Origin of the sequence: Stenotrophomonas sp. AS012628, assembly GCF_010608305.1 — a bacterium.
Classification (GTDB): domain Bacteria; phylum Pseudomonadota; class Gammaproteobacteria; order Xanthomonadales; family Xanthomonadaceae; genus Stenotrophomonas; species Stenotrophomonas geniculata.
This window is the reverse complement of record NZ_VMBJ01000038.1, coordinates 1-49821: the sequence shown is the minus strand read 5'-3', so window position 1 is coordinate 49821 and position 49821 is coordinate 1. Positions and strand designations below refer to the sequence as shown.

Below are 49821 nucleotides of genomic sequence, written 5' to 3'. Positions count from 1 at the left end.
AGATGGCGGGACCGTCCACGGCATGGATGCCGTGGACGAGCCTACAAGGACGTACTTGCGGCGTGTCCCGCCATCTGCCCCCTCCCCGCCAAACCAGCAGAAATCCAGAGCCGCTTTTGAAGTTGCTGTTGCCGTTGCTTGAGAAAAGCGGTGCAGCCGCAGGCTGCAAAACCCCCTCAATCCTGATCGTGCGCGCGCGCTGCCTCCGCCTGGGTCTCCTCCTGCGCCGCCATCTCGCGTGCGATCCACGCATCGATCATGTGCCGCTGGCGCTGCGCCTGCCGCCGCTCACGCGTGTACTCCTGGTCCAGCACCCGGTACAGCGACACCATCACAAGAAGCATCAGCAGCGCGAACGGCAGCGCTGCGATGGTGATCATGCCCTGCAGCGCCTCCAGCCCGCCTGCCAACAGCAAGGAACCCGCCACCAGCGCAATGCCGACACCCCACGCCACTTTGTGCTTGCGCAATGGCTCGCCAGCGTCGTCCGTGGACATGCTGGCCAGTACCAGTACCGCAGAATCAGCCGAGGTCACGAAGAAGATCATCAGCAGCACCAACGCGATGCTCGACAGAAGAAGAGGCAACGGAAGGCTGTCGAACATGGTGAACAGCACTGTCTCGTAGCCGTTGCCCAGCGCCTGCAGCAGGTCGGCCTGGCCGAAGATCTGCATCCAGATGGCGGTGCCGCCGAACACCGAGAACCAGAAGAAACCCAGCAGCGTCGGCGCCAACACCACGCCGATCACGAACTCCCGAACACTGCGGCCTCGCGAGATGCGCGCGATGAACGAGCCCACGAACGGTGCCCAGGAAATCCACCAGGCCCAGTAGAAGATCGTCCAGTCGGCCACCCAGGTGCTGGACGAGAACGGCGACATGCGCAGGCTCATCGTCACCAGCTGATTGAGATAGGAGCCCAGCGTGGTGGTGAAGGTATTGAAGATCGCGCCAGTCGGGCCGAGCACCAGCACCAGTGCCAACAGCAGCGCCGCCAGTGCAAGGTTGAAGTTGGACAGCCATTTCATGCCGCGGCCGACGCCGCTGAGCGTGGACGCCATGTACAGTACGAAAGCCACTGCGATGATGGTCAGCTGCAGCGGCACGCCCGCCTGCACGCCGAACACGCGTTCCACGCCGGCCGCGATCTGTACCGTGCCGAAGCCCAGTGCTGTAGCCACGCCAACCGCGGTGGCGACGACCGCGGAGATGTTGACCATATGCCCGATCCAGCCACGATGGTGACGGCCGATGATCGGTTGCAACATATCGCTGATCTGGCCACGGCCGTTGCGGTTGAACTGGAACCAGGCCATTGCCAGGCCGATCAGCGCATAGATGGCCCACGGGTGCAGGCCCCAATGGAAGAATACGTAGCGCATGGCAGCACGCGCAGCGTCCATGCTTTCAGGTGCCAGCCCTTCCGGTGGTTTGCTGAAATGCGAAATGGGCTCGGCGGCGCCCCAGAACACCAGGCCGATGCCCATGCCGGCGGCGAACAGCATCGACATCCAGCTGGCCCGCGAAAATTCCGGTTCGGCGTCTTCGCCACCGATGCGCAGGTTGCCGAAGCGGCCGAAGGCCAGGTACATCAGGAATACCAGGGCCAGGAACACGACCAGCAGGTAGAGCCAGCCGATGCCGCGGATGAGTTCGCCGAGGATGCTCTGCACCACGGTATTGAAGGGACCGGGTGCTACACCGGCGAGCAGCACCAGCAGCAGAACCAGTGCAATGGAAACGCGAAACACCATGAAGGGGCTTCTCCGATCAAGGGATTGAGGGGAGCGAGCAGAGCTTGCTGCGAGGGGCCGGCGACATGAAGCACAGACCGGGCAGGGGCCGCGAAGGCGGCGAGGAAACACCGGCCGCAGCGGCACGATGCGCGTGCACGTTACTGAATGCGATGTCACGGTTCTGTTAATACAGAAACAGCGGATCCACGCCGTGCGTGGATGGAACAGCCAGGAGCTGCGGTGCGTTCTATGGTCTAATGCGCACCAAGAAGCGGGGGTACCGCGGCCATGTGGCCACGGTTGAGACAGTCCCTTGGAACCTGATCCGGCTCATACCGGCGTAGGGAAGCTTTGCAGTGCAGCCATGCCCGGACTCCGCCCAAGGACCGTCCGGGAGCGGCAGCAGTGCGCCGCCGCTTCGTCCCTGACCTTCCTGGACGATGCCCGATGAACGCACAGCTCTCCGCCCTGCAGCAACAGGCCCAGCAACTCTCCGAATCCGTGACCCGGCCCATTCCCGGCTCGCGCAAGATCCACGTGCCCGGCTCACGTCCGGATCTGCAGGTACCGATGCGCGAGATCGCGTTGACCCGCACGCCGACGTTGTTCGGCGGCGAAGAGAACGCACCGGTCACGGTCTACGACACGTCCGGTCCGTACACCGATCCGGAGGTGCGCATCGATCTGTCGGCCGGTTTGCCGGAACTGCGCCGCGGCTGGGTGGAAGAGCGCGGTGATACCGAGCAGCTCGAAGGACTGAGTTCTTCGTTCGGCCGCGATCGCGAGCAGGACCCGAAGCTCGATGCGGTGCGATTTCCCGCGCGCAGCCTGCCACGCCGTGCGCGTGCAGGTGCCAACGTCACCCAGATGCACTACGCGCGCCGTGGCATCATCACGCCGGAGATGGAGTTCGTCGCCATCCGCGAGAACCAGCGCCTGGACGCGATCCGCGATGCCGGCCTGCTGCAGCAGCACCCGGGCGAGGCATTTGGTGCCTCGATCCAGAAGATCATCACACCGGAGTTCGTGCGCGATGAGATCGCACGCGGCCGCGCGGTGCTGCCCAACAACATCAACCACCCGGAAAGCGAGCCGATGATCATCGGCCGCAACTTCCTGACCAAGATCAACGCCAACATCGGCAACAGCGCGGTGTCCTCGGGCATTGCCGAGGAAGTGGAGAAACTGGTGTGGGCGATCCGCTGGGGCGGTGACACGGTGATGGACCTGTCCACCGGCAAGCACATCCATGAGACCCGCGAGTGGATCATCCGCAACTCGCCGGTGGCGATCGGTACCGTGCCGATCTACCAGGCGCTGGAGAAGGTCGACGGCCGTGCCGAAGCACTTACCTGGGAGATCTTCCGTGACACGCTGATCGAGCAGGCCGAGCAGGGCGTGGACTACTTCACCATCCACGCTGGCGTGCTGCTGCGCTACGTGCCACTCACCGCCAAGCGCGTGACCGGCATTGTCAGCCGTGGTGGCTCGATCATGGCCAAGTGGTGCCTGGCGCACCACAAGGAGAATTTCCTCTACACGCATTTCGAAGACATCTGCGAGATCATGAAGGCCTATGACGTGACCTTCTCGCTGGGTGACGGCCTGCGCCCGGGCTGCATCGCCGATGCCAACGACGCCGCGCAGTTCGGTGAGCTGGAAACGCTGGGTGAGCTGACGAAGATCGCCTGGAAGCATGATGTGCAGACCATGATCGAAGGCCCCGGCCATGTGCCGATGCAGCTGATCAAGGAGAACATGGACAAGCAGCTGCGCGAGTGCGGCGAGGCGCCGTTCTATACGCTGGGCCCGCTGACCACCGACATCGCGCCGGGCTACGACCACATCACCAGCGCGATCGGTGCGGCGATGATCGGCTGGTTTGGTACCGCCATGCTCTGCTACGTGACGCCGAAGGAACACCTCGGCCTGCCCAATCGCCAGGACGTGCGTGACGGCATCATGGCCTATCGCATCGCCGCGCATGCGGCCGACCTGGCCAAGGGCCATCCGGGCGCGCAGGTGCGCGACAACGCGCTGAGCAAGGCGCGCTTCGAGTTCCGCTGGGAAGACCAGTTCCATCTTGGCCTGGATCCGGAGAAGGCCAAGGAATTCCATGACGAGACGCTGCCGAAGGATGCGCACAAGCTGGCGCACTTCTGCTCGATGTGCGGTCCGCACTTCTGTTCGATGAAGATCACCCAGGACGTGCGCGACTACGCCGAGGCCGGCATGAAGGAGAAGTCGGCGGAGTTCCGCGCGGCCGGTGCCGAGGTCTACCGCCAGGGGTGATGCGGAAGCGGGGGGTGCCGGCCAGCGGCCGGCACTACCGCTCATCACACCGCTCCCGGCTATCCTCGGCCCACCACCCCGGGGAAAGGACGCCATGCCCGTTGCCATCACCACCCGTTGGCTGGCCATTGCCCGCCGTCATCCTTCGGCCTGGCTGTTGGGCGCCCAGCTGATCGCGGTGCTGCTGTACCCCGCGCTGGATGACACCGCTGCGGGCCGCGCGGCGCTGGGCATGTTCGGCATGGCGGTACTGGGCCTGGCGTTGTGGGTGGTGCAACGCAGCCCGCTGGGCACCTGGCTGGCACTGCTGCTGGCCATTCCCTCGGTGGTGTTCTCGCTGGCCGGTGCACTGCTGGACCGCACTGCGCTGCTGACCACCGCGCAACTGCTGGAGAGCCTGCTGTACTTCTATACGGCCGGTGCGCTCATTGCCTACATGCTCCAGGACCATAAAGTCACCCGCGATGAACTGTTCGCCGCAGGCGCCACATTCACGCTGCTGGCCTGGGCCTTCGCATTTGCTTTTGCCGTGTGCCAACAATGGTATCCGGGCAGTTTCCAAGGCTCCGGCGGCGGTGCACAGCGCACCTGGATGGAACTGCTTTATCTGAGCTTCAGTTTGCTCTCGGGTGTCGGTTTGAGCGACGTCGTTCCACTGCATCCGCAGGCGCGTGCATTGGTCATGCTGGAGCAGTTTTCAGGCGTGATGTACGTGGCTTTGGTGGTTTCGCGACTGGTCGGATTGACCATGCTGCGGCGCATGTGAAAATGAACGCCAGATAAAAATTTCGCGCCCCGCAGGGCGCGAATGGTGCAGCAAATTATGTGAATGCGTCGGCGAGAGAGAGCCTGGATGTCGACCACGCGATAGGCGAGGTAACCCGCATAGGCTAGTATTCGCCCGCTTCATTGTTTTTGCGGTATGCGCCGATGCTTTGTGCGGAGTCTGGCTTTTTGCTGTTCCCAGGACGGGAGGGTATCGAAGGCAAACGCTGCCCCGGACCTGTCTCTACTGTGTAGCGGAAAATGAACAGCAGTGAAAACCAGCCCCCCGGATTCGATCGGATCCGGATCGGAGAGTGCACTGTCACTCTGTCCTCGCGAGAAGTCGAGGTCGTCGGTGCGCGTCGCCCGCGTCGGCTGACGCCGAAGGCGCTGGGCGTGCTGCGTGTACTGCTGCGCCAGCCCGGGCGTGTTGTCACCCGCGATGAACTGTTCGCGGAAGTCTGGCCGGACACGCTGCCGACCAACGATGTGCTTACCCAGGCCGTCACCCAGCTGCGCAAGGCGTTCAGCAACGACGACGACAACGGCCAGGCCTATATCGAGACCATCGCCAAGACCGGCTATCGCCTGCTGGTGCCGGTGCAGGTACTGGACGATGTCGAGGCGGCACCGTCCTCAGAAGCCGATGACGGAATCGCGGACCTGCAACCGGTGATGGGCATCGCCGAGGAGATGCCGGCACACGTGCAGGCATCGCGCCGCCGCTGGCGCCATGTCCGCCGGCGCGTGCTGCTGGTGCTGGGCGTGCTGATGCTGGCCACGGTGGTGGTGCTGGCCGCGCTGCTGCTGCGGCGGGCACCGGCCAGCAGTTCAGCGGTGGATGCGGCTGTGGAGAACGGCACGCGCGTGATCGGCAGCCCGCAGCGTCCCTATCGGTTGATCACCGCAACCAGCGGTTTTGAAACCTATCCCACGCTTTCACCCGATGGCTCGTTGGTGGCCTATGAAGGCGCCAACGAAGACGGGCAAGGGGGTGGGGCGATCAAGGTACAGACCTCCGGCAACGCGCCAGCGCGGCAGCTGCTGGCTCCGCCGGCCGGCTCGGTTGACCGCTTCCCGAGCTGGTCGCCGGATGGACGCGAGATCGCCTTCGCGCGGTTCAGCAACAACGGCGGCTGCCAGGTGCTGATCGCCAGCGCGACCGGTGGTGCCCTGCGCCAGGCCACGCGGTGCGATGGCACCGAGCTGCTCAGTTTCGACTGGACGCCGGACGGCCGTGGCCTGGTGTTCGGCAGCATGGTGGGGCGCTATGCCCATCGGGGCATCCGCAAGCTCGATCTGGCCAGTGGCCAATGGGAGGCGCTGGACTACGGTGTTGCCGAGGATGACTTCGACTATGCGCCGCGCTACTCGCCTGATGGCAAGTGGCTGGTGTTCGTGCGCAATCCGCAGCTGGGCGACCTGTGGCGCATGCCGGCAGCGGGGGGCACGCCCGAGCAGCTGACCAGCGAGGCCGCTGAACTGCGTGGCTGGGCCTGGTTGCGTGATGGTCGGACGATCGTGTTTGGACGCCGTGTCGACAGTGAAGTGCGCCTGTACTACCTGGACGTCGAGAGCCGCACGCTGCGCGATGCCGGGCTCGACGACGCACAGTGGCCGGCCACTGCGCGCCGCGCGGGCATGCTGGCCTTCGTCCATCGGCGCGCGCAGTTCGGCATCTTCAAGGTGCCGATGGAGGGCGGCTCGCCGCCGCAGCGCTTGTTTGCGTCCAGTGGCCGGGATGGGCAGCCGATGGCGGCGCCGGATGGACGCCAACTGGTGTTCACGTCCGATCGTTCAGGCAGCTTCGCGCTGTGGTGGGCGGACATGGAGCGCCCCGATTCGCTGCGGCCGATCGAAGGCTTGCGGCCCGAGGCACGTCAGGCACCGGACTGGTCGGCCGACAGCCGCCGGTTGCTGGTGGTGGGGCGCGACGAGCACGGACGCACGGTGGTCTATGAGATCGCCCCACGTGACGAACGCGTCCAGCCGTTGCCTGTCCCGTCGGAGCAGCCGCTGCAGGCACTGTACGGGGCACGCCCGGACCAGCTGCTGGTGGTCGAGCGCGATGACCAGCAACAGACCCGGCTGAGCCTGTTTGATCGAAGCGTGCAGCCCTGGCGCCGCCTGGCCAGCATCGACGGTGTTTCGCAGGCGCGGTTCGATCGCAGCAGCGGGCGTGTGCTGTTCACCCGCCTGGCCGCAGGAGGCCTGTGGTCGGTGGATGCGGCGTTGGCACCGGCAAGCGTGCAGCAGATCAGTGATGACCGGCCCAGCCGGTGGCGGTACCGGGCCTGGACCGTGGCCGGCAACAACGCGATCGGCTACCTCGGTACGTCCACCCGTTGTGGCACGACACTGGTGCTGATCCAGGCCGGGCGCGAGGAACCGGAACGCTGCCTGGATGCGGAACGCCTCAGTGCCGGCAACGGGCTGAGTGCCGGCGCCGATGGGCACACGCTGTTCGTGGCAATGGCGGTCAGCGACGGTGCCGACATCGGCGTGATGCGCTTGCCCGAGCGCTCGCCGACGCTGCTTCCGGCGTTCTCCAAGTTGTTGTTGTTCAACGGAAATGGGCCTTCGTAATTTCTTCGTGGCGACCTCGCCGCGAATTCGTGGCGATCTCGTCTGACTTTCCTGACGTGGTGCCGCCTGATTTGGCAAAACGGAGGCCTGTACTAGGCAAACCGTGGTGTCCCCATGCGTCAACTCTCGCTGGCCGATCGCGGCCAAACCGTCTCTCTGGACCGGTCGCTCGACGATGCTGCGCCGACCTGCCTGGGCGTGGCCCGGCTCGGCAGCCTGCAGACCGCAGGCAGCAGCTTCACTGTGTGGATGCAGGTGCGCGGCAGCTCCTGGGTGGAAGCCAAGGAAGGACGCTTCCGCTTGCGCCAGGGCGAGTGGATCGCCTTCGAGAAGGAGTCGCGGCCGCTGGTGCAGGCAGGCCGCAACGGCTTGTGCGTTGGCCTGAACCTGACTGTCGAAGCACTGCGCGTGCTGGCCGAGATGGCCGACTGCGGCCTGTACGCCGGGCGTGGCCGCATGAGCCGTGGCGATGCCCGCGTTGCGCTGCGCCTGTGGCGCGATGCGCTGGCCAGTGGCCAGCCGGCACAGGCACTGCGCCCGCTGCTGCTGCATCTGGCGGGCCTGCAGCGTGGGCTGGCCGACAACGTGCAGCGTTGCCCGGGTCGCTCGCGCAGCCGCAAGCGCCAGGTATTCGGCCGCATGCAGCGTGCCCGCCTGTACCTGGAAGGCAACAGCCACCGCGTGGTGCGCATCGGTGAACTGGCCGAGCTGACCAACTTCTCCAGCTGGTATCTCTCCAAGACCTTCCAGAGCCTGTACGAGGAAAGCCCGCAGTCGCTTTCAGCACGTTTGCGCCTGGAAAGGGCGGCCGACCTGCTGCGTGACACCGACATGATGGTTGGCGAGGTCGCTGCGGCCAGTGGCTTCGACAACTGCTGCAGCTTCGCGCGTGCGTTCCGCGCCCGCTACGGCCAGTCGGCATCGCGCTTCAGGGAAAACGGCGGCTTGCTGCCGCCACAATCTGCAAAGTCTCCGGTTGGCTCGCGCAAATACAGCGCTGCAACGCAATCGTAACGTGCTGGGGTGTTTTAACACGCTGCTAACACGTACCTTGGAGAGATAGATGAACGTTCGTAATCCCGCAGTGCGGTTCGGCTTGCTGCCGGCCGGCATCGCGCTGGCGCTGGCGCCGGCCTTTGCTTCGGCTCAGGAAGCAAAGGGCACCACCGACCTGGACCGCATTTCGGTCACCGGCTCGCGCATCCGCGGCGCTGCAGTCGAAACCCAGCAGCCGGTCGTTACCCTCAGCCGTGAGAACCTGGAAAAGCAGGGCTACACCTCGGTTGCTGACGTCCTGCAGAACCTGACCTCGGCCGGTTCCCCGGCCATCTCACGCTCGGAATCGCTGGCTTCCGGCGAAAACGTCGGCGGCTACTACGTCGACATCCGCAACCTGGGTGCCCAGCGCACCCTGGTGCTGATGAATGGCAAGCGCCTGGGCGCTACCACGTCGGGTTATCAGGATCTGAGCCAGATCCCGATGTCGGCCATCGAGCGCATCGAAATCCTGAAGGATGGCGCCTCCGCCATCTACGGTTCGGACGCGATCGCCGCCGTGGTCAACGTGATCACCCGCAAGCGCTTTGACGGTGCTGAAGCCAGTGTCTATGTCGGTCAGTACGGCAAGGGCGACGGCGACACCACCACCTATTCGTTCACCCTCGGCAGCGAAGGTGAGCGTGGTGGCGTGACGCTGGCCGCCGAGTACTCCAAGCAGGATCCGGTGTGGGCCAAGGACCGCTGGTTCAGCCGTGACGGCAACGCCGGCCCGAACTACCCGGGTTCGGGCGCCAGCCCGATCAACCAGAAGGGTGGCTTCTGCGACCCGTGCGTGACCCCCGACCTGAAGAAGGGTGAGCCCGGTTACATCGGTCCGAACGACCAGCGCTGGTACACCCTGCGTGATGGTGGCGACCCGACCAAGCGTGGCGACTACCGTCTGGAAACCAGTGCTGACGCCGTCAATGCCAACGAGCAGATGATGGTGCAGACCGGCATCGAGCGTAAGTCGCTGTACGTCAACGGCAACTACGACTTCACCGACTCGATCGCGTTCAATGCGGACGTGATCTACAACGAGCGCACCACCAACCAGCAGATCGCCGGTTACCCGTACCAGTCGGCCTCGTTCGATACCCCGCTGTCGAAGGACAGCGCGTTCAACCCGACCGATCAGGACCTGACCTTCCGTCGCCGTCTGTGGGAAATGCCGCGTACCACCGAAAGCAAGCTGAAGACCCTGCGCTTCGCGCCGAGCGTCAGTGGCTTCTTCGAGTTCGCTGGCAGGACCTTCGACTGGGACGTCGGCGCGCTGTGGAACCGCAACGAATCGACCAAGACCGGTCACGGCGACATGAGCCTGATCGCCTCGCGCCAGGCGCTGGGCGCTTCGTTCGTTGGTGCGGACGGCGTGGCCCGTTGCGGCACCAGCATGGCTGACCCGTTGGCCACCAGCAACTGCCGTCCGTGGAACCCGCTGCTGCCGTACGGCGTTGCAGGCAATGGCTCGCTGTCCGACCCGGCTGCCCAGGCCTTCCTGTTCCCGTACTTCACCGATACCGGTCTGACCAAGACCACCAGCTTCACCGCCAACCTGTCCGGTTCGATCGTGACCCTGCCGGCCGGTGATCTGGGCTTCGCCGTGGGTGTGGAGCACCGCAAGGAAGAAGGCCGCTTCTCGCCGGACGCCTTCGCACAGTCGGGTGAGTCCACCGGTCTGGGCAAGCAGACCACCCAAGGTGACTACTCGCTGGATGAAGTCTATCTGGAGCTGAACGTGCCGGTCCTCGCCGACATGCCGTTCGCCAAAGAGCTGACCCTGAATGCTGCGACCCGTTACTCGGATTACAGCAACTTCGGCAACACCCTGAACTCCAAGTTCGGCTTCACCTGGCGTCCGCTGGACGAGCTGCTGGTCCGTGGCACCTGGGCTGAAGGCTTCCGTGCCCCGACCATCGACGATCTGTACGGTGGCCTGAGCAGCAGCTTCGAGTCCTACACCGATCCTTGCGGCGTCACCGCTCCGGGCTCGGTCAATGGCAACGGTGCCTGCTCCTCGCGTGGCGTGCCGGTGGGTTACACGCAGCTGGGCCAGGGCCTTGTTCCCTGCACCTCGACCCCGTGCGCTACCCCGGACCAGTTCATTTCCGGTTCCAACTCCGCGCTGAAGCCGGAAACCTCCAAGAGCACCACCGTGGGTGTGGTGTGGAGCCCGCGTTGGGTACAGGGCCTGGACATCTCGCTGGACTGGTACAAGTACGAAATCAGCGACATGATCATCGCCGACAGCGTCGATCGTATCCTGCGCGACTGCTACGTGCTGGGTGATTCGGCCCGTTGCGCCGGTCACACGCGTGCTGGCGATGGCCACATCTCCGCGATGACCTACGGTCTGGCCAACCTGGGCCAGATGGAGACCCAGGGCTACGATCTGGGTATCAAGTACCGCCTGCCGGAACTGGCGATCGGTCAGTTCAACATCGACTGGCAGACCAGCTACCTGTCCAAGTACGACGAGCAGGGCCAGAATGCTGATGGCAACAACATCACCATCGGCCGTGTCGGCGAAGCCGGCCTGTTCCGTCTGCGCTCGAACGTGGGTGTTACCTGGTCGAAGGGTGACTTCGGCGTGTCCTACATGGCGCGTTACTACTCGGGCATGAACGAAGCCTGCGTGGCCAACCGTCCCTGCGACGTCGCCGACCGTTATCAGAACGGCGAGAAGTCCCCGCTGCGCAAGACGGGCTCGAACACCTTCCACGACCTGCAGGTCAGCTGGAAGGCGCCGTGGGATGCCACGATCGCCCTGGGTGCCAACAACGTGTTCGACCACAAGGGTCCGATCATGTTCACCCAGCCGAACTCGAGCTTCGCCTACTACGGTGGCTTCGACGTCGGTCGCTTCCTGTACATGAAGTACACCCAGCGCTTCTGATAGTTCGAAGTGCGATAGCAGTACCGGGAGGGCGGACCGCAAGGTCCGCCCTCTTTCTTTGTAGGGGAATTCCGAAATATCTTGGAAGGTGAGGGAAGTCACGTTCCCGTCGTGTCGTAATCAACACAGTTGCTGGGTCCACTTGCGGACACTTGCACATGGGGAGAGCGATGAAGAGCACGCTGTTGCACAAACTGTCTGCTGCTGCACTGATCTATGCAACATTGGTGGGTGCGGTGTTCGCCCAGACCGGTGGCGTCTGTGGGGGCGGGCTGTACTGCGAGGAGCTGCGTCAGGAGTGCCTGGCTGCAGGCAAGTCGAAGGTCCTGTGCGATCTGCAGTATCGCCACTGCGTGCAGGATGCCTGCGGCGCGCGCTGATGCAAAAAAAGGCGCGCCCTTGGGCGCGCCTTCGAGGTTCTTCCTGCGTTGACGGCTCAGACCGCGCTGGGCACCAGTCCCATCAACGCATTGGCATGCTCCCGCCACTGCGGCAGCCTGTTGAGAACACCTGCGCGCTGCAGGTAGTCCTCGTCCACCGGATCACCATTGACCAGTGCCAGTGCCACGTGCACCGCGCCGGTCACCCAGAAGCTGCGCGTATTGGCACGCTGCGGCTGCAGATGGAACGCCACCGCCTCGATGATCGGCATCGGCAGGCCCCACAGGCCGAGCAGATAGGCACCGGCTTCGGCGTGGCCCGGGCGGGTGTCACCGGCCAGCGACGGTTCGCTGCGCTCGTTGCGCACGCCGGGCAGCAGCAGGCCGATGTCGGCCAGCAGCGCGGCGGTCGCGCCCAGTTCGGCGCTGGATTCGGGCAGCAGGCGTGCCGCCAGCCGCGAGGCGAGCAGGGCGCGCTGCTGTAGTGAATTGCGCTCGGCCGTGGACAGTGTCGGTGCCGAGAACACCTCGCTGGCCAGTACCAGATCGCGCAGCGTCGACAGGCCGAGGCGGGTCACGGCGGTGCGCAGGTCGGCGATGGTGCGGCCCTGGCTGAAGAATGCCGAGTTCGACAGCTGCAGCACCTTGGCCGCGATCGCCGGATCAGCGGCCACCAGCTTGGCGACGTCGGCGCTGTCGGCGTCGTCGTCATGTTCCAGTGCCTGGGTCAGGCTCAGGTACAGGTGCGGCGGCGAGGGCAGCTTCTCGATACGGCCGATGGCATCGCGCAGGCGCGGGCTGTCCAGCACTTCGCGCAGCTCTTCCAGGCTGGTCAGCGCTTCCAGCAACACTTCCGGTGCCAGCGGCAATGGCAGGAAGCGGTGGGCCACGCCGATCAGGCGTGCCGGCGGCGGTCGGTTGCCGTGCTGGGCGTCCACCAGCGCAATGCGGATGGTTTCCGGGCGCAAGGTCCGGATCTGGCCGAGCAGCGTGGTGGCATTGAGATCCGGCAGCTGCGGGCAGACGATCACCGCATCCACGCCCTGCGTGGCCACCGCGGTCATCGCGGTCTGGCCATCGGTGGCGGTCAGCGGCTGCCAGTCTTCCCCAAGATCGGCAATGAATTCGGTCAGCTCAGCCGGCAGGCTGGCTGCATCCCCAACAAGCAGAATACGCACGACACATTCCCCTGGCTGTCTCGACGATGGATGTCGACGACGTGTGAAGTGACGCAATTTACCTAATACGGCGGCAAGAGTGATGTGCCGTCGTCATGAAACGTGACCCGCATCGCTCCGGCGGGGTGCCGCCGGAGCGATCTGGTTCAGGCTCAGGCCTTGCTGTCGAGATGGCGCTGGTGCGCCTCGATCAGGATCTGCTTGGCCTCAGCGGCGCCGCCCCAACCGTCGAGCTTGACCCACTTGCCCTTCTCCAGGTCCTTGTAGTGCTCGAAGAAGTGGCCGATGCGCTCCAGCCAGTGGCTCGAGACCTGGGCGATGTCTTCGACGTGGGCGTAGCCACTGAAGATCTTCGACACCGGCACGGCCAGGATCTTCTCGTCGCTACCCGCCTCATCGCTCATCTTCAGCACGCCGACCGGACGGCAGCGCACGACCGAGCCCGGCACCAGCGGCAGCGGCAGCACCACCAGCACGTCGGCCGGATCGCCGTCGCCGCACAGGGTGCTCGGCACGTAGCCGTAGTTGCAGGGGTAGCGCATCGGGGTCGACAGGATGCGGTCGACGAAGATCGCGCCGGTTTCCTTGTCCACTTCGTACTTCACCGGCTCCGAGTCCTTCGGGATCTCGATGATGACGTTGATTTCTTCCGGCGGGTTCTTGCCGGGCGAGACGAGTTCCAGACCCATGGTGTGCTCCAGGTGGGGGATATAGACGGATAGCCCCCCATTTTATGCCTTTGCCGGGCGCTGTGCAGGGGAGGGGGCCGACGGCAGGGCGTGGAAGGCGCCGACCCGGCGGGCCGGGGTTGACCGATGGGGCCGGGCGGCGTGCGCGCGCAGGCTGGATGCACCTACCCGAGGGTTCCCGCATGAAACCATCCGCCCTGTCACTCGGCCTGTTCTGCGCGCTGCTGATCGCGCCCGCCGCCCAGGCCTTTCCCTACGTGGACCTGATCGACTACCCGCACCAGGAAGCCAACTGGGACCGCTTCTTTGCCCTGGAAGGGCGGTTGCAGCATGGCTTCGAGAGGATCTGCGGCGACACCTTCTGCGAGGGCGAGTACAGCGACATCCGGGCGCTGCGCCTGCGGTGTTCAGTGGATGCGGTGCGCGGCACGGTGCGTGAGTGCCTCTGGGCATTTGCCGCCAGTGACCTGGCCGTGTCGCGGAACGACGGTGCGATCGTGGCCCGGCAACCGACCTGGCTGTGCCGGCTGCCGCTGGTGCCTGGCACCCCCGTTGAGGACTTCCATGCGGCGCTGGCGGCCCGTAATCCGCTGCATGATCCGTTGCCCGGCACGTCGGAGAGCGTCTATGACGGGCTGACCGGCTGCATCCACTGATGCGAACGTGACTGATTCTCATTAACGGAGTAGCATGCGCGGCGCCTTCCGTCTGTCGTCCCGGTTCCGCGCATGTCCTCCAATGCCGCCTCCCTTACCGAACTGCTGATCCGTGAGCGGCCGGCACTGCTGCGCCGGGTGCAGCGCATCCTCGGCGGAGACAATGGTGCCGAGGACGTGATCCAGGCCGTATGGTTCAAGGCCCGTGGGGTCGACGACAGCCAGGCCATCGACAACCCGCGGGCCTATCTGTACCGGCTGGCCGCCAACCTGGCCACCGACCACGGCCGCGAATCGACCCGGCGCAACCGGCTGCTGGCCGACCACTACCTGTGGGGGCCGGACGAGGTCATCTCGACCGAGGAACAGGCCATGGCACAGGACGAACTGCAGCGGGTGCTCGATGCGGCGGGGCACCTGCCGGAGCCGACCCGCACCATCTTCCGGCTCAACCGCCTGCAGGGCCTGACCCAGGCCGAGATCGCCCGCCGCCTCGGGGTGTCGGTGACGACCGTCGAGAACCATGTGCGCACCGCCCTGCAGCGCCTGGCCTGGGCACGCAGCGGCCGATGATGGCCCCGGCTTGGGGCTGGCCCTCGCTGAAACGTCTTGATCACTGGACCGTGGATGCGGTCTAGTTCCTCCGCCCGCGCTTGAATGCGCCTGTCCGCCAGCCGATGAGCCCGCCGAACACGCTGCCCGCCGCCAATGACGATGCCCTGGCCGAACAGGCCCGGGGCTGGATCGCGTGGCTGGCCTCGGGTGACATCGGCGAAGGGCGCATGCACGAGTTCGAGCGCTGGCTGGCACAACCGGGGCACCGACGCGCCTTCGAACACGAGCGCGCGCTGTGGCGCAGTGTCGGGCCACGCCCGCAGGTCCGGCCCGCCGAACGCCCGCGGCCGCATCGAATGCGCTGGGCAATGGCCGCTGCAGCCGCGCTGGCGATGCTGGTGGCATGGCCGGAGGCCTGGTTGCGGCTGCAGGCCGACCATCGCAGCACGCACGTCGTGCAGAACGTGCAATTGCCCGATGGCAGCCGCGCAGTGCTGGATGCGGACAGTGCGATTGCCGTGCGCTTCAATGCACATGCACGCGAGATCGAGCTGCTGCGCGGGCGTGCCTGGTTCGAGGTCAGCCCGGATGCGCAGCGACGTTTCAGCGTGCGTGCGGGCAACGGCGTGATCGAGGACATCTCGACCGCGTTCACCGTCGCGCGCGGCGATGACCAGGTTGAAACCCAGGTCGGGCAGGGCAGGGTGCGCGTGGCCAGCCCGGCCGACGGTGGCTGGACCTATCTGCAGGTGGGCCAGCGTGCGGTCTATGGCGAGCACAGCGGCGTGACGCGTCTGCGGGATGTGGCTGCCGACAGCGTCGGCGCGTGGCGGCAGGGCGAGCTGCTGCTGGAGCAGGCCAGCGTCGCCGACGCCGTGCAATGGGTGGGGCGTTACCGCGCCGGCCCGACCTTCGTGCGCGGCGATCTGTCGCGACTACCCGCAGTGAGTGCCGCATTGCGCATCGATCGCCCGGAGCAGGCGCTGGATGCACTGGCCGCAACAGCAGGTCTGCAGGTCACCCGTCTGCCGCTCGGCGTCGCCATCGTTCACCAGTAGATCCACGCCCTGCGTGGATGAAGGTCCCAGTGTGCCGACCAACGGTCGGCACCCACCACGATCACCGGCCGGTCGGCACCTGTCGCGACCGCAAATCGCTCTTGGGGTTGCCGCGCGCCCAACCGTCTTACCCCGCGAACGTACCCGCCGCCGCCACGTACGTCGCCGTGTCCGCCCGTGTTGCGGATGACGCCGCGCCTGCGGCACCGATTACCTGACAGGTTCCCCATGTTCGACTCCCACCGCCCGGGCCGCGCGCTGCGCCCGTCCCGCCTGTGCATCGCCCTGCTGGCCGCCGGCCTGGCCAGCGCCGCACCGTCCGTGCTGGCACAGGGCGCCACCGGCAACCACGCTGCCGTGCAGCGCTTCGACATTCCAGCGCAGCCGCTGGATGAAGCGCTGCGCAGCTATATGCGCCAGTCCGGCGTGCAGGTCGTGTATCCGGCCACCCTGGCCCAGGGCGTAACCTCGCGTGCGGTCAAGGGCAGCCTGCCGGCCAACGAGGCGCTGCAGCAGCTGTTGCAGGGCAGTGGCCTGGCGGTGCGCCGCGTCAGCGCAGATGCAGTCACTCTGGAAGCGGCGACGCCGGTGCAGGCCGACAGCGGTGTGATCGTCACCGACACGCTCAGCGTGGCCGGCGACCGCGTCGACAGTGGCGCGACCAGCGACGAGGCGCGCCTGCTCGACAGCTATCGCAGTGTGGGCTCCACCACCACGCTCAGCCGCACGCACCTGGAACGTTTCCGCGGCACTTCCAACGGCGACATCGTCAAGGGCGTGGCCGGTGTCACCGCCGGTGACCCGCGCGTGGGCAATGGGTTCGACGTCAACATCCGTGGTATCCAGGGCCAGGGCCGCGTGCCGGTGATCATCGATGGCGGCCAGTCCAGCATGGACACCTACCGCGGCTATGCCGGCCAGTCACAGCGCACCTACCTCGACCCGGACCTGATCTCCAGCCTGACCATCACCAAGGGCCCGAGCCTGCAGGCCAACGCCTCCGGTGGCATCGGTGGCGTGGTCGAGATGGAGACGCTGAAGATCGGTGACGTGCTGCGCGAAGGCCGTGACTTCGGCGTACGCGTGCGTGGCGGCCTGGCCAACGCCAGCGCCAACAACCTGCCGTCCTATAGCGCCGCGCCGCGTTCCGACCGCAGCGCCACCGGCAGCCAGTTCTTCAACGTGGCCGCAGCCGGTCACTGGGACCGCTTCGATCTGGTCGCCGCCTATGCTTACCGCGACAACGGCAACTATTTCTCCGGCAAGCACGGTTACGACGACTTCCCGCAGACCCGTCGCACGCTGGCACCGCTGAATCCGCCGCGTACCGAAGTGTTCAACACCTCGTCGCGTTCGAAGTCGGCGCTGCTCAAGGGCACCTGGCGCATCGACGATGCGCAGACGCTGGAAGCGGGCTACCGCCGCTACGAAGGTACCGCCGGCGAGATCATGGCCTCGCAGATCATCCGCGTCGACCGCGATCGCATTCCGCAGTGGGACCCGGGCCATGTCGACATGGACAGCTACACCCTGCGCTACCGCTTCAATCCGGACAGCGATCTGGTCGACCTGCGTGTCAACGCCACATACACCGATACCGACAGCGTGATGTACAACAGCCTGACCGGCATCACCCCGTGGTACTTCGACCGCCGCACCGAGTGGTATGACGCGCCCAGCTTCAGCGGCGACCCCGGCTACAAGGATGCCTACCGCAATCCGCTGCGACAGAAGCGCTTCGGCCTGGATGCCAGCAACACCTCGAAGTTCGACACTCGTGCTGGTGCGTTCACCTTCGACTACGGCCTGTCCTACAGCGACGAAGACATCGCGCCGGGCAGTTCGGGGCCGGTCATGCACGACGATCTGGTCAACAACCGCTTCCTGCGCAACGCCGAGCGCAAGGAATACAGTGCCGTGGCCTCGCTGAAGTGGCAGCCCGATGAGCATTGGGAACTGCTGGCCGGCGGACGCTGGAACCGCGTGGATGTGCATGACCGCAACCGCCTGGCCACGCCCGACGCCTATGAGGTACAGGGCCAGTACCGTTACACCGAACTGCTCAATGGCAACCCGGCGCTGCCGTCGTGGCGGGCCAAGCGCATCGCGCTGCTGAACTGGTACCCGGACGCCAACGGCAACTTCACCCAGGAATCACTGCTGGCCTCACCGTACAAGAAGGGCACGGTGGGCGACATCGGTGGCTGGAACTTCTACGACGCCGGCAAGCCGCAGGACCTGGAAGTGCCGGTCAGCTGGACGTGGTCGCAGCCGATCCGCCGTCGTGACACCGCGTTCTCGCCGACGGCCAGCGTGGCCTATCGCTTCAGCGAAGACACCATGGTCTATGTGAAGTACGCCGAAGGCACCAAGCTGCCGAGCCTGTTCGAGACCACGCTGGGCCTGTTCACTGCCGCCAAGCCGGTGGGCGAGCTGAAGCCGGAGCGTGCGCGCAGCTGGGAAATCGGTGCCAGCACCATCCGCTACGACCTGTTCACCGCTGGCGACCGCCTGGCGCTGAAGCTGGCGTACTTCGATACCCGCATCGACGACCTGATCACCCGTGACTACCGCACGCTGTCGGCGGGCCTGATCCGCAACGTCGACCAGTTCAAGGTCTCGGGCATGGAGTTCCAGTCCAGCTATGACAGCGGCAAGGTGTTTGCCGATCTTTCCGCGCACTATTACTTCAAGGCCAAGACCTGCGCGCCGGACATCGCCGCAGAGCGCCGCGCCTATGGTGCACAGCGCAAGAACGATGAACTGGCCAACACGCCGGACTGCGTGGACGGCGGATTCGAGGGGTCGTACACCAATACACAGAATCCGCCGCGCTACATGGTCAACCTGACGCTGGGCTCGCGCCTGTTCGACGAGCGCCTGACCTTCGGCACCCGCGTGGTCCACAACGCCGGCCCGATCAGCAAGCTGGACAAGGACTGGAACGTGGGCCTGTCGGCGATCCAGCAGCTGTACCGGCCAACCACGCTGGTGGACCTGTTTGCCAGCTGGAGCTTCAACGACCAGTTGTCGGTGGAAGCGGGCGTGGACAACCTGACCGACCGCTACTACCTGGACCCGCTGGCGCTGGGCGTGATGCCGGCACCGGGCCGCACCGCGCGGCTGGCGTTGACCTGGAAGTATTGATCGGTCGCGGATGGGTGGTGGGGTTGGATCCCTTTCCTGAGGAAAGGGCTCTGACCCCATCGGGCTCCGACCGCCCTCGGTAGGTGCGGACCTAGGGCCGCACCGCTTCCGCCGTGTGATCGCCAGCGCCGGGCCATGCCCGGCGTCTGTTTACAGCCCGGTCGAAGCCTTCACCGCATCTTCGTGCAGTGACTCGTTCAGCTCATCCACCACCGTGCTCCATGCCGCATCGGCCTGCAGCGATTCGGACAGGAACTGGCGCTGGGCATCGTTCCAGTAAGGCGCCTCGACCACTTCAACGTCGGTGGCCAGCTGGTGCTCGCGGATGAAACGGGCGATGGCCTCGGCGCTGGCGTCCAGGCCCAGCTGCAGGAACAGGTTGGTCATGCGCGGTTCGGTGGTGATCATCATCGGTTCCTGCTGGAAGAAGGGATGGTCCATTATCGGCGCACACGGCCTTGGGGAAAGCCCCGCGGCGAACGTCTACAGCACGACGACCCCCTTGGCATCCCCCATGAACGCACACATCGCTCCCGAAGACAGCCGCAGCCTGCGGCTCAAGGCCGCCACCCGCGACAGCCACGGTGCCCTGGACAAGCGCATCATGGCCGGCGACATCTTCGCCGACCGCAGCAATTTCGCTCGTTTCCTGCGCGTGCAGTACCGCTTCCACCGCAGCATCGACGCGCTGTATGCCAACCCTGCGCTCGACGCACTGCTGCCCGATCTCGGTGAGCGCCGCCGCCTGGCCCAGGTCGCGCGCGACCTGCAGGACCTGGAGCAGACCCTGCCAGGATCGGACATCGACGCGCTGCCCGCGGACCTGGCGCTGCCGGCCGCCCTTGGCTGGCTGTACGTAGCCGAAGGTTCCAACCTCGGCGGCACCATTCTCTACAAGATGGCCGCCAAGCTCGGGCTGGACCGTGACTTCGGCGCCCGCCACCTGGCCGCGCACCCGGATGGTGCGGCGCGCCACTGGCGTGAGTTCACCGCCGCGCTGGACGCGGTGCCGCTGAGTGCCGAGCAGGAGCAGCAGGTGATCGACGCAGCCGATGCCGCGTTCCGCAGCGTGCACGGCCACGTCGAAGTGGAATTCGCCTGATGCACGGCGCGCGCCCGCAGGCGCAACGCTGATGCGCTGGCTCTGGTTCGCGCTGGGCTGGGTGATGGTCGGCCTCGGGGTAATCGGCGCGTTGCTGCCGGTGATGCCAACCACCATCTTCCTGATCCTGGCCGTGGGTTGCTTCGCACGCAGCTCGCCGAAGTTCGAGCAGCGCCTGCTGGCACATCCGCGCTACGGCCCGTCACTGCGGCTGTGGCGTGAGCAGGGGGCGGTGTCGCGCAAGGGCAAGGCGTTCGCCAGTGCCGGCATGGCGGTGGGCTTTGCCCTGTTCTGCTGGGGTGCGCACCCGTCGTGGCGTCTTCTGCTGGGCGTGGGCCTGTTCTTCGCGGTCAGCGCCGGCTACGTGCTCAGTCGACCCGCACCACGGCTGGAGCCCAATCCGGTCGTGGAAGTGGACGACGCCCATGATCCGCGCGCGGCCCGTCGTCGCGCAGCGACCCCTGATGCTGATGGAAACCGAGACGATGCTGCCTGCTGACCTGGCTCCTGTGGCCGCCCCCGCATTGACCCCGTGGGGCATGTACCTGGCCGCCGACGTGGTGGTGAAAGCCGTGATGATCGCGCTGGTACTGGCGTCGCTGGCCACCTGGACGGTGCTGCTGGCCAAGGGCTGGGAGCTGGCCCGCCAGGCCCGGCAGCTGCGGGCGGCGCGCGCGCTGTTGCTGCAGGCGCCGAGCCTGCCCGGCGAGAGCGCCGATGCCAGTGTGCAGCAGGGCACTGCGCTGGCGATGTTGGATGCGGCCCGCACCGAACTGCGCCTGTCGCAGGATCTGGAAGGGCGCGACGGCATCAAGGAACGCATCGCCTCGCGCCTGGACCGTATCGAGCTGGAGACCGCGCGCGTGCAGCGGCGCGGAATCGGTGTGCTCGCCAGCATCGGCGCGGTGGCGCCCTTTGTCGGCCTGTTCGGCACGGTGTGGGGCATCATGAACAGTTTCATCGGCATCGCGCACAGCAACACCACCCACCTGGCGGTAGTTGCGCCCGGCATCGCCGAGGCGCTGCTGGCGACGGCACTCGGCCTGGTCGCGGCGATTCCCGCAGTGCTGGTCTACAACCACTTCAGCCGTGTGCTGGCCGGCCTGCGAGGGCTGCTTGGTGATCTGTCGGCCGCCGTTCAGCAGCTGGTCTCGCGCGATCTCGACCGCGCCGTTCCACGCGCTGCAGCGGCGTCGCTGCGTGCGGTGCACTGAGAGGCGACGATGGCCATCAGGACCGCGTCCGACCGCGACGACACGCCGGAAGAATCGCACGAGATCAACGTCACGCCCTTCATCGATGTGATGCTGGTGCTGTTGATCATCTTCATGGTGGCGGCACCGCTGGCCACCGTGTCGGTACCGGTGCAGCTGCCGGCCAGCAGTGCCAGTGCCACGCCGCCGGAACAGGCGCCGGTGTACGTGACCGTGCAGGCCGATCTGTCGCTGCGTGTCGGCGAGCAGGCGGTGGCACGCGACGGGCTGGCCGCTGCGCTGCAGGTAGCCACCCACGGTGACACCTCGCAACGCCTGTTCCTGCGTGCCGATACCCGCGTGCCTTACGGTGAACTGATGGCAACGCTGGATGCGCTGCGTGCGGCGGGCTACCTGAAGGTGGCACTGGTTGGACTGGAGCAGGGCGCGCGATGAGCGGACTGCGGCGCTGGGCGACCAGCCTGGCGATCGTGCTGCTGGTGCATGCGTTGCTGGTCAGCGTGGCCTGCTGGTGGGCGGCGCGCGCACCGGCGGTGGCCGCCGCAGCGCCGCCCGCTGCATTGATGCTGGAGCTGGCGCCGATGGCACAGGCGCCTCCGGTGCCGCCGCGCGAGGTTGCCACTGGGCCGCTGCAACAGCAACAGCAGCGACAGGCGCCGAAACCGGCCCTGCGTGAGCAACCCAAGGCACCGGTGCAGCCGCAGGGTGACCTGCCACCGCCGCGTACGCCGGAGCCGACGCCCTCGCCGGACACCGCCGAGGCCAATGTCGCGCAGACCAGCGCACCGCCGCAGGTGGCGGCCGACGCGGCCGCACGCTACACCGCACCGCAGACCACCGCCGGCGAGCGCAGTCGCGCCGAGGCCACCTGGGAGGGGCGCCTGCTCGGGCATCTGCAGAAGCATCGGCGCTATCCGCGCCAGGCCGAGCGGCTGCGCCATCAGGGCGTGGTCTACGTGCGTTTTGCCGTGGCCCGGGATGGCGCGGTCTCGGGGCTGACACTGGGCCGCAGCAGTGGCTTCGCGTTGCTCGACCAGGAGACGCTGGACACCGTGCGACGTGCCAGCCCGGTACCGGCGCCGCCGGCCGAGGTAGCCGGCGACCCGGTGGACGTGATGGTGCCGGTGTCCTTCTTCCTGCGCGGGCGGTGATTGACGATGGGGTCGGATCCCTTTCCGCAGGAAAGGGCGCTGACCCCATTCGGCGCCGCCATCCACGCATGGCGTGGATCTACAACAGCGGTACCAGCAGCAGCGCGACGATGTTGATGATCTTGATCAGCGGGTTGATTGCCGGGCCGGCGGTGTCCTTGTACGGGTCACCGACGGTATCACCGGTCACCGCGGCCTTGTGCGCTTCGCTGCCCTTGCCACCGAAGTGGCCGTCCTCGATGTACTTCTTGGCATTGTCCCAGGCGCCGCCGCCGGTGGTCATCGAGATGGCCACGAACAGGCCGGTCACGATCGTGCCGATCAACAGGCCGCCCAGTGCGCGCGGCCCGAGCAGCAGGCCGACCACCACCGGCACCGCCACCGGCAGCAGCGAGGGCACGATCATTTCGCGGATGGCCGAGCGGGTCAGCATGTCCACCGCTTTGTCGTACTGCGGCTTGCCGGTGCCCTGCATGATGCCGGGGATCTCGCGGAACTGGCGGCGTACCTCCTCCACCACCGCACCTGCTGCACGGCCGACCGCTTCCATCGCCATCGCACCGAACAGGTAGGGGATCAGGCCACCGATCAGCAGGCCGATGATCACCGTGTGGTCGCTGAGATCGAAGCGGAACTCCTGGCCGGGATGCGCGGCCTGCAGGTTGTGCGTGTAGTCGGCGAACAGCACCAGTGCGGCCAGCGCCGCCGAGCCGATCGCATAGCCCTTGGTCACCGCCTTGGTGGTGTTGCCCACCGCATCCAGTGGATCGGTGATGTCGCGGATCTCCGAGGGCAGCTCGGCCATCTCGGCGATGCCGCCAGCGTTGTCGGTGATCGGTCCATAGGCATCGAGGGCGACGATCATGCCGGCCATCGACAGCATCGCGGTGGCGGCGATGGCGATGCCGTACAGGCCGCCCAGCGCGAACGCGCCCCAGATCGCCGCACACACGGCCACCACCGGCAGCGCGGTGGACTTCATCGAGATGCCGAGGCCTGCGATGATGTTGGTGCCGTGGCCGGTGGTCGACGCCTGCGCCACGTGCTGCACCGGCTTGTACTGGGTGCCGGTGTAGTACTCGGTGATCCACACGATCAGGCCGGTCAGGACCAGGCCGATCAGCGCGCATCCATACAGCGCGATGGGACCATGCACATTGTCGGCCATCAGCCCGGTGGTGATCGGGTAGAACGCGATCGCGGCCAGCACGCCGGAGACGATCACGCCCTTGTACAACGCGCCCATGATCGAGCCGCCAGGCTTCACCTTGACGAACAGCGCACCGATGATCGATGCAATGATCGACACACCGCCCAGCACCAGCGGATACAGCACGGCATTGGCGCCCGCCTCGGCCAGCATCAGGCTGCCCAGCAGCATGGTGGCGATCACGGTGACCGCATAGGTCTCGAACAGATCGGCGGCCATGCCGGCACAGTCGCCGACGTTGTCACCGACGTTGTCGGCGATCACCGCCGGGTTGCGCGGGTCATCCTCGGGAATGCCGGCTTCCACCTTGCCGACCAGATCGGCGCCGACGTCGGCGCCCTTGGTGAAGATGCCACCGCCCAGACGCGCGAAGATCGAGATCAGCGACGAACCGAACGCCAGACCGACCAGCGCGTGCAGCGCCTGTTCCATCGGCAGGCCGATCCGCAGCAGCAGTGCGTAATAGCCGGCCACACCCAGCAGGCCCAGGCCGACCACCAGCATGCCGGTGATCGCACCGCCGCGGAAGGCGACGTCCATCGCCGCACTGATGCCATGGCGTGCGGCCTCGGCGGTGCGCACGTTGGCGCGTACCGACACGTTCATGCCGATGTAGCCGGCCGCGCCGGACAGCACCGCGCCGACCGCGAAGCCGATCGCGGTGTACCAGCTGAGGAACACACCGACCAGCACGAACAGCACCACGCCGGCCACGCCGATGGTCAGGTACTGGCGGTTGAGGTAGGCACGCGCACCTTCCTGGATCGCGGTGGCGATCGCGACCATGCGTTCATTGCCGGTGGGTTGGCGCAGGATCCAGCGCGCCGAGACGATTCCGAACAGGATCGCGAGAATGGCGCAGCCCAGCGCCAATGAAAGCCCGTGACGTTCCAGCATTAGACCCCTCCGCAGAATGGATGTAGGCATCCAGTGGCGATGAACGGCACCACGAGGGGGACGACGGGCTGCAGCCTGGAACCAACCCGTACCGACCTTGGTGGTCGTCCGACGTATGGCGGTGTTCAGCATTCCCTGGTGCCCGCAGTATGCGTTCGGCGCACTGTAGAGTCGAGCCGTGCTCGACTGGCTCCTGCGAGCCGCGGCGCATGGCGCCGGGCCAGGGGCAAGATTCGAGAGCCGCAGGCCTTTGCACCCCGTTAAGCCAGCCTCTGCAAGCCTGCGCACAGTCCCGTAGGAGATTCCCAATGCGCCTGTCCCTGTTGATGCTTGCCGCCCTGGTCCCGGCCGTACCGGCACTCGCCGCGGAAACCCCGGAGCTGCAGCGCGCCGTGGGCGCTCCCCAGGCAGTGGGCGCAGTGCACACCCTGCGGCAGATCCCCGAGGCCTGCGCGCGCCTGGAAGGTGCCTTCACCGGCCAGGCGGCCGAGCCGTACCGCTTTGCGCCGGTGCGGACCAGTGAGCAGTGCCAGCCACGCGCGCGCTTCGTCGACTACGCCAAGGCACAGCCAAGTGCCGACAAGGGCTGGAAGCTCAATGATGTGATCCGCGTGCCCAGCGCAGCATGCCCGGCACAGCAGGCGGTGGTGCGCGTGTGGCGACTGCCGTCGAGCAACAAGGTCGAGCTGGACGGTCAGGGCCAGTCGCGCATCTATCTGGAAGAGGCCAAGAAGCAGGCCGCGGCCGGCCAGATTCCGCAGGTGACCATGTTCGCCGCGCAGCTGCAGATGGAAGGCAAGGCCTGTAATTGATACAGGTGGGTGCCGACCGTTGGTCGGCACCGATGCCGCATCCACGCATGGCGTGGATCTACTGCGGCGCGCCATCATTCTCCGGCCGGCTTCGCCCCCCGCGCTACCAGCAACTCGCGTAATGCCTTGCGATGGCAATGCGCTTCGTCCTCGCAGTAGCACCCTACGCTGATGTCGCTGTGCCGTGACATCGCGGCCAGCAGGTCCAGCGCGTGGGCCGCATCCGGCGCCCTCATCTCGGCCTTGTAGTGACGGAAGAACGCATTCCAGTCGGCGGCCGTCTTCGCCTCATGCGCCTGCTTCACCAGTTCCGCGCTGGGGGACAGGGTCGGGAACCAGACGTCATACCAGTCCTGCCGGGCGAACTCGCTGCGCGGCACGCCGCGCGGCGGGCGCCGCACGGTACCGATACGCAGTCCCTCGCCGGGCGCACGTGGTGTACCCAATCGAACAACACGCAGTGCCATGGTGTTCCTCCGTCCCCTTTTTCGGGTCAGCCCTCGAACGGCGGCAGCTTCTGCTTCACCGCCACGTTCTTCAGCGTGACGTACTTCGGCAGGCCGTCGGCGCCGTAGGGCAGCGGCGCTTCGCCCTTGATCAGCGGCGACAGGTAGGCGCGCGCCTTGGCGGTGATACCGAAGCCGTCGCGGCGGATGAAGCCGGCGGGCATCTTCTTTTCATGGTTGGCGATCTTCGACAGCGGCGCCGCTTCGATCTTCCAGCGGTACGGTGCGTCGCTGCTGCGCACGATCACCGGCATCACCCCGTTCTGGCCCTTCAGCGCCAGCTGCACCGCGGCCTTGCCGACCGCCTGCGCCTGCTCCCAGTCGGTCCTGCTGGCCAGGTGGCGGGCCGAGCGCTGCAGGTAATCGGGCAGCGCCCAATGGACCTTCAGGCCCAGCTGGTCCTTGACCCGGCCAGCCAGGTGCGCGGCCACGCCGCCCAGCTGCGAGTGCCCGAACGAGTCCTTGCCGCCACCGGCATCGGCGACGAAGCGGCCATCGGCGGTGGCGATGCCTTCCGACGCCACCACCACGCAGTAGCCGACGCGGTCGACCACGGCCTTGACCTTGGCCAGGAACGCCGCCTCGTCATAGGCGCGTTCGGGCAGCAGGATGATGTGCGGCGCTTCGTCATCGCCGTTGCCGGCAAGGCCGGCGGCCGCAGCCAGCCAGCCCGCGTGGCGGCCCATGGCCTCGTAGATGAAAACGCGGGTGGAGGTCTCGGCCATCGCCGCCACGTCCAGCGCCGCTTCGCGCACCGAGACGGCGGTGTACTTGGCCGCCGAGCCGAAGCCGGGGCAGGTGTCGGTCACTGCCAGGTCGTTGTCGATGGTCTTGGGCACGCCGATGCAGGTCAGGTCGTAGCCGGAGGCCTTGGCCAGCTGCGAGACTTTCAGCGCGGTATCGGCCGAGTCGTTGCCGCCGTTGTAGAGGAACCAGCGCACGTCGTGCGCGCGCAGCACCTGCAGCAGGCGGTCGTAGCGGACGCGGTCGGCGTCCAGCGATTTCAGCTTCACCCGGCACGAGCCGAAGGCGCCACCCGGGGTATGGGCCAGGGCGCGGATCGCGGCGGCGCTCTCCTTGCTGGTGTCGATCAGCTCCTCGCGCAGCGCGCCGAGGATGCCGTTGCGGGCGGCAAGGACCTTGATGCCCTTGGCCCGGGCCTGCTCGATCACCGCTGCCGCCGTGGCATTGATGACCGCGGTGACACCGCCGGACTGGGCGTAGAGGAGAGTACCGTTGCGCATGCTTCTACCTGCTCGGGGGAGGGACATTGCAGGGACATTACCCGGATGCGGTAAAGTGGCGCTATTGCGGTGCAGCGATACCGGTCCGTCCGGGACGCGAACCTTCTTTGTTTTCAACACGTTGGAGTCAGGTCAATGCGATTGGTTCTGTTGGGACCGCCCGGTTCGGGCAAGGGGACACAGGCGACGCGCCTGAAGGAAAAGCTGGGGATCGCCCACATTTCGACCGGTGACATGCTGCGCGCGGAAATCGCCGCCGGCACGGAGCTGGGCAAGCAGGCCAAGACGGTGATGGATGCCGGCAACCTGGTGTCGGACGACATCCTGCTGGGCATGCTGGAGTCGCGCCTGACCCAGGCCGATGTCGCCAAGGGCTTCATCCTCGATGGTTACCCGCGCAATGTGGCCCAGGCCAATGCGATGGACGGCCTGCTGGCCAAGATCGGCCAGCCGCTGGATGCCGTGGTGCAGCTGGACGTGGCCACCGAGCTGCTGGTCGACCGCATCGCCGGTCGCGCCAAGGAGCAGGGCCGCGCCGATGACACGCCGGAAGCGGTGCGCCAGCGCCTGCAGGTCTACAACGACCAGACTGCCCCGGTGGTGGACTTCTACGCCGGCCGTGGCACCCTGGCCCGCGTCGATGGCGTCGGCGAGCTGGACGAGATCGAAGCCCGCATCCTGGCGGCGATCAAGGGTTGATCCTGCAGGGCCGGTGCACTGCCGGCCCTTCGGGCGCAAAAAACACAGGCCTGGTCCGCGAGGACCAGGCCTGTGTCGTTTGATAGGCGCCAGCAGAGGGCTTGCTCAGGGCCCCGCAGCATGAGCTCCCTTGGGGATGGCCTCTTGGGGAGTAGGACCGGTTCGGGTACTGCGGCTGGCAGTTCGAATTGTGTCCGGGTTCACAGAACATCGCTATCGGGATTTCCCTGACAGAAGATTGGAGTTTTCTCACATCCTGTGTAGGACTTGTCTTACCCCGGATCGGACATTGGCCCTATACAGCCGTCATCGGTCACAATCCTCGGTCATGAGCAGCGTACATATCCTTGCAATCGCCGGCACCTTCATGGGCGGCGTGGCCGCCCTGGCGCGGGAACTGGGCCATACGGTCAGTGGCAGCGACCAGGCCATCTATCCGCCGATGTCGACCCAGCTCGAGCAGCTGGGTATCACCCTGGACCAGGGCTACCGCGCCGACAGCGTGCCACCGGGCACCGACGACGTGGTGATCGGCAACGCACTCTCGCGCGGCAATGCCGCCGTTGAGGCCGTGCTCGACGCCGGCCAGCGCTACATTTCCGGTGCCCAGTGGCTGTCCGAACAGGTGCTGCCGGGCCGCGACACGCTGGCCGTGGCCGGTACCCACGGCAAGACCACCACCACCACCATCCTCACCTGGCTGCTGGAAAGCGCCGGTCGTTCTCCCGGTTTCCTGATCGGCGGCGTCGCCGAGGATTTCGGCGTCTCCGCCCGCCTGGGCCAGGGCCGCGAGTTCGTGGTCGAGGCCGACGAGTACGACACCGCATTCTTCGACAAGCGCAGCAAGTTCGTGCACTACCGGCCGCTGGTGGCCATCCTCAACAACCTTGAATACGACCACGCCGACATCTTCCCGGACGTGGCCGCGATCCAGCGCCAGTTCCATCACCTGGTGCGCACGGTGCCGGCGCGCGGCCGACTGATCGTCAACGGTGAGGATCAGCATCTGGCCGAAGTGCTGGCGATGGGCTGCTGGACCCCGGTCGAGCGCTTCGGCTTCGATCCATCGCTGGAGTGGCATGCGGAACTGCTGGCTGCCGATGGCAGCGCGTTCCGCGTGCACCACCGCGGGCAGGCACTGGGTGATGTGCAGTGGTCGTTGCTGGGCCGCCACAACGTGCTCAACGGCCTGGCGGCGCTGGCAGCCGCACATGCGGTGGGTGTTGCGCCGGCTGAGGTGATCCCGGCGCTGGCGCGCTTCCGCAGCGTCAAGCGGCGCATGGAAGTGATCGGCAGCCACGAGGGCATCACCGTCTACGACGATTTCGCCCACCACCCGACCGCAATCGCCACCACGCTGGAAGGGCTGCGCGCCAAGGTGGGCGATGCGCGCATCGTGGTCGCGATGGAGCCGCGCAGCAATTCGATGCGGCTGGGCGCACACGCGCAGGCGCTGGCACCCTCGCTGGCGCTGGCCGATGAAGTGGTGTTCCTGCATCGCCCGGAACTGGCCTGGGATGCTGCTGCGGTGATCGCCGCAGTGCGTGGCGAAGCGCACGCGGTGCCCGATACCGACGCGCTGCTGGCGCAATTGCAGGCCAGCGCGCGCAGGGGGGACCACGTGGTGTTCATGTCCAACGGTGGCTTCGACGGCGCACCGCGCCGCTTCCTTGCCGCGCTGCAGGCCCGATGAGCGTCGACGGTTCGCTGCCGCTGTTTCCGCTGCACACCACGCTGGTGCCAGGTGCGGCGGTGGGCCTGCGCGTGTTCGAACGGCGCTACCTGGATCTGGTGCGCGACAGCGGCCGCAGTGGTGAGGGCTTTGGTGTCTGCCTGATCCTCGACGGCCAGGAAGTGGGAGCCCCGGCAACGCCGGCCGCGTATGGCGTGCAGGTACGCATCGAAGACTTCGATGTCGGCGCCGACGGCGTGCTGCAGTTGCGTCTGCGCGGCACCCGCCGCTTCCATGTCGAGCGCACCCGTGTGCGCGACAACGGGCTGGTGGTAGCCGATGTGCGCTGGTGCGAGGAAGACCCCGACGACGAACTGCGGCCGCAGCATGCGCTGCTGGCCACGGTGCTGGGGCACATCATCGAACAGGCGGGTGAAGCCTATGCACCGGCCAACCCGGCGTTGCTGGACCAGGCCAGCTGGGTCGGCTGGCGGCTGGCCGAGCTGTTGCCGCTGAGCGAGCAGCAGCGGTTGCAGCTCCTGCAGATGGACGACCCGCACCAGCGACTGCAGCAGTTGCTGGGCTGGATGCCGTAGAAGCCATCCACGCATGGCGTGGATCTACCTCCGCCGGGCATGGCCCGGCGCTACCCGTCCGTGTTCCGGTAGCGCCGGGCCATGCCCGGCGGCTCCATCACGGTGTGGTCTTCAACCGCAGCACCGGCAACCCGGTTTCGCTGTGCACATCCTCGCGCTGCGGCAGGTCCTGCACGGCGTCCTTCACGGCATTCAATGCCGGGTCGACGCCACGCAGCGGGTGCCACATGCCGATCCATTCGAAGTGGCGCTCGTAGCGCAGGGTCTGCGCGCTGCCCAGCCACAGCGGCGTGCTGCCCGGCTGCAACTGCGCGGGCGCCGGCCACAGGCGCAGCACATAGCGCTCATCCGGCTGCGCGCCCTGGCGCACCATCAGCAGTGCTTCCACGCGGGTGTCCAGCGTGGCCGGCAGCACCGGTAGTTCGTCGGCGCCGGTGTTCTTGTCCAGCATCAGCAGCGCCTGTTGCCAGCCCGCCTGTTCCTGCCGCTTCCAGCCGCGTGCTTCCAGCTGCGCCTGCAGCGGTGCCAGCGGGCCGGCCACCTGCACGTCCAGCGGCCAGCGCTGGTCGTCGTCGAACTCATTGCGGCGTGCCGGCAGCGTTACCCAGTCGTGCTGCCACCAGGCCTGCATGTCCATCGCCTGCGGTGCCGGCAGGGTCGGCTCGAAGCGTTCCAGCTTCACCGGGATGTTACGTGGCGCATAGCACATGGCCGCCACGGCGAAGACGCCGTAGAACAGCCAGGCCACCGGTTTCACCCAGAACGAGCGGTTGAAGCGGCGGCGGTAGGCGATGCCCAGCACCAGCAGCCAGAACGTGCCGAACAGCATGCCGCCGATCACGTCGCTCAGCCAATGCGCACCCAGGTACAGGCGCGAGAAGCCGATCAGGCTGACCACGATGCCCGACACCAGGTACGGCCAGACGCGGGTGCGGCCGGGCATCTCGCGGGCGATCAGCACTGCGAAGAAGCCGAAGGTGATGGTGGCCATGGTCACCGACACCGAGGGGAAACCGAAGCCACTGCTGGCGTCGACCGGGCGCACCACATCCACGGTGGCACCCAGCAGCATGGTCAGCGCCAGGCCGAAGGCGAGGGCGGCCAGCCAATGTGCGGCCGCCATCCAGCGCCGGCGCCAGATCAGGTAGCCCATCGCTGCAGCGGTGGCCGGCAGCAGTACCTGCCAGGCGCCCAGCGACGCCAGCGCGGCCATCGGGTAATCGGCCAGCGGGTTACGCAGCGCCAGCATGGCCTGGTGCACCAGCAGGTCGATCGCCAGCGGCTCGCCGTGCGCGACCACCACGGTCAACAATGCGAACCAGCCCCAGCCCAGTACCAGCAGCATCAACGCCAGCATCGCCAGCGGCACCGATTCACGGCGCTTGGGATCAAGCACGCCGACGGTATAGCGGCCTAGCGTGGGGTGGCGGTTGGACCAGTCCAGCAGGCGTGCCAGCCAGTTGTCCATGCGCGCGGCCGACCAGCGGTAGCCATACAGCACGATGGCCCAGACCAGGCCGAGGATCACCGCCAGCAGGCCGACCACCACTACCAGTCGCCCGGCCACGGCGGCCACCGCGTCATACGCCTCACCGAGGATCCAGCCCGGGGCCAGGAACAGTACGGCCCAGGAGATGCTGGCGATGCCGCTGGCCTGCACGTAGCGGCTGGCCGGCATCTTCATCATGCCGGCGATGGCCGGCACGAATGGGCGGATCGCGCCGACGTAGCGTGCGATCAGGATGCTTTTGAAGGCGTTGCGGCGGAACAGGTTCTCGCCGCGGTCGAGCAGCTGCGGGTAGCGGCTGAACGGCCACACGCCACGCAGCCGGTCGCCCCAGCGGCGGCCGATCCAGTAACTGATGCCGTCACCGGCGAACGCGCCCAGGGCTGCCGCCGCCACCGCGTACGGCCCGGAGATCTGGCCCAGGCCGATGAACACGCCCACCGCGAACAGCAACGGAAGCGCCGGCACGATCGCGCCGAGAATGATGACCGCATCGCAGAAGGCGATCAGAAAAATGACCGCACCCGCCAACACGGGATGAGCGGCAATCCACGCGAGGGTGGCGTCGATCCATGAAGAGTCCATTGCCCGATTATAGGGGCGTGAAGGTGACTGGTTCCCAGCCGCTTCGTGACCGTTTGCAACCAGTGCCATCGCCTAGAATGGGCCCATGCAACATACGCCCGACGCTCAACCGCATGCCTTGAAGGCCGACACCTTCGGCCGGATCCTCCTTGTGAAAGGGCCCGATGGCCCCTTCGTGCGCCGAGATCTGGGCGCCACGCCGCTGTGGTTGCGGCTGCCTGCATGGTGGCTGGCCCGCCGCGAGGCTCGCGCGCTGCAGCACATCCACGGCATGGCCGATGTGCCGCAGCTGCTGGCCTGGAATGGCCATCACCTGGATCGCAGCTTCATGGCCGGCGACGCCATGTACCAGCGTCCGCCGCGCGGCGACCTGGCCTGGTTCCGCGCCGCGCGCCGGCTGCTGCAGCAGCTGCATCGCAAAGGCGTGGCCCACAACGATCTGGCCAAGGAAGCCAACTGGCTGGTCACTGAAGATGGACGGCCGGCGCTGATCGACTTCCAGCTGGCGGTGATCGGCAACCCTCGCTCGCGCTGGATGCGCCTGCTGGCCCGCGAGGACCTGCGCCACCTGCTCAAGCACAAGCGCATGTACTGCCGTGAATTGCTTACGCCGGTGGAGAAGCGGTTGCTCAAGCGCACCTCGTGGGTGCGCGAACTGTGGTTTGCTACCGGCAAGCCGGTCTACCGCTTCGTCACCCGCCGCATCCTGCATTGGGAAGACAACGAAGGGCAGGGGCCCAAGCCGTGAAGGCTTCGCGGATAGTGACCGGCCCGCCGAGCGCGGGCAATGTGTTGCGTGCGCAGTTGCCTGGTGCCGACTTCGTGCATGCCTGTCAGGCCACCACCCGGCGCGACGGGCGTACCGCACTGCAGGCCTACCGCGACATGGCGGCGACCATTCCCGGCTGGTTCGATGGGCTGATGGCGCTGCGCAACCACGGCATGCGCCTGCTCGGCATGAAGCATCTGGGCTCGTTGCGGGCGGTGCAGGTTGTCGAAGATCCTCAACCGGGCCAGCGGCTGGGCATCTTCACCCTGCAGTCGATGGATGACGATGCCATCGTGCTGGAGGACAACGACCGCCACTTGCGTGTGCAGCTGGCCCTGCAGTGGCAGGGCGACGTGCTGGAAGTGGCGACCGTGGTGCATACGCACAACGCGTTCGGGCGCGTGTACATGCTGCCGGTTGCGCCGTTGCATCGGCTGATCGTGCCGCATCTGCTGGAGAAGCAGGTGCAGGCGTACCGGTAGATCCACGCCATGCGTGGATGCGGTTTGTGATCCGCGGGCTGCTCAACGGCTAAACGGCTCATTGCCCAGTGCCGCATGAATGTGGATTCCATCGGCAGCAGAAGGCTCGCGACATCCAAACCAGGGACAATCCGCAAGAGAATGATCGAGGTGATGCATGTGGTATTGCGCGCACGCAATTTTCTATTACGAGAGCCCAGGCCAGGGCTCGTTCCTGGTGCATGAGAACGTGTACCTGATCAGTGCCGACAACGATGAACACGCTCTTGAGAATGCAGAAGCGCTTGCTTCCGGGTATGAGGATCTGACCGGCCGCCTGGTGGGTGAAGACGGTAGGCCGTACCTTTATCGATTCGCCGGAATCCGCAAGCTGATATCTGTGGAGCCTGGTCAGGACACCGCCGAGGGGCGCCTGCACTCCGGCGTGGAGGTCACGTACTCCGTGATGGCGGTGGATACGTTGGATCAGGTGAAACGGCTTGCCCGTGGTGATGGCGTGGCAGTGCTGTACCAGGAATAGAAATGTAGAGCCGAGCCATGCTCGGCTGCATTCAATGAGCCGAGCATGGCTCGGCTCTACAGGGGGCGGTGGCCTTACGGCGTCGCCGGCACCACCTGCTGGCCAATGAAGTTGCGCTTGGCGTCGAAGTCATAGGCAATCTGCAACTGCCCCACATCCGGGCAGGCGTGGCAGTCGCGCAGCGGCGTGCGGTACAGCAAACGGATGCCACCGTTCTCCAGCGGCGAGGCGCCGGCCGACTGCGCCGGTGCGAACGGCGTGGCTTGCGGGTTGGCCTTCAGCAGTTCCTGCACAGTGGGGTCGGCACGCAGGGTGTCGTCCAACTGCACGGCATCCACATCGATGCGCTTGCCACCGGCATCGACCAGTCGGGTGCCTTCATTGGTGTTGGCGCGGAACGGATACTCGACCGTGGCAATGCCCAGTCCTTCGTTCTCGTGCCAGGCGGTCACATAGGCCAACTCACCGCCGGTGGACAACTGCTCGGCGGCGGTGATGGCCTCGGCACTGGCGCCACCGGCGCGCATCGCGTCGCGAAGGCAATCCCGGGTGGCCGCGTTCTCGCCCTGGCGGCAGGCGTTGAGGTCGCCATCCCAGACCACCGCCTCGCTCCAGCGCATCTTGCCGTCGGCGGCGGCCTTCTCCGCACTGGGCGCGTCACCGGCGGGCGGCTCCTTGCCGGGTTCCGGCGAACGGCCCTGGCAGGCGGTCAGCAGGACAAGCCCCAGGGCAGGCAGCAACAGGCGGGAACGGCGCATGGCGTGGACCTCGTGCGTTGTCTGGAGGCCCGAGTATCGTCAAGGGCGGGTGAACTCCGCGTCGGCGCGGCATACTAGCGGCTCATTGCATACGCTGGAGTGTGGAACGTGGGCAGTCTGCAGGGCAAAACGCTTTTCATCACCGGTGCCTCGCGTGGCATCGGCCTGGCCATCGCACTGCGCGCTGCGCGCGACGGCGCCAATGTGGCCATTGCGGCCAAGTCGTCGGTGCCGAATCCGAAGCTGCCGGGCACCATCCACACCGCCGCCGAAGCGGTGACGGCTGCAGGCGGGCAGGGCCTGGCGCTGAAGTGCGACATCCGCGAGGAAGAGCAGGTGCAGGCGGCGGTGGCGGCCACGGTCGACACCTTCGGTGGCATCGACATCCTGATCAACAACGCCAGCGCGATCTGGTTGCGCGGCACGCTGGATACGCCGATGAAGCGTTTCGACCTGATGCAGCAGGTCAATGCGCGCGGCAGTTTCCTGTGTGCGCAGGCCTGCCTGCCGTACCTGCTGCAGGCGCCGAACCCGCACATCCTGACCCTGGCACCGCCGCCGAGCCTGGAGCCGAAGTGGTGGGCACCGCACACCGGCTACACGCTGGCAAAGATGGGCATGAGCTTCGTCACCCTGGGCCTGGCCGCGGAATTCGGCCCGCAGGGCGTGGCGGTGAATGCGCTGTGGCCGCGCACCGTCATCGCCACCGATGCGATCAACATGATTCCGGGCGTGGATGCGGCTGGCTGCCGCACGCCACAGATCATGGCCGATGCCGCACACGCGGTGCTGGTGCGCGAAGCGGCCGGCTTCCACGGCCGGTTCCTGATCGACGATGAAGTGCTGGCGCAGGCCGGTATTACCGATCTGTCCGGTTATGCGGTGGACCCGTCGCGTCCGTTGTTGCCGGATCTGTTCCTGGATTGACCACGCGTCGCCGGAAGAGGCCGAGGGCTGCGACCCTCGGCCTGCTGCGCTAGAATGCGTGGCTGTAATCGTTTTCAACAGGGATGTGAACACATGTCACGCACTCTTTCCGTCGCGGCGCTGGCCGCTTCGTTGTCGTTGATCCTGACCGCCTGCGGTGGCAAGGCACCCGCAGCTGCGGGCGGCGCCGCTGCCTCCGGCACGCCGGACACCAGCGCGGCGCCGTCCGATACACAGCAGCAGTTGACCGCCAAGCTCAACGCCTACATCGGCTGCTTCAACGCGCTGGATTCGAAGACCCACGGCAGCATCCAGTCCTACACGCGCTGGATCAAGGACGTCGACGCTGGCCCGACCGGGCGCGAGACGCACGTGTACGGACCGTTCGAGATCAGCGATTACGACATGAAGCAGTGCGACGCTCCGGTGACCGGGGCGATCGCTGCCAAGCCGGCGCTGGCCGGACTCGATGCTGCTGCAGGCCATTACCAGCAGGCGCTGAAAGCGCTGGTGCCGGTCAGCAAGGACGCGCACGACTACTACGATCGCCAGGACTACGAAGACGACCAGTTTGCCAAGGGCAAGCAGCTGCACGCGCCCTTGATGGCCGCCTTCAAGGATTTCGTGGCTGCCAGCGAAACGTTCAATGCCGAGCTGGAGCGCCAGAACGACGCCGCCCAGCGCGAGCAGCTCAAGGCGCTGGAGCAGGCTGAGGGACGCACGCGCGAGTACTACCGCCTGGCGATGATGCTGGAGGCCAAGGCCATCATGGATCTGATGAGCGAGGATGATTTCGATCAGGCCAAGGCCCGCGAACGCCTGGATGCCTTCAACCGCATTTCCGATGAAGCGCACGCCAAGGTTGCCGACCAGGAGCCGGGCAAGTCGGACTGGGAAGGCTTCGAACGTGGGGCCGAGAATTTCCGGCGCGAAGGCAAGGAGCGGCTGCAGCGCGTCAGCGAGAAAAAGCCTTACACCGATTTCGAACGACGCATGCTTGATTCGCCGTCGATGGCGCCGCGCGGTTCGGCCAGCAAGCTGATGCAGGAATACAACTCGCTCGTTTTCCAGAGCAACCGCCAGTGACCGGCGCACCAGTACTCATGCGAGAGACCAGGACGACGTCCTGTCTGCGTATCGCGCCGCTGCTGCTGATCGGCGCTGTGGCGGGCCTGAGCGGCTGCAACAGATCGGCAGGGCTGGGCGTGGCCGACCCCGGGCTGGAGAAGGTGAACGCCTACATCGAGTGCTACAACGGCGTTGAACAGCCCATCCACGAGGGCTTCCAGGCCTACACCAGCTGGATGAAGGACCCCGAAGCCGGCCCGACCGGCAAGGAAGCGCAGCCGCGTTCGCCCGGAAAGGTGCTGTCGCACCGCGTCGAGTACTGCGGCCAGCCACTGACCGACGCGCTGGCGAAGACCCCGGCACTGCCGGTGGATGGCCCCGCGCGTGACTATCAGCAGGCCTTCCAGGCATTGAACACCCTGGTCGAGCGTGCCGATGGCTACTTCACCCGCGAGGACTATCGCCGTGATGGCGGTGAAGGGATGCGCAGCCAGCATGCCCCGCTGATGCAGGCCTACGCCGATTTCTTCAAGGCCAGCGAAGCGATGGATGTGGCGCTGGAAAAGAACGAGAACGATCGCCGTGCCGCGCAGCTGAAGCAGATCGAGGAAAGCGAAGGGCGCTCGCTGGCCTACTACCACCTTCGCCTGCTGGGCGACGGCAAGCGATTGGCCTCGGCGTTCCAGGACGACGCACCGGACGTCGCGGCGCTGCGCGCGCAGCTGGCTGACTATCAGGCACTGGTGACGGAAATCCAGAACGGTGGTGTCGGCAAGGACGACCCGATGTGGGGCCACGTGCAGCGTTCGGCGGACAAGCTGGTCCGTACCGCGGGACGTGGTGTCGAGCGCCTGGAGCAGCACAAGCCGATCACCGCCGAAGCGCTGGCGGCAGAGCGGAAGGCGTCGGGCAGTTGGCTCACCACCGACCCGGAGGGAGCGCAGTCAACGATCCTTGCCGCATACAACGATCTGGTGACCACCAGCAACCGCATGCGATGAGCAACGGCGCACGCATCCCTGCGTAAGCGCCCAAGGTAGTGCCGGCCGCTGGCCGGCATATGCCTCAATGGTTGAACGCATCCGGCAGCTTGCCACCGCACTTGCGGCAGTGCAGTGCATCCGGCTCATGGCCTTCCAGCCCACAGTCCGGGCAGCCACGCGCATCGCGGCGCGCGGCCTGTTCGGCTTCACGCATGGTGCTGGCCAGTTCGGCGGTGTAGATGCCGGTGGGCACGGCGATGATGCTGTAGCCGATCAGGATCAGTACCGAGGTGACGAAGCGGCCGAGCACGGTCTGCGGCACGATGTCACCGAAGCCGACCGTGGCCATGGTCACCACCGCCCAGTACATGCTGGCCGGGATATTGGTGAAGCCGTGTTCGGGACCCTCGATCACGTACATCAGCGCACCGGCGATGATGGTGATGGTGATCACCGTGAACAGGAACACCAGCACCTTGCGCCGGCTGCGCCACAGCGACGTCATCAACACGCCACTTTCCTCGATGTAGCGGGTCAGCTTGAGGATGCGGAATACGCGCAGGATGCGCAGTGCGCGCACCACCAGCAGGCTCTGCGCGCCGGGGATGAACATCGACAGGTAGGCGGGCAGGATCGACAGCAGGTCGATGATGCCCCAGATGCTCACCGCATACCGCAGCGGGCGCTTGACCACCGCCAGCCGCAGCAGGTACTCGGCGGTGAAGATGATGGTGAAGCCCCATTCCAGGATGTACAGGCCGGTGGACCATTCGGCGTGCAGGTGCTGCACGCTGTCGATCATCACCACCAGGATGCTGGCGACGATCGCCACCACCAGGATCAGGTCGAAATTGCGCGAAGGGCGGGTGTCGTGGCGGTAGATGATGTCGAACCACCGACGGCGCCAGCCGGTCTCGGTGGCGGGGTTCAGCTGGGGGGCGGAAAACGGTCGCATGGGCGCATTGTGCCGCAGGGGTTCCGGCGCGAGAATGGGGATTCCTGAATCCTGCCGACTGCCATGACCGCCGCTACCGATCCGCTGATCTCCCTTTCGCACTATTACCTGCCGGTCTACAAGCCCCGCCAGGTGGTACTGGAGCGAGGCCAGGGCGCCCGCGTGTGGGACAGCCAGGGCCGTGAGTTCATCGACCTGGCGGCCGGCATCGCTGTGTGCGGCCTGGGCCACAACGACCCGGACCTGGTGGCTGCGCTGGTCGAACAGGCCGGCAAGCTCTGGCATACCAGCAACGTGTTCTACAGCGCGCCGCCACTGCACCTGGCCGAGGAGCTGGTGAAGGCCAGCCGCTTCGCAGAGCGCGTGTTCCTGTGCAATTCCGGCGCCGAAGCCAATGAAGTGGCGATCAAGATGGTCCGCAAGTGGGCCTCCAGCCAGGGCCGCCCGGCCGACAAGCGGGTGATCATCACCTTCCGCGGCAGCTTCCACGGTCGCACCATGGGCGCAGTGACCGCGACTGCCCAGCCGAAGTACCAGGAAGGCTACGAGCCGCTGCCCGGTGGCTTCCGCTACATCGACTTCAACGATGAGGTGCAGCTGGAAACTGCGATGGCCGCCGGTGACGTGGCAGCGGTGATGCTGGAGCCGATCCAGGGCGAGGGCGGCGTGATGCCGGCCAAGTCCGGTTTCCTCAAGCGCGTGCGCGAGCTGTGCGACCAGCACAACGCGCTGCTGGTGCTGGATGAGATCCAGGCCGGCATGGGCCGCACCGGCACGCTGTTCGCGCACTGGCAGGACGACGTGGTGCCGGACATGGTCACCCTGGCCAAGGCGCTGGGTGGCGGCTTCCCGATCGGTGCGATGCTGGCCGGCCCGAAGGTGGCCGAAACCATGCAGTTCGGTGCGCACGGCACCACCTTCGGTGGCAACCCGTTGGCCGCTGCGGTCGCACGCGTTGCGCTGCGCAAGCTGGCCTCTGCGGAGATCGCCGCCAATGTCAGCCGCCAGTCGAAGGCGCTGCGCGATGGCTTTGCGCGCATCAACGAAGAATTCGGCGTGTTCAGCGACGTGCGTGGCCGTGGCCTGATGCTGGGCGCGGTGCTGAGCAAGGACTTTGCCGGCCAGGCCGGTGCGATCCTCGACCACGCCGCCGAGCAGGGCCTGCTGACCCTGCAGGCCGGCCCGGACGTGCTGCGCTTCGTGCCGTCGCTGAACATCACCGACGAAGAAGTGGCCGAAGGCCTCAAGCGCCTGCGCGCAGCGATTGCTGCGTTCATCGCCGCGCGCTGAAGCCTGCAGAGGCATCTGTAGAGCCGAGCCTACGCTCGGCTCATCGCGATGTCAGGCAACAGGAGCCGAGCATGGGCTCGGCTCTACAGCGCGTCATGCGATCCGATAGCGCTTCAACACCTTGCCCAATCCCCGGCCATCGCGCACGGTTTCCGCGTGCAGGCCGGCAGCGCGTGCGCCGCGCACATTGGCGAACAGGTCATCAATGAACAGCGTGTGCGAAGGCGCCACGCCGAGTACCTCAAGCGTGCGCAGGAAGACTTCCGGTGCGGGTTTGCGCAGGCCGAAACCGGCGCTGCAGAACACGCGCTCCCGCAGGGCCGGGAACAGTTCCGGCAGCAGGGTGGGCAAGGCCTGCTGCATCAGCGCGCCGTTGTTGGTCAGCACCGCCATCGGCAGCTGCAGGGCCTGCAGCCGCTGCAGCACGGCAGCCTGCGGATGGCTGGCGGCCCGCCGCGCCGCGGTCCATGCAGCCACATCGACAGTCGTGCCCAGACGCTCCCCCAGCTGCGTCAGATAGGCCGGGCCATCCAGCGTGCCATTGTCATGCGCCGCTTCCAGTCCGCTGTCATACAGCGCGGCCTGCACGGCCTGCGCCGGAACCTGCAGCGCCTGGGCCAGGTGCAGCACGCGTTGCGCGCGCTGGTACTGCACCAGCACGCCATCCACATCCAACAGCAACAGATCGATCCGCATCGGCCGAGCATGCCATTGCAGTGAACACGCGGGAAACCCTGGAGCAGCCATGCGACAGACGGTCGCAGACGCGGCCACAGGGGCCTGCCTAGAATGGCGCTTGAATCCGCAGGAGATGCAACGATGAAGGCTTGGAGGGTGGCAGTGGGACTGGGCGCGCTGATGCTGGCGCCGTCGGCGATGGCGCGGGTGTGTGCGGTGAGCATCGACAGCACCGACCAGATGAGCTTCAGCAGCCGCGAGATCAAGGTCGCCGCCGACTGCACCGCCGTGGACCTGACCCTGCGCCACACCGGCAAGCTGGCCACTACCGCGATGGGCCACAACTGGGTGCTGACCCGCACCGCCGACTATCAGCCGGTGGCGATGGCGGGCATGCGCATGACCCTGGCCGACAGCTACCTGCCGAAGGCCGACAAGCGCGTGCTGGCGCACACCAAGGTGATCGGCGGTGGTGAGACCACGCGTGTGCGTTTCTCTACCCAGGGCCTGCAGAAGGGCGGTGACTACACCTTCTTCTGCTCGTTCCCGGGCCACTTCGCGATGATGAAGGGCAAGTTCGTCTTCGGTTGAAAAAAGGGGACGGAGGGGATCAAGTCGTTTGTGTACAAACGACTTGATCCCCTCCGTCCCCTTTTTGCGATCAGCCCTTGGCGGCCTTGAACGCCACGCGTGCAGCGGCCAGCGTCGCTTCGATCACCGCATCGTCGTGTGCGCTGGACAGGAAGCCGGCCTCGTACGCAGACGGTGCCAGGAACACGCCCTGGTCCAGCATCGCGTGGAAGAAGCGGTTGAATGCCGGGATGTCACAGGCAGTGGCCTGCGCGTAGGTCTCCACCTTCTCGCTGGTGAAGAACAGCCCGAACATCGCGCCCACGCGGGTGGTGGTCACCGCCACGCCGGCGTCGGCAGCGGCGGCTTCCAGGCCTGCACACAGGCGTGCCGTGCGCTCGGCCAGGTCGGCGTGGAAGCCCGACTGCTGAATCAGTTCCAGCATCGCCAGGCCAGCGGCCATCGCCACCGGATTGCCGCTCAGCGTACCGGCCTGGTAGATCGGGCCGGCCGGGGCGATCTGCTGCATCAGCTCGCGGCGACCGCCGTAGGCGCCCACCGGCATGCCGCCGCCGATGATCTTGCCGAAGGTGGTCAGGTCCGGGGTGATGCCGTAGTGCGCCTGCGCACCGCCGAGGGCGACGCGGAAGCCGGTCATCACTTCGTCGAAGATCAGCAGCGCGCCATGCTTCGTGCACAGTTCGCGCAGGTGCTGCAGGTAGCCCTCGCGCGGCGGGATGCAGTTGGCGTTGCCGACCACCGGTTCGATGATCAGGCCGGCGATGTCGTCACCCTGCTGTTCGAACAGCGCGGTGGCGGCTTCGAAATCGTTGTAGGGCAGGGTCAGGGTCAGCTCGCTCAGGCCGGCCGGGACGCCTGGCGAGGTCGGCACGCCCAGGGTCAACATGCCACTGCCGGCCTTGACCAGGAACGAGTCGCCGTGGCCGTGGTAGCAGCCTTCGAACTTGACGATGCGGTTGCGGCCGGTGGCGCCACGCGCCAGCCGGATCGCCGACAGCGTGGCCTCGGTGCCGGAGTTGACCATGCGCACCATCTCGCACGACGGCACCAGGCAGGTGATGGTTTCGGCCATGGTCACTTCGGCCGCGCACGGCGCACCGAACGACAGCCCGTTGTCGATCGCCTTCTTCACCGCCTGGCGCACCGCCGGGTGGTTGTGGCCGACGATCATCGGGCCCCAGGAACCGACGTAGTCGATGTAGCGGTTGCCGTCGACGTCGTACAGGTAGGCGCCGTCGGCGCGTTCGACGAAGAACGGCTCGCCGCCGACCGACTTGAACGCGCGCACCGGCGAATTGACGCCGCCCGGCAGCAGCTGCTGGGCGCGGGAGAACAGGGCGTGGGACTGGTCGTGGTTCATGGGGGAATATCCTGGGCGTTACGCGAACTGGGCGAGGAAGGCGCGCTGGGTCGCGACCGGGTCTTCGGCGGCGAACACGCTGCTGACCACGGCGACCAGATCGGCGCCGGCGTCGATGATGGGACCGACATTGTCCGGCGTCAGGCCACCAATCGCCACCCGCGGCACGCCCAGTGCGGCGCTTTGCCGCAGCAGGTCGGTATGGGCGCGGCTGGTGGTGATCTTGGTGGTGGTCGGGAAGAACGCGCCGAAGGCCACGTAGCTGGCGCCGGCAGCCACGGCCTTCTCGGCATTGGCCAACTGGTCGTAGCAGGAGGCGCCGATGATGGCGTCGGGGCCGAGCAGGGCGCGCGCGCTGGGGATGTCACCGTCGGTGCCGCCCAGGTGCACGCCGGCCGCGCCCACGGCCTTGGCCAGCGCCGGGTCGTCGTTGATGATCAGCGGCACGCCGCGCTCCGCGCACAGCGCCTGCAGTGCGGTGGCCTGTTCCTGCCGCAGCGCGTCGTTGGCGGTCTTGTTGCGGTACTGCAGCCAGGTGGCGCCAGCGGCCAGCAGCGGCGCGGTAAGGGCCAGCAGGCGCGCGGTATCGGGCTCGTCCGGGGTGATCAGGTAGACGCCGCGGGGCGCCGGGGAAGCAGAAGTCATCGATGGCTACCGGTGCGTGGGCCGCGATGGGACAATGGCGGCCCGTGAATCCAGCCCTGATTATCCGATGAGCGATGCCACCCCCACCACCTTGCGCACCTGGATGTGCGTGGTCTGCGGCTTCCTTTACAGCGAAGCGGAAGGCTTGCCGGAGGAGGGCATCGCGCCGGGGACGCGCTGGGAGGACATCCCCGAGACCTGGACCTGCCCCGATTGCGGGGTGACCAAGGCCGATTTCGAGATGGTCGAAGTCGATTGACCGGTAGGGCCTGCAGGCCCTTCTGTGGGTGCGGACCGTTGGGGTGGGTGTGGACCGTTGGTCCACACACCGACTCCCTCAATGCAGCCGCGGCACCGGCCCGCCCAGGTCGATCAGCTTCTCACGCAGCCACTGCGCATCGCTGGCCTCGGGATTGCGCTTCAGGTACTGCCCCAGGTCGTGGCGGGCACCGGCCAGATATTCCAGCTGCAGATAGGCCAGGCCGCGATCCCGCAGCGCGTCGTCCTGCTCCGGGGCCAGCTTCAGCAGGCGATCGGCACTGCGTGCAGCGCGGTCCCACTCGCCGGCCTCGGCATACACGCCATGCAGGTTACGCAGCATGCGCATCAGGATCGCGCGCGCCGGCGCCGGGTCAAGGATCTGCGCCAGCACCTGGTCGTCCGGCATCTGCCCACCCAAGTGTGATTTGGCCCGCTCGCGCAGTTCGTCCACGTCCAACGGGCGGCCACCGTTGAACGGGTCCATCACCAGCACGCCGTCGTCCACCGGCAGGCGCACCAGGAAGTGGCCGGGGAAGGACACGCCATCGAGCGGAATGCCCAGCCGGCGCGCGACTTCCATCTGCACCAGCGCCAGTGAGATCGGGTTGCCCAGGCGCCGCTCGAATACCTGGTTGAGGTAGCTGTTGCGCGGGTCGTAGTACTCGTCGTGGTCGCCGCTGTAGCCCAGCTCGTCGAACAGGTGACGGTTGATCGCTGCCATCTTCAGCGGGCTGTTGTCGATGCTGTCCACTTCCGAGCGGAGGTGGTCGACATGGCTCTGGATCAACGCGTCGTAGGTGGACGGCTGCAAATCGGGGTATTCATCGCGCGCGATCAGCAGTGCGGTCGGCAACAGTGGCAGCGCCTCGTCTTCGAGGTCGGCCAGTGCATCCCAGTCGGGGAGAGAGATCCGGTCCTGCATGACCACAGACTGGCGACATTTGCAGGCGGTTTCAAGCGGTGCCGCGTGAAAAAGTCACGGCCTGGGGCGATGGGTTTCCGGTGGGTGTGGACCTTGGTCCACACCACAGCCAGCCAGCGCGCGGCAAGTCAGTGCCGACCAAGGTCGGCGCCTACCGCTCCTCCTCAACGCAGGGCGAGGATCTACTCGATGCCCGGGCCGAAGGTCAGCGCGGTGCCGTCCTTCAGCTTCAGCTTCTCGGCCTGGCCCGCATTGAGCTCCAGCACGTACCGGGCCGGGCCACCGCTGGGATACGGCGGGCACATGTCGCCGGCCGAGCACGGCGGAACGTCGCGCTGCTGGCTGACCAGCCTGCGCTCGCTGTCGAAGTACAGGATGTCCAGCGCGATCTTCGTGTTCTTCATCCAGTACGCCTGCATTTCCTCGCGGTCGTGGATGAACAGCATGCCGTGGTCGGCCGCCATCTGGTCGCGGAACATCAGCCCGCGCGCGCGGGTTTCATCGTTGGTGGCCAGCTCCACCTGGTAGCGGGCACCATCCAACTCGACCCAATGGCGGGCCGCGTCGGTGGCGCAGCCGGCCAGGGCCAGCAGCGGAAGCATCAGCAGCGAACGCAACAGCGACATCGTCAGGATCCTTCGAAAGGGTCAGAGCACGACCGGCGGCTCGCCGCCGACGATCACCACATCGGCGCGACGGCGCGCGAACAGGCCGACGCAGACCACGCCCGGCAGCTGGTTGAGCTCGCGCTCCAGCTTTTCCGGATCGGTGATCTGCAGGTTGTGGATGTCCAGGATCTGGTTGCCGTTGTCGGTGACCACGCCTTCGCGCCAGGTCGGCTGGCCGCCGGTCATGTCGCGGATCTGGCGGGCGACCAGGCTGCGCGCCATCGGGATCACTTCCACCGGCAGCGGGAATCTGCCCAGCACCGGCACCTGCTTGCTCGGGTCGACGATGCAGATGAAGCGCTCGCTGGCCTCGGCGATGATCTTCTCGCGGGTCAGCGCGGCACCGCCGCCCTTGATCAGGCACTTGTTGGCGTCGCACTCATCGGCGCCGTCCACGTACAGCGACAGGTTGCCGCTGTGGTTCAGCTCGATCACCTCGATGCCGTGCTGCTTCAGGCGCGCGGTGCTCTGCTCGGAGCTGGATACGGCGCCCTTGATGCGGTGCTGGATGCGGGCCAGGGCATCGATGAAATAGGCCACGGTGGAACCGGTGCCGACACCGACGATCATGCCGTCTTCTACGTACTCGATGGCTTTCTCGGCGGCCAGGCGCTTGGCTTCGGACATGGGAGAACTCTCAGGCAGGGAATCAGGATTTCTTTTCCAGCGACAGCAGCAGCTTCCACTGCGCGGCCGTCACCGGGAACACCGACAGGCGGTTGCCCTTGGCAACCAGCGGGAAGCCTTCGCCGAGCTCATCAGCGTGCAGCTTGATCTCGTCCAGCGCGATCACCTGCTTGAGCTTGCGGTCGAAGGCCACGTCCACCAGCATCCAGCGCGGGTTCTCGCGCGTGCTCTTGGGGTCGTGGTAGTCGGATTTCGGATCGAACTGGGTGTCGTCCGGGTAGGCCGTGCTGGCCACCGTGGCCAGGCCGACGATGCCCGGCACCTTGGTATTGGAGTGGTAGAACAGGATGCCGTCGCCCACCTGCATGCCATCGCGCATGAAGTTGCGCGCCTGGTAGTTGCGCACCCCGTTCCAGGGTTCGACCTTGACCTTGGCCAGGTCATCGATGGAGAAGGCGTCCGGTTCGGACTTCATCAGCCAGTAGCGCTTGCGGGCGGTCATGCGTTCACGGGGGCAGCGGAGGGGAACAGGGTGCCGTCTTCGGTGCAGATCGCATCCACCGGCACGTCCCACGACGCCACCGGCAAGGACTCGACCTGCTGCACCGCGAATGCAGCACCGACCAGCCAGGGCGGCGCCGGCCGATCGTGGCGGAAGGCGAAGCTGCGATCATACCAGCCGCCCCCCATGCCCAGCCGCCGGCACTGCGCGTCGAAACCCACCAGCGGGGTCACTACCAGCGCCATCTGCGCTGGTTCCAGGGTGTCTTCCACCGCCACGTCCGGTTCGGGAATGCCGTAGCGGTTGCTGGTCAGCGGCTGCCCCGGCCGCCACGGTGCGAAGCGCAGCACCTCACCGGCCAGCACCGGCAGGCAGTAGGTGAGGCCTTCGGGCAGTTGCAGCTGCCAGCGGTGCAGGGCGATTTCGCCATCCAGCGCCCAGTAGCCAGCCACGGCGCCTTCGCGCGGGGCGAACGGCAGCGCCAGCAGGGCATCGGCAAGGGATTCGGCGGCGGCGATGCGCTCAGCGGCGGAAAGGTCACGGCGGCGTTGCCGCAGGTCGTGGCGCAGGGCCTGGCGCGGGTCGGTCATGGCAGCGTGCGGCAAGGATCAGCCGTCATTGTGCCGCAAAGAACAAGGGCGACGCCCGAAGACGCCGCCCTTGCTGGAATATTGCATTCTCCGCAATGTCGATGCATGCGAAACGACCTTGAACCCGGGGGCTCAAGTGGGAACGCTGGAGAACCATCGGGCTTCCCGCTACAAGGCGGACCTGCACTCCCGGCGCTGTCGCGCTCCCGGTGTCGTTCTTAAGGGACAAGGCGAATGTTTGCACATGCCGTCGAGTACCGCAGAGAACGCGTGGCCATTATAGCCAGCACGCAGGATCTGGATAGGCCGTTCGTCGGCAACAGTCCGTGCCAATTCAGATATGAGAAGACGCGTTGTGCACGACCTTCAGGCGTTGCCGTCGATGGCGCGGTCCAGACGCCGGTTCAGGTCGGCCAGCGTCTGCTGCAGGGCCACCGCCTGGCGGGCGTTTTCGTCGCGCAGCAGCTGCAGTTCGTGGGCCAGGTTCAACGCGGCCAGCACGGCGACGCGATCGACCGCGGCCATGCGGTTGCTGCCGCGGATCTCGCGCATGCGCGCATCCAGCAGGCGCGCGGCGGCCATCAGGCTGTCGCGTTCATCGCCGCCGACGCCCACGGTGTATTCACGATCGAGGATGCGGACACTGACCGGTTCGGCGCTCATGTGTGCTGCTCCAGGGATTTGAGCCGGCTGATCATTGCTTCCACCCGCGAACGTGCCTGCTCATTCTTGGCCAGCAGCGTCGAGCGCTCGGCCACAAGCTGTTCCTGCTGGTGGCGCAGGCTGCGGTTCTCCTCGGCCAGGCGCTGGTTGCGTTCAAGCAACGCTTCCACGCGGGCGGCGAAGTCCTGCAGCTGGGCAAGGGGATCAGCGGGTTCCATACGGGCACGATAGGCAAGCCGGGTAAGGGCGGTCAAGCGTTGTCGCAGCAAGGCTGGACGGCTGCGGAGAGGATGCCGTCGGGTTGCTACACTACGGGGTCTCACGGGCGCGCGCGTGCGCGCCCCGGGTTTCCTTTCCGAACGAGCCGCACGATGACCGAACTTCCCTCCGTCGACGACGTTACCCGCGCCAGCCAGGAGCTGGGCCTGGGCGCCACCGCTGCCGAGCTGCACGGCGCGCTGTGTGGCTGGCTGGCCGCCGGCGGCGCCCCCGGCAACGACTGGCCGGCGCGCGTGCTGGCCGACGACAACCTGCCGCCGGTGGCCGCCGACAGCGTGCTGGGGCAGCTGCTGCAGGCCACCATCAAGCAGCTGGAAGACCGTGACTTCGCCTTCGAACTGCTGCTGACCGACAACGATGACGTGTCCGTGCAGGCCGATGCCATGTTCAGCTGGACCCGCTCGTTCCTGGGCGGCTTCGGTCTGGGCAGTGGTGGCAACCGGCCAGCCCTGTCCGAAGAGGGCGAGGAAGCGCTGACCGACATGGCCAGCCTGGCCCGCGCCTCCAGCGAGGATTTCGAGGCCGGCGGCGATGATGACGACGAAGCCCTGTCGGAGATCGAGGAATTCATCCGCGTGGCGGTGCTGCTGCTGCACGGTGACGTGGTGCTGGCCTCGCGCCATCGGCAGCGCCTGAACTGATGGACATCAAGCAGCGCACCGGCATCGCGGCCGGCGAATACAAGCGTCGCCGCCGCCAGCTGATGGACATGGCCGGCGAGGACGCGATCCTGGTACTGCCGGCCGCAGCCGAGAAGGTGCGCAGCCTCGACACCCATTACCCGTTCCGCCAGGATTCGGACTTCCAGTACCTGAGCGGTTTCCCGGAGCCGGAAGCGGTGCTGGTACTGATCCCGGGCCGCCGCCACGGCGAGGCCATCCTGTTCTGCCGCGAGCGCGATGCCGAGCGCGAAGCCTGGGACGGCAGCCGCGCCGGCCAGGAAGGCGCGGTATCGCAGTACGGTATGGACGATGCCTACCCGATCGACGATCTGGACGACATCCTGCCGGGCCTGCTGGAAGGCCGTTCGCGCGTCTACTACCACTTCGGCCGCGACGCGGATTTCGACCTGAAGCTGATCGGCTGGGTCAACCGCGTGCGTTCGCAGGTGCGCCACGGCGCGCAGCCCCCGCACGAGTTCCTGGAGTTGGGCCACCTGCTGCACGAGCAGCGCCTGTTCAAGTCGGGTGCGGAAGTCGCGTTGATGCACCACGCCGCGCAGATCAGCGTGCGTGCGCATCTGGCCGCGATGAAGGCGGCAAAGGCAGGGATCCACGAATACGAACTGCAGGCCGAGCTGGAACGCGTGTTCCGCGCCAACGATGCCGTGCCGGCCTATTGCAGCATTGTGGGTGCCGGCCGCAACGGTTGCATCCTGCATTACCGCGACAACAACGCGCGTTCGCGCGATGGTGAGCTGGTGCTGATCGATGCCGGTGCCGAATACCGCGGCTACGCCAGCGACATCACCCGCACCTTCCCGGTGAATGGCCGCTTCAGTGCCGAGCAGCGTGCGCTGCACGACCTGGTCGGCGATGCACAGGCCGCTGCGTTGGCCCAGGCCAAGCCGGGCGTGCCGTATGAGGCTGGCCACCTGGCGGCGGTACAGACCCTGACCGAAGGCCTGCTGCGGCTGGGCCTGTTGAAGGGCACGCTGGAAAAGAACCTGTCCGAGGGCCTGTACCAGCGTTTCTACCGGCACAAGACCGGGCACTGGATCGGATTGGACGTGCACGATGTAGGCGATTACCGCCTCGCAGGTGATTCACGCCTGCTGGAGCCGGGCATGGCGTTCACCATCGAGCCGGGGCTGTACATCGGCGTGGACGACACGACGGTGGAGCCGCGCTGGCGCGGCATCGGCATCCGTACCGAGGATGACGTGCTGATCACCGATGACGGCCATCGCGTGCTGACCGAAGGCCTGGCGCGCAGCGCCGACGAGATCGAAGCGGTGATGGCGGGGTAAGGGGGGGCGGCAGGGCTTGCAGCCCTGCACCCGCAGAGGCAACAGCAACAGCAACAGCGGGCTATCCGTGGGATGGCGGGGTGGTGTGGGTTGGCAGGACACGCCGTGAACCTGTGGTGGTCTAATCAACTTGGACACTCGAT

At 66.6% G+C, this 49821-nt stretch carries 50 protein-coding genes, 1 other RNA gene and 1 riboswitch; of the genes, 30 read left to right on the top strand and 21 right to left on the bottom strand.

The features are described from left to right. Window positions 1-176: 176 nt before the first annotated feature. The gene (locus G5A07_RS15950) at window positions 177-1754 is read right to left on the bottom strand and encodes a BCCT family transporter (protein WP_125437680.1); all 1578 of its coding nucleotides are present in this window, start codon (window positions 1752-1754) and stop codon (window positions 177-179) included. 245 nt (window positions 1755-1999) lie between these two features. After that, a riboswitch (TPP riboswitch) is annotated at window positions 2000-2101 on the top strand. An 82-nt stretch (window positions 2102-2183) separates the two neighbouring features. On the opposite strand from G5A07_RS15950, the gene thiC reads away from it, so the two are divergent. The 6 genes from thiC (at window position 2184) to G5A07_RS15920 (ending at window position 11693) form a co-directional block, all read left to right on the top strand. Continuing rightward, a complete protein-coding gene (gene thiC, locus G5A07_RS15945) occupies window positions 2184-4028 on the top strand; it encodes a phosphomethylpyrimidine synthase ThiC (protein WP_010483982.1) in 1845 nt (614 codons plus the stop codon). Between the two features lie 94 nt (window positions 4029-4122). Further along, window positions 4123-4794: an ion channel gene (locus tag G5A07_RS15940; RefSeq protein ID WP_191863601.1), complete on the top strand. Its 672-nt coding sequence runs from the start codon at window positions 4123-4125 to the stop codon at window positions 4792-4794. Between the two features lie 260 nt (window positions 4795-5054). Beyond that, a complete protein-coding gene (locus G5A07_RS15935; RefSeq protein WP_191863600.1) occupies window positions 5055-7379 on the top strand; it encodes a winged helix-turn-helix domain-containing protein in 2325 nt (774 codons plus the stop codon). Between the two features lie 114 nt (window positions 7380-7493). Further along, window positions 7494-8393, top strand: a complete 900-nt coding sequence (locus tag G5A07_RS15930) for a helix-turn-helix transcriptional regulator (RefSeq protein ID WP_010483985.1) — start codon at window positions 7494-7496, stop codon at window positions 8391-8393. 49 nt (window positions 8394-8442) lie between these two features. Next, the gene (locus G5A07_RS15925; RefSeq protein WP_049481593.1) at window positions 8443-11313 is read left to right on the top strand and encodes a TonB-dependent receptor; all 2871 of its coding nucleotides are present in this window, start codon (window positions 8443-8445) and stop codon (window positions 11311-11313) included. A gap of 170 nt (window positions 11314-11483) precedes the next feature. Next, window positions 11484-11693, top strand: a complete 210-nt coding sequence (locus G5A07_RS15920) for a hypothetical protein (RefSeq protein ID WP_010483987.1) — start codon at window positions 11484-11486, stop codon at window positions 11691-11693. 56 nt (window positions 11694-11749) lie between these two features. Here the strand turns inward: G5A07_RS15920 and G5A07_RS15915 are convergent, their stop codons facing one another. Both G5A07_RS15915 and ppa read right to left on the bottom strand, forming a co-directional pair. Continuing rightward, entirely contained in the window at window positions 11750-12871 is a 1122-nt protein-coding gene (locus tag G5A07_RS15915) for an HDOD domain-containing protein (protein WP_049481594.1), read from the bottom strand. A 152-nt stretch (window positions 12872-13023) separates the two neighbouring features. After that, window positions 13024-13560 (bottom strand): inorganic diphosphatase, encoded by a 537-nt coding sequence (gene ppa / locus G5A07_RS15910; protein ID WP_005410935.1) that lies wholly within the window; start codon window positions 13558-13560, stop codon window positions 13024-13026. A gap of 182 nt (window positions 13561-13742) precedes the next feature. Between ppa and G5A07_RS15905 the strand changes: the two genes are divergently transcribed. The 4 genes from G5A07_RS15905 (at window position 13743) to G5A07_RS15890 (ending at window position 18976) form a co-directional block, all read left to right on the top strand. Further along, entirely contained in the window at window positions 13743-14216 is a 474-nt protein-coding gene (locus G5A07_RS15905) for a hypothetical protein (protein WP_099559988.1), read from the top strand. A gap of 72 nt (window positions 14217-14288) precedes the next feature. Continuing rightward, window positions 14289-14789, top strand: coding sequence for an RNA polymerase sigma factor (locus G5A07_RS15900; protein WP_014038389.1), 501 nt, complete (start codon window positions 14289-14291; stop codon window positions 14787-14789). A gap of 104 nt (window positions 14790-14893) precedes the next feature. Next, entirely contained in the window at window positions 14894-15829 is a 936-nt protein-coding gene (locus tag G5A07_RS15895; RefSeq protein WP_057502945.1) for a FecR domain-containing protein, read from the top strand. Window positions 15830-16057: 228 nt separating this feature from the next. Further along, window positions 16058-18976, top strand: coding sequence for a TonB-dependent receptor (locus G5A07_RS15890; protein WP_191863599.1), 2919 nt, complete (start codon window positions 16058-16060; stop codon window positions 18974-18976). A gap of 150 nt (window positions 18977-19126) precedes the next feature. Here G5A07_RS15890 and G5A07_RS15885 read toward each other — a convergent pair whose 3' ends face one another. Continuing rightward, the gene (locus G5A07_RS15885; protein WP_029550886.1) at window positions 19127-19384 is read right to left on the bottom strand and encodes a DUF2789 domain-containing protein; all 258 of its coding nucleotides are present in this window, start codon (window positions 19382-19384) and stop codon (window positions 19127-19129) included. Between the two features lie 106 nt (window positions 19385-19490). Here G5A07_RS15885 and G5A07_RS15880 point away from each other — a divergent pair, with 106 nt between their 5' ends. Genes G5A07_RS15880 through G5A07_RS15860 form a run of 5 tightly spaced genes read left to right on the top strand, consistent with a single transcriptional unit; the run spans window position 19491 to window position 22443 of the window. Further along, window positions 19491-20078, top strand: a complete 588-nt coding sequence (locus G5A07_RS15880; protein WP_191863598.1) for a biliverdin-producing heme oxygenase — start codon at window positions 19491-19493, stop codon at window positions 20076-20078. 31 nt (window positions 20079-20109) lie between these two features. Then, window positions 20110-20577: a YbaN family protein gene (locus tag G5A07_RS15875; RefSeq protein WP_049453642.1), complete on the top strand. Its 468-nt coding sequence runs from the start codon at window positions 20110-20112 to the stop codon at window positions 20575-20577. Beyond that, window positions 20564-21292, top strand: coding sequence for a tonB-system energizer ExbB (exbB, locus tag G5A07_RS15870; RefSeq protein WP_159360549.1), 729 nt, complete (start codon window positions 20564-20566; stop codon window positions 21290-21292). Before G5A07_RS15875 ends, exbB begins: the two co-directional genes overlap by 14 nt. Window positions 21293-21301: 9 nt before the next feature. After that, a complete protein-coding gene (gene exbD / locus G5A07_RS15865; RefSeq protein ID WP_010483997.1) occupies window positions 21302-21727 on the top strand; it encodes a TonB system transport protein ExbD in 426 nt (141 codons plus the stop codon). Next, window positions 21724-22443: an energy transducer TonB gene (locus tag G5A07_RS15860; RefSeq protein ID WP_191863597.1), complete on the top strand. Its 720-nt coding sequence runs from the start codon at window positions 21724-21726 to the stop codon at window positions 22441-22443. The genes exbD and G5A07_RS15860 overlap by 4 nt, the downstream gene beginning before the upstream one ends. A 79-nt stretch (window positions 22444-22522) precedes the next feature. Here the strand turns inward: G5A07_RS15860 and G5A07_RS15855 are convergent, their stop codons facing one another. Beyond that, window positions 22523-24550, bottom strand: a complete 2028-nt coding sequence (locus G5A07_RS15855) for a sodium-translocating pyrophosphatase (protein WP_053443477.1) — start codon at window positions 24548-24550, stop codon at window positions 22523-22525. 308 nt (window positions 24551-24858) lie between these two features. Here G5A07_RS15855 and G5A07_RS15850 point away from each other — a divergent pair, with 308 nt between their 5' ends. Further along, window positions 24859-25362 carry a hypothetical protein gene (locus tag G5A07_RS15850; protein WP_010484000.1) on the top strand — a complete coding sequence of 168 codons (504 nt, stop codon included), beginning with the start codon at window positions 24859-24861 and terminating at the stop codon, window positions 25360-25362. A 74-nt stretch (window positions 25363-25436) separates the two neighbouring features. On the opposite strand, the gene G5A07_RS15845 is transcribed toward G5A07_RS15850, so the two are convergent. Together G5A07_RS15845 and G5A07_RS15840 are read right to left on the bottom strand one after the other, a co-directional pair. Next, complete coding sequence (locus G5A07_RS15845) at window positions 25437-25829, bottom strand: DUF488 family protein (protein ID WP_100446670.1); 393 nt, start codon at window positions 25827-25829, stop codon at window positions 25437-25439. 26 nt (window positions 25830-25855) lie between these two features. Then, window positions 25856-27112: a 6-phosphofructokinase gene (locus G5A07_RS15840; protein ID WP_191863596.1), complete on the bottom strand. Its 1257-nt coding sequence runs from the start codon at window positions 27110-27112 to the stop codon at window positions 25856-25858. A 135-nt stretch (window positions 27113-27247) separates the two neighbouring features. On the opposite strand from G5A07_RS15840, the gene G5A07_RS15835 reads away from it, so the two are divergent. The 3 genes from G5A07_RS15835 (at window position 27248) to G5A07_RS15825 (ending at window position 30079) form a co-directional block, all read left to right on the top strand. Further along, window positions 27248-27811, top strand: coding sequence for an adenylate kinase (locus G5A07_RS15835; RefSeq protein WP_010484004.1), 564 nt, complete (start codon window positions 27248-27250; stop codon window positions 27809-27811). A 328-nt stretch (window positions 27812-28139) separates the two neighbouring features. After that, window positions 28140-29504 carry a UDP-N-acetylmuramate:L-alanyl-gamma-D-glutamyl-meso-diaminopimelate ligase gene (mpl, locus tag G5A07_RS15830; RefSeq protein ID WP_191863595.1) on the top strand — a complete coding sequence of 455 codons (1365 nt, stop codon included), beginning with the start codon at window positions 28140-28142 and terminating at the stop codon, window positions 29502-29504. Then, complete coding sequence (locus tag G5A07_RS15825; RefSeq protein WP_019338782.1) at window positions 29501-30079, top strand: LON peptidase substrate-binding domain-containing protein; 579 nt, start codon at window positions 29501-29503, stop codon at window positions 30077-30079. Before mpl ends, G5A07_RS15825 begins: the two co-directional genes overlap by 4 nt. 97 nt (window positions 30080-30176) lie before the next feature. Here G5A07_RS15825 and G5A07_RS15820 read toward each other — a convergent pair whose 3' ends face one another. Further along, the gene (locus G5A07_RS15820; RefSeq protein ID WP_049412074.1) at window positions 30177-32171 is read right to left on the bottom strand and encodes a bifunctional DedA family/phosphatase PAP2 family protein; all 1995 of its coding nucleotides are present in this window, start codon (window positions 32169-32171) and stop codon (window positions 30177-30179) included. A gap of 85 nt (window positions 32172-32256) precedes the next feature. On the opposite strand from G5A07_RS15820, the gene G5A07_RS15815 reads away from it, so the two are divergent. The 3 genes from G5A07_RS15815 (at window position 32257) to G5A07_RS15805 (ending at window position 33942) form a co-directional block, all read left to right on the top strand. Further along, window positions 32257-32919, top strand: coding sequence for a serine/threonine-protein kinase (locus G5A07_RS15815; RefSeq protein WP_191863594.1), 663 nt, complete (start codon window positions 32257-32259; stop codon window positions 32917-32919). Beyond that, a complete protein-coding gene (locus G5A07_RS15810; RefSeq protein WP_171954700.1) occupies window positions 32916-33422 on the top strand; it encodes a DUF2867 domain-containing protein in 507 nt (168 codons plus the stop codon). The genes G5A07_RS15815 and G5A07_RS15810 overlap by 4 nt, the downstream gene beginning before the upstream one ends. Window positions 33423-33579: 157 nt before the next feature. Next, a complete protein-coding gene (locus G5A07_RS15805; protein ID WP_043400269.1) occupies window positions 33580-33942 on the top strand; it encodes a DUF4288 domain-containing protein in 363 nt (120 codons plus the stop codon). Between the two features lie 74 nt (window positions 33943-34016). Here G5A07_RS15805 and G5A07_RS15800 read toward each other — a convergent pair whose 3' ends face one another. After that, window positions 34017-34700, bottom strand: coding sequence for a hypothetical protein (locus tag G5A07_RS15800; RefSeq protein ID WP_054172452.1), 684 nt, complete (start codon window positions 34698-34700; stop codon window positions 34017-34019). A 108-nt stretch (window positions 34701-34808) separates the two neighbouring features. Between G5A07_RS15800 and G5A07_RS15795 the strand changes: the two genes are divergently transcribed. The 3 genes from G5A07_RS15795 (at window position 34809) to G5A07_RS15785 (ending at window position 37696) form a co-directional block, all read left to right on the top strand. Next, window positions 34809-35627 (top strand): NAD(P)-dependent oxidoreductase, encoded by an 819-nt coding sequence (locus G5A07_RS15795; protein ID WP_191863593.1) that lies wholly within the window; start codon window positions 34809-34811, stop codon window positions 35625-35627. Window positions 35628-35720: 93 nt separating this feature from the next. Then, window positions 35721-36713 (top strand): YiiG family protein, encoded by a 993-nt coding sequence (locus G5A07_RS15790; protein ID WP_191863592.1) that lies wholly within the window; start codon window positions 35721-35723, stop codon window positions 36711-36713. A 17-nt stretch (window positions 36714-36730) separates the two neighbouring features. Next, complete coding sequence (locus G5A07_RS15785; protein ID WP_126560558.1) at window positions 36731-37696, top strand: YiiG family protein; 966 nt, start codon at window positions 36731-36733, stop codon at window positions 37694-37696. Window positions 37697-37760: 64 nt separating this feature from the next. Here G5A07_RS15785 and G5A07_RS15780 read toward each other — a convergent pair whose 3' ends face one another. After that, complete coding sequence (locus G5A07_RS15780) at window positions 37761-38633, bottom strand: ion transporter (RefSeq protein WP_054172451.1); 873 nt, start codon at window positions 38631-38633, stop codon at window positions 37761-37763. A 63-nt stretch (window positions 38634-38696) separates the two neighbouring features. Between G5A07_RS15780 and G5A07_RS15775 the strand changes: the two genes are divergently transcribed. After that, window positions 38697-39923: an acetylornithine transaminase gene (locus G5A07_RS15775; RefSeq protein WP_010484016.1), complete on the top strand. Its 1227-nt coding sequence runs from the start codon at window positions 38697-38699 to the stop codon at window positions 39921-39923. A 93-nt stretch (window positions 39924-40016) separates the two neighbouring features. Here the strand turns inward: G5A07_RS15775 and G5A07_RS15770 are convergent, their stop codons facing one another. Then, window positions 40017-40619, bottom strand: coding sequence for an HAD-IA family hydrolase (locus tag G5A07_RS15770; protein ID WP_191863591.1), 603 nt, complete (start codon window positions 40617-40619; stop codon window positions 40017-40019). 123 nt (window positions 40620-40742) lie between these two features. Between G5A07_RS15770 and azu the strand changes: the two genes are divergently transcribed. After that, a complete protein-coding gene (azu, locus tag G5A07_RS15765) occupies window positions 40743-41192 on the top strand; it encodes an azurin (RefSeq protein ID WP_043400276.1) in 450 nt (149 codons plus the stop codon). Between the two features lie 70 nt (window positions 41193-41262). On the opposite strand, the gene hemL is transcribed toward azu, so the two are convergent. Together hemL and thiE are read right to left on the bottom strand one after the other, a co-directional pair. Then, window positions 41263-42552 (bottom strand): glutamate-1-semialdehyde 2,1-aminomutase, encoded by a 1290-nt coding sequence (gene hemL / locus G5A07_RS15760; RefSeq protein ID WP_191863590.1) that lies wholly within the window; start codon window positions 42550-42552, stop codon window positions 41263-41265. A gap of 18 nt (window positions 42553-42570) precedes the next feature. Further along, complete coding sequence (gene thiE / locus G5A07_RS15755; protein WP_049481626.1) at window positions 42571-43197, bottom strand: thiamine phosphate synthase; 627 nt, start codon at window positions 43195-43197, stop codon at window positions 42571-42573. Window positions 43198-43231: 34 nt separating this feature from the next. Here thiE and G5A07_RS15750 point away from each other — a divergent pair, with 34 nt between their 5' ends. Next, a complete protein-coding gene (locus G5A07_RS15750; protein ID WP_014038358.1) occupies window positions 43232-43456 on the top strand; it encodes a rubredoxin in 225 nt (74 codons plus the stop codon). Between the two features lie 78 nt (window positions 43457-43534). Here G5A07_RS15750 and G5A07_RS15745 read toward each other — a convergent pair whose 3' ends face one another. The 8 genes from G5A07_RS15745 to G5A07_RS15710 all read right to left on the bottom strand — a co-directional run bounded on the left by G5A07_RS15745 (window position 43535) and on the right by G5A07_RS15710 (window position 47648). Beyond that, entirely contained in the window at window positions 43535-44380 is an 846-nt protein-coding gene (locus tag G5A07_RS15745; RefSeq protein ID WP_010484022.1) for a SirB1 family protein, read from the bottom strand. Between the two features lie 182 nt (window positions 44381-44562). Next, complete coding sequence (locus G5A07_RS15740; protein WP_010484023.1) at window positions 44563-45006, bottom strand: DUF192 domain-containing protein; 444 nt, start codon at window positions 45004-45006, stop codon at window positions 44563-44565. A 21-nt stretch (window positions 45007-45027) separates the two neighbouring features. Beyond that, entirely contained in the window at window positions 45028-45675 is a 648-nt protein-coding gene (gene rpiA / locus G5A07_RS15735; protein ID WP_019338635.1) for a ribose-5-phosphate isomerase RpiA, read from the bottom strand. 22 nt (window positions 45676-45697) lie between these two features. After that, window positions 45698-46177 carry an EVE domain-containing protein gene (locus G5A07_RS15730; RefSeq protein WP_019338636.1) on the bottom strand — a complete coding sequence of 160 codons (480 nt, stop codon included), beginning with the start codon at window positions 46175-46177 and terminating at the stop codon, window positions 45698-45700. Further along, a complete protein-coding gene (locus tag G5A07_RS15725; RefSeq protein WP_019338637.1) occupies window positions 46174-46767 on the bottom strand; it encodes a 5-formyltetrahydrofolate cyclo-ligase in 594 nt (197 codons plus the stop codon). Before G5A07_RS15725 ends, G5A07_RS15730 begins: the two co-directional genes overlap by 4 nt. 83 nt (window positions 46768-46850) lie before the next feature. Beyond that, a non-coding RNA gene (ssrS, locus tag G5A07_RS15720) (6S RNA) lies at window positions 46851-47036 on the bottom strand. A 97-nt stretch (window positions 47037-47133) separates the two neighbouring features. Next, window positions 47134-47430, bottom strand: coding sequence for a cell division protein ZapA (locus G5A07_RS15715; protein ID WP_010484026.1), 297 nt, complete (start codon window positions 47428-47430; stop codon window positions 47134-47136). Next, window positions 47427-47648: a TIGR02449 family protein gene (locus G5A07_RS15710; RefSeq protein ID WP_005410898.1), complete on the bottom strand. Its 222-nt coding sequence runs from the start codon at window positions 47646-47648 to the stop codon at window positions 47427-47429. Before G5A07_RS15710 ends, G5A07_RS15715 begins: the two co-directional genes overlap by 4 nt. A gap of 153 nt (window positions 47649-47801) precedes the next feature. Here G5A07_RS15710 and G5A07_RS15705 point away from each other — a divergent pair, with 153 nt between their 5' ends. Together G5A07_RS15705 and G5A07_RS15700 are read left to right on the top strand one after the other, a co-directional pair. Beyond that, complete coding sequence (locus tag G5A07_RS15705) at window positions 47802-48350, top strand: YecA family protein (protein ID WP_043400287.1); 549 nt, start codon at window positions 47802-47804, stop codon at window positions 48348-48350. A gap of 5 nt (window positions 48351-48355) precedes the next feature. Then, window positions 48356-49678: an aminopeptidase P N-terminal domain-containing protein gene (locus G5A07_RS15700; RefSeq protein WP_191863602.1), complete on the top strand. Its 1323-nt coding sequence runs from the start codon at window positions 48356-48358 to the stop codon at window positions 49676-49678. Window positions 49679-49821 lie beyond the last annotated feature (143 nt).

Excerpts from the sequence above, each read along its gene's own strand:
- rpiA (WP_019338635.1), bottom strand. The coding sequence starts at position 45,675 with ATGTCCGAAGCCAAGCGCCTGGCCGCCGAGAAAGCCATCGAGTACGTA.
- G5A07_RS15845 (WP_100446670.1), bottom strand. The coding sequence starts at position 25,829 with ATGGCACTGCGTGTTGTTCGATTGGGTACACCACGTGCGCCCGGCGAG.
- G5A07_RS15800 (WP_054172452.1), bottom strand. The coding sequence starts at position 34,700 with ATGCGCCGTTCCCGCCTGTTGCTGCCTGCCCTGGGGCTTGTCCTGCTG.
- G5A07_RS15900 (WP_014038389.1), top strand. The coding sequence starts at position 14,289 with ATGTCCTCCAATGCCGCCTCCCTTACCGAACTGCTGATCCGTGAGCGG.
- G5A07_RS15935 (WP_191863600.1), top strand. The coding sequence starts at position 5,055 with ATGAACAGCAGTGAAAACCAGCCCCCCGGATTCGATCGGATCCGGATC.
- G5A07_RS15885 (WP_029550886.1), bottom strand. The coding sequence starts at position 19,384 with ATGATCACCACCGAACCGCGCATGACCAACCTGTTCCTGCAGCTGGGC.
- G5A07_RS15920 (WP_010483987.1), top strand. The coding sequence starts at position 11,484 with ATGAAGAGCACGCTGTTGCACAAACTGTCTGCTGCTGCACTGATCTAT.
- G5A07_RS15770 (WP_191863591.1), bottom strand. The coding sequence starts at position 40,619 with ATGCGGATCGATCTGTTGCTGTTGGATGTGGATGGCGTGCTGGTGCAG.
- mpl (WP_191863595.1), top strand. The coding sequence starts at position 28,140 with ATGAGCAGCGTACATATCCTTGCAATCGCCGGCACCTTCATGGGCGGC.
- G5A07_RS15780 (WP_054172451.1), bottom strand. The coding sequence starts at position 38,633 with ATGCGACCGTTTTCCGCCCCCCAGCTGAACCCCGCCACCGAGACCGGC.
- G5A07_RS15880 (WP_191863598.1), top strand. The coding sequence starts at position 19,491 with ATGAACGCACACATCGCTCCCGAAGACAGCCGCAGCCTGCGGCTCAAG.
- G5A07_RS15775 (WP_010484016.1), top strand. The coding sequence starts at position 38,697 with ATGACCGCCGCTACCGATCCGCTGATCTCCCTTTCGCACTATTACCTG.
- G5A07_RS15930 (WP_010483985.1), top strand. The coding sequence starts at position 7,494 with ATGCGTCAACTCTCGCTGGCCGATCGCGGCCAAACCGTCTCTCTGGAC.
- G5A07_RS15790 (WP_191863592.1), top strand. The coding sequence starts at position 35,721 with ATGTCACGCACTCTTTCCGTCGCGGCGCTGGCCGCTTCGTTGTCGTTG.
- G5A07_RS15855 (WP_053443477.1), bottom strand. The coding sequence starts at position 24,550 with ATGCTGGAACGTCACGGGCTTTCATTGGCGCTGGGCTGCGCCATTCTC.
- G5A07_RS15705 (WP_043400287.1), top strand. The coding sequence starts at position 47,802 with ATGACCGAACTTCCCTCCGTCGACGACGTTACCCGCGCCAGCCAGGAG.
- G5A07_RS15890 (WP_191863599.1), top strand. The coding sequence starts at position 16,058 with ATGTTCGACTCCCACCGCCCGGGCCGCGCGCTGCGCCCGTCCCGCCTG.
- G5A07_RS15850 (WP_010484000.1), top strand. The coding sequence starts at position 24,859 with ATGCGCCTGTCCCTGTTGATGCTTGCCGCCCTGGTCCCGGCCGTACCG.
- G5A07_RS15740 (WP_010484023.1), bottom strand. The coding sequence starts at position 45,006 with ATGTCGCTGTTGCGTTCGCTGCTGATGCTTCCGCTGCTGGCCCTGGCC.
- azu (WP_043400276.1), top strand. The coding sequence starts at position 40,743 with ATGAAGGCTTGGAGGGTGGCAGTGGGACTGGGCGCGCTGATGCTGGCG.
- G5A07_RS15905 (WP_099559988.1), top strand. The coding sequence starts at position 13,743 with ATGAAACCATCCGCCCTGTCACTCGGCCTGTTCTGCGCGCTGCTGATC.
- G5A07_RS15875 (WP_049453642.1), top strand. The coding sequence starts at position 20,110 with ATGCGCTGGCTCTGGTTCGCGCTGGGCTGGGTGATGGTCGGCCTCGGG.
- G5A07_RS15730 (WP_019338636.1), bottom strand. The coding sequence starts at position 46,177 with ATGACCGCCCGCAAGCGCTACTGGCTGATGAAGTCCGAACCGGACGCC.
- G5A07_RS15745 (WP_010484022.1), bottom strand. The coding sequence starts at position 44,380 with ATGCAGGACCGGATCTCTCTCCCCGACTGGGATGCACTGGCCGACCTC.
- G5A07_RS15950 (WP_125437680.1), bottom strand. The coding sequence starts at position 1,754 with ATGGTGTTTCGCGTTTCCATTGCACTGGTTCTGCTGCTGGTGCTGCTC.
- exbB (WP_159360549.1), top strand. The coding sequence starts at position 20,564 with ATGCTGCCTGCTGACCTGGCTCCTGTGGCCGCCCCCGCATTGACCCCG.
- thiE (WP_049481626.1), bottom strand. The coding sequence starts at position 43,197 with ATGACTTCTGCTTCCCCGGCGCCCCGCGGCGTCTACCTGATCACCCCG.
- G5A07_RS15940 (WP_191863601.1), top strand. The coding sequence starts at position 4,123 with ATGCCCGTTGCCATCACCACCCGTTGGCTGGCCATTGCCCGCCGTCAT.
- G5A07_RS15925 (WP_049481593.1), top strand. The coding sequence starts at position 8,443 with ATGAACGTTCGTAATCCCGCAGTGCGGTTCGGCTTGCTGCCGGCCGGC.
- G5A07_RS15715 (WP_010484026.1), bottom strand. The coding sequence starts at position 47,430 with ATGAGCGCCGAACCGGTCAGTGTCCGCATCCTCGATCGTGAATACACC.
- G5A07_RS15750 (WP_014038358.1), top strand. The coding sequence starts at position 43,232 with ATGGCGGCCCGTGAATCCAGCCCTGATTATCCGATGAGCGATGCCACC.
- exbD (WP_010483997.1), top strand. The coding sequence starts at position 21,302 with ATGGCCATCAGGACCGCGTCCGACCGCGACGACACGCCGGAAGAATCG.
- G5A07_RS15815 (WP_191863594.1), top strand. The coding sequence starts at position 32,257 with ATGCAACATACGCCCGACGCTCAACCGCATGCCTTGAAGGCCGACACC.
- G5A07_RS15860 (WP_191863597.1), top strand. The coding sequence starts at position 21,724 with ATGAGCGGACTGCGGCGCTGGGCGACCAGCCTGGCGATCGTGCTGCTG.
- ppa (WP_005410935.1), bottom strand. The coding sequence starts at position 13,560 with ATGGGTCTGGAACTCGTCTCGCCCGGCAAGAACCCGCCGGAAGAAATC.
- G5A07_RS15785 (WP_126560558.1), top strand. The coding sequence starts at position 36,731 with ATGCGAGAGACCAGGACGACGTCCTGTCTGCGTATCGCGCCGCTGCTG.
- G5A07_RS15825 (WP_019338782.1), top strand. The coding sequence starts at position 29,501 with ATGAGCGTCGACGGTTCGCTGCCGCTGTTTCCGCTGCACACCACGCTG.
- G5A07_RS15725 (WP_019338637.1), bottom strand. The coding sequence starts at position 46,767 with ATGACCGACCCGCGCCAGGCCCTGCGCCACGACCTGCGGCAACGCCGC.
- G5A07_RS15820 (WP_049412074.1), bottom strand. The coding sequence starts at position 32,171 with ATGGACTCTTCATGGATCGACGCCACCCTCGCGTGGATTGCCGCTCAT.
- G5A07_RS15840 (WP_191863596.1), bottom strand. The coding sequence starts at position 27,112 with ATGCGCAACGGTACTCTCCTCTACGCCCAGTCCGGCGGTGTCACCGCG.
- G5A07_RS15835 (WP_010484004.1), top strand. The coding sequence starts at position 27,248 with ATGCGATTGGTTCTGTTGGGACCGCCCGGTTCGGGCAAGGGGACACAG.
- G5A07_RS15805 (WP_043400269.1), top strand. The coding sequence starts at position 33,580 with ATGTGGTATTGCGCGCACGCAATTTTCTATTACGAGAGCCCAGGCCAG.
- G5A07_RS15895 (WP_057502945.1), top strand. The coding sequence starts at position 14,894 with ATGAGCCCGCCGAACACGCTGCCCGCCGCCAATGACGATGCCCTGGCC.
- G5A07_RS15710 (WP_005410898.1), bottom strand. The coding sequence starts at position 47,648 with ATGGAACCCGCTGATCCCCTTGCCCAGCTGCAGGACTTCGCCGCCCGC.
- thiC (WP_010483982.1), top strand. The coding sequence starts at position 2,184 with ATGAACGCACAGCTCTCCGCCCTGCAGCAACAGGCCCAGCAACTCTCC.
- hemL (WP_191863590.1), bottom strand. The coding sequence starts at position 42,552 with ATGAACCACGACCAGTCCCACGCCCTGTTCTCCCGCGCCCAGCAGCTG.